This window comes from Bdellovibrionales bacterium, from assembly GCA_018266295.1.
Taxonomy (GTDB): domain Bacteria; phylum Bdellovibrionota; class Bdellovibrionia; order Bdellovibrionales; family Bdellovibrionaceae; genus JACMRP01.
In genome coordinates this window covers 1-55841 of sequence record JAFEAQ010000004.1, presented here as the reverse complement: position 1 = coordinate 55841, position 55841 = coordinate 1, and the positions used below count along the sequence as shown (strand labels likewise).

Genomic DNA, 55841 nt, shown 5'->3' with positions numbered 1-55841 from the left:
ATGGCGTGATTCCAAAAGATTCACGCATTCCTTTTGACGTGCGTGAAGTGATCGCGCGTATCGTGGATGGTTCTAAGTTCCACGAGTTTAAACCTCTGTACGGAAAAACTTTGGTGACTGGCTTTGCTCACATTTGGGGGATGCCAGTGGGAATCATCGCCAACAATGGCGTACTGTTCAGCGAAAGTTCTTTGAAGGCGGCTCATTTTATTGAGTTGTGCGAACAGCGCGAAGTGCCTTTGATCTTCTTGCAAAACATCACCGGCTTCATGGTCGGTCAGAAATACGAAAACGAAGGGATTGCGAAGCACGGCGCGAAAATGGTTATGGCCGTTTCAAATGCACGTGTTCCGAAATTCACGGTTGTGATCGGTGGCTCTTATGGCGCCGGTAACTACGGAATGTGCGGTCGCGCGTTCCAGCCTCGCCAGTTATGGATGTGGCCGAATGCTCGTATTAGCGTCATGGGCGGTGAGCAGGCTTCGAATGTTTTGCTCACAGTGAAGATGGATCAAATCGCGGCCAAGGGTCAGACAATGACGCCAGAGCAGCAAGCTGAGTTCAAACGTCCGACTTTGGAAAAATACGATCACGAAAGCTCTGCTTATTATTCTTCAGCCCGTATTTGGGATGATGGCATTATCGATCCTGCGGATACTCGCCGCGTTTTGGCTCTCGGTATTGCTGCGAGCTTGAACAAAGAATGGGGCCCGCAAGTTCAGGGCGTCTTCAGGATGTAATGCATGTCTTTTGTTGAAGTCAAAGAAACGGCTCAAGTAGCCTACGTAAAATTGAATCGTCCTGATATCCGTAATGCGTTTGATCCAAGTATGATCGCGGATATCACAAAAGCCTTCACCAGCTTGAGCACTCGCGCGGATCTTCGTGCGGTGGTTTTGCAAGGTGAAGGTAAAGTGTTTTGTGCTGGCGCGGATCTTAACTGGATGCGCGAGATGGTGAACTACACTTTGGATCAAAACAAAGAAGATTCTTTGAAGCTGTTCGCGATGTTTGAAGCGATCGCGAAATGCAGTTTGCCGGTGATCGGTCTTGTTCAAGGGGCGGCTTTCGGCGGTGCTTTGGGTTTAGTGGCGTGTTGTGATTATGTGATTGCTGATCCACAAACTCAATTCTGCTTTAGCGAAGTGAAGCTTGGTATCGCACCTGCGGTGATCAGCTCTTTCATCAATCGTAAAGCGGTGGCAGGCAAAGTTCGTCACTTCATGATGTCGGGTGCCGTGTTTAATTCTCAGCAAGCAGCAGATGCCGGCCTTGTGAATGAAGTGGCTTCAAGCACGGAATTCGCAGCTCGCTTAGAGCACGCGCTAAAGGCCTATAAAGAATGCGGACCTGAAGCGGTTCGCGAGACTAAAAAATTATTGAATGATATTCCAAACCTTTCTTGGGACGACCAACGCAAACGCACGAGCCAGCTGATCGCTGAACGTCGTGTGAGTGCTGAGGGGCAGGAAGGTCTGAAGAGTTTCCTCGAAAAACGCAGTCCTAGTTGGAGAAATAGTTAAATGAAGAAGTTTAAACGCATTGCCATCGCCAATCGTGGTGAAGTGGCTGTTCGTATTATCAAAGCCTGTGAAGAGATGGGAATCGAAACAGTTCTCTTGCATTCCGAAGCAGACATCGGCACGCGCGCTTTCCGTATGGCGACAAAGACTGTTTGCATCGGTCCGGCGGAGACTGCCAAAAGTTATTTGAACATTCCTGCCAACATCGAAGGTGCTCTTGCGGGTGGGGCCGAGGCTGTTCATCCGGGCTTTGGTTTCTTATCTGAGAATGCCGATTTCGCCGAGGCTTGTGATAAAGCGGGCATCGTGTTCATCGGTCCATCAGCAAAAGCGATTCGCGCGCTTGGCGATAAAGTTCACTGTAAGGAGCTCGCGAAAAAAGCGGGTCTTCCATTGGTGCCGGGTTACGAAGGCGAGCAACAAGAGATCTCTCGTTTGATGGCAGAGGCAGAAAATATCGGCTTCCCTGTGATCGTGAAAGCAGCGGCCGGCGGCGGCGGCCGCGGTATGAAGCTCATCACGAATATGCAAGAAGCCCGCGAACAGATCGAATCCGCTCAGCGCGAAGCTTTGTCAGCGTTTGGCTCTGCGAAAGTTTTCATTGAAAAATATTTGGACCGCGCTAAGCACATCGAATTCCAAATCTTTGGCGACTCAACTGGTAAAGTCATGCACTACTTCGACCGCGAGTGCTCTGTTCAGCGCCGTCACCAAAAAATTATTGAAGAAGCAACGTCGCCATCCCTCACGGACGACCTTCGTCGTCAAATGGGTGAAGCCGCTTGCGCCATTGCGGAGCTTGGGAAATATAAGGGCGCCGGAACCGTTGAGTTCCTTCTTCAAGACGGCAAGTTCTATCTGCTTGAAGTGAACACGCGTTTGCAAGTAGAGCATCCAGTGACTGAAATGGTGATGGGTGTGGATTTGGTGAAGGCTCAGATCCTGACGGCCCAAGGGGAGTTCGTTTTCAATCCGCAACAAATCCGCGTTCCGCACGGTCACTCGATTGAGTGCCGTATTTACGCCGAGAACCCATATCTTGGTGGTGTTCCGAGTACGGGCAAGCTCGGTAAAGTCGAGTGGCCCGAGGGTCCGGGCCGTCGTTACGAATATGGCTTTGAGGAAGGTGATGAGATCACTCCGTTCTATGACCCGATGATTGCAAAAGTGATTGTTTGGGATGAAAACCGCTCGCGCGCAATCCAAAAAATGATTCGTGTTTTGAAAGAGTCCGTTGTGTTTGGTGTTCACACCAACATTCCGTACTTGATCGAGATCCTCAGTCATACAGAGTTTGTAAATGGAACGATGACGACGCGATTTATTGAAACTTACTTTAAAGATCCAATTGCTCAGCCGGAACTTTCTGAAGCTGACAAGAAGATCGTTGAAAAAGCTCTACAGCAACTTCGTGGCGGTGGAGTAGCTCATGCTCACCACGCTCACGCTATGACTGTTGAATCGCCATGGCAGACTTTCTGGAGAGGTATCTAATGGAAATCAAAGTTCGTCATAACGGTGCAGATCTTAAAGCCGAAGCACAGTTGATCAAAGACACTCTCTGGGTTCACTTCAACGGCCGTACATTTGCTGTCGATGCGCAACCAGCAGGTCGTAAACGCAACAAAGCGGGCGGCGGCGCTTCTTCTGATAAAGTCATGTCGCCAATGCCGGGTAAAGTAACCAAAATCTTGGTGAATCCAGGCCAGGAAATCACAAAAGGCCAAGCAGTGCTAGTGATGGAAGCCATGAAAATGGAGTATACTTTAAAAGCGGAGATCGCCGGCAAAATCGGTCAAATCGAGTGTCAGATCGGGGACCAAGTGGTTCTCGGTAAATTGCTTGTGAAAATTGAAGCAGCAAAAGCTTAAGGTTTAAATGGCAGCGAAAAAAGTGACGATAGTAGAAATGGCTCTGCGGGATGGATTGCAAAACGAGAAAGTCGTTTTGCCAACGGACGCACGTTTGGAAATCCTGAAGCACCTGTTGGATATTGGTTCTCGCCGTATTGAGGTGGGTGCCTTCGTATCACCACAATGGGTTCCGCAAATGGCGGGTTCTATGGAAGTCACGACTGCTGCCATGAAGATGAAGACACCAAAAGGAACTGAGTTCTCTGTACTTGTGCCGAATGAAAAAGGCATGTTGATGGCAATCGAGTCCGGCGTAAAGGAAGTCGCAATCTTTGCGGCTGCCAGTGAGTCTTTTTCTAAGAAAAATATTAACTGCACGATCGATGAAAGCTTTGAGCGTTTTAAGCCCGTAATGGCACTCGCGAAGAAGCATAAGATTAAAGTCCGCGGTTACCTCAGCACGTGCTTTGGTTGCCCTTTTGAAGGGAAAGTTTCTGAAGCCAAAGTGGTGCAGCTTGCAAAACGTCTGCATCAGCTTGGCTGCTACGAGATTTCTATCGGTGACACCATTGGTGTTGCGAATCCGGCGCAAGTACAAAGCGTCTTTAAGAAACTCAAAAAAGCAATTCCCGTGAAAAAGCTCGCAGCGCACTTCCACGATACACGTGGGACCGCTCTTGCGAATATTCTAGAAGCGTATGAGTTGGGCGTGACCGTGTTTGATGCCAGCATGGGTGGCTTGGGTGGATGCCCTTATGCTCCCGGTGCTGCCGGCAACGTATCCACTGAAGATGTGGCATACATGTTCCATGGGATGGGAGTGAAAACCGGTCTTGATATCGAAAAGATGGTGGCCATCTATCCGTGGCTCACAGAGAAAATCCAGCACACGCTTTCCACGAAAGTGGGCAAGGTCGGCTTTTTGAAGCCCCTGGGCAAGGTTCAATAACTATTGGTTATTGGTTTATAACTTTATTGAACTTTTAAGCAATTATGTTCTGTCCTAGATTGGCTGCATGGAATCGAAATGCCCAATCACAAAACTACTCAAACAGAACCCCATCGGCCGACTCATGGCCTTTCAGAATGATCCCTACGGATTTTTCGATAGGTACTTGCCAGAGGATACAAGCAAACCCGTCGAATTGAACCTGGGATTCCGACGGTTCTTTTTTTCTTACGATCCTCATCACGCCCAGCACATCTTACTGGATCAAAAACAAAAGTATGACAAAAGTTCTTTGGTCCTAAAGAAAATCAAAGCTCTGTCGGGTCCCAAAGGGCTCATTCAGCTTCAAGGTGAAGAGGCGCAAAGAGTTCGTCAGACAAGTGCCACACTTATGAATAATGCGGGCATGGATCGTCTGGTCGAAAAAGTTGACGGGTTTATCAAGGAAATCTTTCCAGTGATTGATAGATCTATTGAGGCCAACGAACCCGTCGATTTAGTGCCACATCTCACCCGCATTGTTTTACGAACAGCGGGAGTCTTTGTATTAAATCACGATCTAGTTTCTGAATCAGACAAGCTCAATGCTGCGTTCGTTGATTTAAATCGTAAGGCGGGTGAAAGCCTCAGAAGCATTGCTGAATGCCCCTTTTCTCCATCTAAAAGACGTTCATTAAATACAATTCATTCTGAGTTAGATCAAATCGCAGAGGAAGTACTTAAAGATGAAGAACTCTCTCTGTTAAAAGCGATGACGATTCGAGGTGAAGAGAAGTCATTTATTCGTGATCAGTTAAAAGCCTTTATGTTTGCAGGCTATGACACAACGGCGTCTTCTCTGATCTTTTCGGCCTACCTTGTGGCCGCTCATGGCTCCGTTCAGAATCAAATTGCGTTAGAAGCCGCGCGCTTTACCAAGACGAACTATGAAGCTCTTAAGAAGTCCGTCCTCGTCCAATCGACTTATAAAGAAGCGTTGCGACTTTATCCTTCGGCTTATTTTTTACCTCGCGAAACTAATCAAGATGATATCCTTGGTGGCGTAAAAATTCCTAAAGGTTCGCAGGTGTTCTTGAGTGTGCGACATATTCAGCGTCATCCCGACTACTTTGATCGTCCAGACGAGTTTATTGCAGATCGATTCTTAAATGACCTCAAGCATCCATTTTCGTTCCTGCCGTTTGGTGGTGGATCCAGAATCTGTATTGGTATGGCGTTGGCAAAACTTGAGGCGACGCTAGTTCTGCAAAAGCTTTGCGAGCGTTACGAAATGCGACCGGCACACTCGGCGCCTCCGGAAATTGAGGCACTGATTACTGCTCACACGAAATCGCCTCTTCCTGTATTTTTCAAAAGGCGCCATTTATGATGGCGCTCAAAGTTCAAAATACCTTGCATCAGATTGAACGAAATATGGTGGCGTTTGCTCCGCATCGCGCGCCAGCACTATATAACAGGTTTCTGGTTCAGGGATATACGGCGATTACGTTGAATTCTGTTTCTCAGGACGATTTTTCCGATCTATTGCGAGCGAAACTGTGTTTGGGAACTCTGATCACTCTCTATGATGATTATGCCGACCGTCCTTCGCAGAGTGATCCTGAACTCTTGGAGGATCTTTATCAGTTAAATTTTGGCGGCAATAAATCCCTAGGACGTTTAAAGCACGATCATCATCCCGTTCTGATTTTTGCGCTCTCACTCTTTAAAGAGATGGAAACCGTCTTACAGCGACTGCCTCAATATCAGTACCTCAAACAAATCCTTTGCTTTGATCTATCGCAGTTCTACACGGCAAATCGGTACAGCTCTCTTGTCACTGCCAATCCGTTCATTGGGAACCCTGCAGAAAACCGCGCCTATGCTCATCACAATATGGGAATGGTTTTAGTTTCGATGATGGACCTGATGGCCAGTGATAAGCTGGATCTTTCGGAAGTAGGGCTCATGCGCGAAGTTTTTCTGATGGGCCAACGCATGGGACGTATTTTCAATGTTCTTGTCACCCGCCAAAGAGAAATCATGGACGGGGACATCACAGGAGAACTCGCTAGCTGTTCCAGTGAACATGATGCCGCTGAGGCCATAAAGAATCTGCGACATGAGATCTGTACTCTGCGTGAAAAAATTCTGACCTATGATTCAAGAATCAAGACGTTTTCAGTGAAGGCCTATGTAGAAGGCCTCGATCAAGTGCAAATGCTGCACGAAAAGATGCAAGGAACGATATGAAAACCATTTCCGGAAGCTGTTTGTGCGAAAAGGTGCAGTATACGATTTCCTCTTCGCCGCTTTCCCAAGGGATTTGCTATTGTCAGCAATGCCAAAGAGCCAGCGGCTCGCTTGGTAGTCCGATGATGGTTCTTCCGAAATCGTCTTTCTCATGCTCGACAGAGCTGGCTTTTTACGAGACCACATCGGCGCGCGGATCCACGGTGAAGCGGTATTTTTGCAAAGACTGTGGCAGCCATGTCTACGCGGAAATATCTGATGCTCCGGAAATTGTAACTGTTAAAGTGGCGACGCTGAGTGATTTAAGTATTTTCACGCCACAGTATCTTGTTTGGACTGAGAATATGGGAGCAAAACATACTTTGCTTGCGGGCGTGCCGGCTTTCGAGCAAAACGCGCCTCTTGAGATGGTCTTGGGTCTGAAAACTACTGAACTTTGAACCACTCGATGCCTTCGATGAAGGACTTCGGTTGGTAAGCTTGCGCTCGCTCGCTCCATTGGAGCTTTTGCCAGCCTAAGCTTTGAAAAACAGGATTGTCGATTTCACGACGAGTGACGAGATCATAAACGCTGCGGACGCCCGCGAGTTGATTCTTACGCATCATCAAAGAAGGGATATGGAATTGGATGAAAGGAATATCTTTATTCTGTTCACCGAAAGCTTCAGGGCCTTCTTTGATGTAACCGGCTAAGTTGATCTTCTGATCTTTGCAGACATTCAAGATGAGCAACTTCTCTGTGTTCAGAGAGAACTGCCATACAAAGTTAAAATCGTAACTACCGCATTTGTTGTAAACCAAGCGGTTCGCATGCAAAGAGTCAATTGAGCGCCAATGAATAGGATAGACCGATGGTAACATCCAGAGATTCTCTGGATCTTTCAAGGCGATCTTCGTGCGGGGGTTCTGCTTGGATAGCGCCAAGAAGTGTTTGAACTGCTCGGATGATGGGTTGATCTTCGTATCATTCACAATCAGCAGGTCGAAATTAATTCCACCCAAAGCATCGTTGTAACCATAGCGGCTGAGGTTGTTTGCCACCAAAGTCACGAACACACGTTGCGATTCAGATGTTTTCGTTAAGTTTGAACTCATCAAGAAATTGCTGATGTTCTTCACGGCTTCAGAGGCTTCGAGCAGGGGAGCGCTCTGGGGAATAAAGCCGCCGGTCTTTACAAGCGGAAGATCCGGGCTGTGATCGCCAGAGATAAGTTCTTTAAGATTACGAACAAGACGGTACTGATCTCTAAAACTGAGACCGTCATAGGCTTCGATCCAACTCGATACGAGTAAGGGGCGGAGGCTCAGCTCGACGACTTGGTCTTTGAGCGGAGAATCCTGCAGCTGCATCTGTGCGCAGAAGCGATAGTGCTCGGAGTTCTTCCAAGGCGATTGGCAATACGACTGAGTTGATTTTAGCACCTGAGGCCAACGTGATCCGCCGACGCGAGTGCGAGCACCACGGAAAGGATCTTCGATTTTGAGGCTGCCTTTAGCGAGGTAAAGCATGAAGTCGGTGTAAACCTCTTCAAAGAGATTCTCATAAGCAAAAAGATGCTGAGCATTTTCACGGTACCAAGCCTTGAGCAAGGCCTTTTCAATATGGCCCCGAGCTTCGAGCAAAGTTTCACCGATGTAGATGATATTATTCGTGACGAGGAAGTAGTTCGGCTTGTCCTTTAAGATCACCAGGCGGTAGGAATTCTTATAAGGTGCAATGCTATCCACGAACTTTTCCACTTGCTGAACTCGGGCTTCAATCGCCGGCAAATGTTCGTCGTAGTAGGGGCTAAAAGGAACGTGTTTATTCAGGGAACAGCGGAAAACGGATTCACCCGCCCTGTCAATTCTTTCAACGACTTTGGAATCAATACAGACCGGCTTTCGGGACATGTAAAGCATCCCGAGCGTAAGTACGCAGAAAGTGGTCACTAATGTAGGTAAAACCCATCGTTGATTCATAGCTTCGAGGAATGGTTGCAAGAGGCAGACCACGCCTAAAAGTGAATCCTCAAGCGCTCTAGAAAACGTAACCGACCGAGATGGAGGTCAGGCCCGTCGTATTGTGGGGCTCGAGACCATAGCTGTTATTGCCGACGTATTCGACATTGGAGTCAGCCACTGTCCAGTATTTGTAGGACACATCAATGAGGATTTCTTTACCGATAAAATCTTTGATAGAGGTCTCAATACCAAGCTTGACTGCCGCTCCATTTCTGAATGCGAAGTTCACATCTTTGTAAGATGAAGACACGTCAGAAAGGTAAGTCTTCGCTCCACCACCCAAAAGAGTATTTAGCTCGCCGATTCCGACGGCTTTGATTTTTCCCTGGTTGTAGAGCAGGGCGGTTAAGCCAAGGACTGTGTAGTAGTAGGTGATGTCGCGGCGATAATCATACTGGCCGGTTTTATTGTCGTAAGTATTGCGATAGCCAAAACCAGCAACCGCGCCCCAGGTATTTGAATTCAAAATAGGTCCGCTAAACGCCGCTTCGAGACTCATGACACGAAATTGTTCAGTCGATGAATACGGAGTTTTATCACCTGTATTTGTCTGAAGAGCTCCATTGTAAATCGTCGATCCCTGCACATAGTCTGCAGAAACAATCAAGGTATTCGTTTCGCTCATCATGCGACGATATTGAACGTTCAAGCCACTGAGCCACCCGCGATCGGACATGAGCCCCGGCTCGTTATAGTTAAAATCGACGGTTTTCAAACCGACGACAAATTTCTGTGAACCAGGTTGTGGGATTTCCGGAGCTTCTACCGGCGCAGCCACGGGAACTTCGGTTCCGACATTCGGGGAGACATCTTCTGCAAAAGAAAGCGCCGGCAGTGCCATCGCCATAACGAGGCAAAATAAATACTTCATCAGAGTATCTTAGATATCGTCGCGATGGTCGGCAACCAAAGTCAGTAACTTGGAGTAAAGATCCGGACGCACCGCTGGCACACCTGTTTTGTGTTTGTGGTGACGGCTGATCGGAGCTTCTGGCAGATCTAAATGATCATGAATAAAGCGATCGACAACCTTCTGGATCTGATCGTGAGAAAGGCCGCGTTTCTTTTCGGTCAAGACTGCCTCAACGATTTCAATCAAGGCATTGCCCGTGATGCGTTTTTCTGAATTCAGAACCTGCGCACGACGAGAAATCCCGCGAAGGATGTGTTCTGAGCGGCCTTTGCCAGCTGCCAAAACAACAAGGTCTTTATAAAGAGCCTGGAACTTTTGAATATGGAAACGCTGCTTTTGACCCAGCTTCGCGTTTTTGGATTTACCAAAGACTGAGAGGATGGATTTAAAGAACTCTTCTTCGCCCATGTGAGCGTTCGAGAAGTCTTTACCTTGCAAATAGTACTGCGGCAAAGTGCCGAGGATATTGCGCATATTAAACAACGCAGGGTGATTCACGCCGTCGGCTACTTTGATTTGAGCACCACTGACTTTAGCTCTTTCAAGGAAACTAAAGACTTTTTCAAACTGTGTGAAAGTATCTGTTTTGCTTTTTAAGATGTTATCGCGTTGGATTTGATTGAAGCCCATGCGGAAAAGCAGGCGCTCCGCACGGTGTTTGATAAACATTTTATCAAACTTCAATGCTACCGGATGGTTAGCAAACGAACGCAATGACTTCTTTTTTTGAGTTTTCAAGAAATCTGAGAGTTGCAAGAACACTTGAACGATCAACCGGGCTTTCTTGCGTTGCTCATTCAGGTTCGTCGAGAATCTTTCAACGTCATCGTAGCGATAACGATCGTGGCGGATACCAAATTGACGGACACTGCCGTAGTCAATAATACCGGCGTCAGCCAAGACGTTATCACCGTCCCAGTCCAACCATGCAAAAACGTAATCGATATCCAATTTTGCCGTGAAGTTAGCAAAAGAGTCCGCAACGATCTCGGTCATTTCATCGTAAGCCGCTTGAGTGCCGAGCTTTGATTTCATCGTCCATTTTTTGTTAGCAACCTGACGCTGAATAAAATAGTCCGTCGCCGCTTTCAGTTCTGGATGACGCTCTTGTTTTAAATATAAAAATAAATGCGCAGGACGGATCAAGTTCGGAGCGGCACGCACGCCGATCCCGTAGCCACGACCAAGGTCGATAGTGCACAGCACGCGCTCAGTATTAATACCTTGAAGATGCATGATCTCAGCAAGGATCGCAGCTCCGAGGAGCTCATCGATCTCGGCAAGCCCGCACCCATAACCAAATTCAGTGCCGCCAGTTTTCAAAGGACGATTGGCTTCAACAGCTCCTGGTGCAAGGCAGGTAACGCCAGTACCACGACTCGAAACGTCCCAAGTCATTCCGCGGTGTTGAACAGTTCCATTCCAAATGCCGCGACCGTCACCGGAAGTTTTACCTTGCTTGTTGCTATGTTGAAGCTGCAAGTAGCGAGTCGCCATGAATTTATGTGGCAGAATGCTTTCAGGCGGAATTCTTTTTTTAGTGAGTTCATCGTATTCATTGATGATTTGGATCGAGAAAGTTTCAACGAGCTTTTGTTCCAGCTCCTCGGTCATTTCGTGAGGGTGGTTGGCATCGATGAGACCCATTTCTTTTGCGAGGACGAAATTGAAGTAGGCGACTTTGCCGGTATTGAGGCGGCGCACGCGATAGGCGACAAAGCCTTCAGGAACTTGTTCCATCCAGGGATGTTGGCCGTCCAACTTACCAAAAGCTGTATAAAAATTCTCAGATTCCTGAATTTTTTTGGTAGGTGACGTTTTCAACCGCATCGCTAAATCAATCCTTTGTGATGAACCTTTGGTCGAAACCTGGTTCGATACCTATATCGGACGATTAGCGATGTACTTAAATGAGACGAAGACAATCTAGACCAGAGTCTATGACAGCAGTAGATTTTAGAAAATAACGTCCAGATAATCTGCATGATTACATTTTACGCATTAAATAAAAAAATCTATAACTTATTTTTCATTTTATACGTGTTCTTCTCATCTTTAGTCGGCCTTCGAATTGCACGATAAGTATCTGTCGAAGGAGAACCACCGTGAAATCGTTTCTGACGCTTATTTTTGGTACAACGGTTTTGTTTGCGACTATCACTCAAGCAGAAAGAAAAGACAGCTTCTCAGGTCTGACGAAGCTTAATTTCACGATGGCACCGAACTGCGAAGGCCGTCCTGAGTTCATTACCGAAGTTCGCCCTGAGATCATTGGCGGCTTTGAAAAGCTCCCACAGCTCGTTCTCGTGGCTCACGAGGCTGAGTACTATGTTGAGACCAAGAATAGCGATGCGAACTTCAAAGTTCACTCTTACCAGTCTTTCACGACGGGGAGCGAGAAAGAAAAATCTAAAATTATCTGCGGCAACACGAAGAGCACCGAGAATCTTCGCTATGCTCTCTTTGCGCCGACTTTGATCGATACAACAAAGACTCAGAAAGTCGGTCAGAGCTTATGGCAATTCCAAGTGTTGTCAGATAAAGAAGGTTTTTCTGTATGGAACCAGCGCAGCCTTGCTTTCAACGACGGTGAGAATCTCGAAAAAGCTCTGATGAAGTTCGGTGGAAATTATCGCATCTATCAACTGAGCCATGACCAATATGAAGTGGTCGTATCCAAAGATACTGAGGGAGCGACCCAGTACCTTTCTATCAAGTACGACGCCGTTAAATCTTTGTAGTAGGAATCTCTTACAAACCCCTGTCCAAAACTTTGTCAGGGCCTTTTCTATAGGGCCCGGATAAAACCGTTGCCACGCAGAACAACAGCGAGCATGGCTTTTGCTTTAGGTCTTCTTGGTTATAAATAATTTAAGAAGGATCCTCTATGAAAAAGCTTTTACTTGCGATGGCTTTATTAGTGACTAGTCAATCTCAGGCCTCAATCTTTGGCGTGAAAGTAGACTATGTAAGAACCAATATCCGTTGCGTGTCTGCCCAAGATGCGAACGTAACTTACGCGCGCACAATCAATGAGTCTAAGGATGGCGTCGCCCCTTCTGTCGAGATGCTTGATTATAAATTCTGGCCACAACATGTGGGTGAAGATAAGCGTTTGATCATCACAGCAAGTAACAATGACGTTGTGACTGAGTTTAACTTCGGTCCGGGCGATTCTTCAGCGACGACTTTCCCGTTGGTTATGAAAGATGGCGATAAATACTATTGCAATATTTTGATGACCAAGTACACAGAGCGCGCACCGATCTCATTGCCGTTCTAATAGAACTCTACGCAGCCAAATCCACCCAGGGGAGTTCTTAGGTTCGTAACCTGCCCCTGGTACAGCCTTGCGACGATCAGTTGCAGGCGTCCTTGATATGCATAACATCTTAAATCGAATTTAAAGCTTTGATCTCCGTCTGGTGTCGTGAAGACCTGCTCCGACGGGGCGACGTACGTTTGTGCGATGAAGTCTTGGCCTGCGATCTCTTCAAAGACCTTCCGGCTGACCGAAGCCCCTTTATACGACTGCTTTGAGCCATAGGCACGTTTTGGTTTAAAGAAGTAGTTCTTACGCTGAGCCCAGATCTCATCCTTATTGGCGAGATCTAGAGTCAAACTCGGAGGCACGATCGAGTTGATAATGGCACTGCCCTCAGGGCAAACATCCCACTTCTCGAGGTTTGTGGGCAGTGACCAGTCAATCATGCGTTGCTTATCAGCCAGTAGCACATACTCGTGCGGGTTCGGAGAAAAGCAAGATTCCTTCGCCAGAAAGGCCGTCTTCAAAGCCGCACTTTCAGGATTGTTTAAAAAGAAATCGGTATAGCGATTGTAGATGAAGTCAAATTTCGCAGGATCAATCTGGCGGTAATCCAAAACTTGAGGATTCCATCCCCAGCCCGCAAAGAGCTCGCGATACACAAGGAACTCAGCATAAAGTCTTTGCTGCTCGGGGGCCTCATCAATGATGGCGATGCTCTTCGGAGAGCCACTCTTGCCGAAAAGTTCAAGCTCGGTTTCGATGTCTTTTTTAAATTCATTGAAAGCAAAATCAGGAACCGGCAACGGCACGCGCTTGGATTGATACATCAGATAACCGAGAGCTAGAAATGAAGCGTTCGTATTTACTTCAATGAGCTTGAGGTGATTTTCGCTATCGACGTGAAAATCATAGCTCATGCAGATTGCTTTATTGCCGGGATCTTTAATACCTAAAGCAGCGAGTTCTTCTGCATAGGATTCTTGATATTTTTTGGATTCACGCAGCCTAAAGAGTTCAGCAATACCATCCTGAGCTTCTTTGAGAATAGATTTAGGCAGACCAATCGTAAACGGCGAAATCAGATTTTCAGAAATTAAAGTTTCAAGGGGCTGGTTTTCCAGGCCCTTGAATGTTGATCTGAGATGCTGAATAAACGCGGTTTTTGTCGGCATTTTATTTCAAAGTAACGACGTGTTGTTCGCCTTGTTTCCAGCCGGCGCCGCAAAGCTCGCCAGTTTGCAAACCATGAAGAACGCGTAGAACTTCTTTCGCATCACGGCCGACAGACGTATTATGAATTCCCATATATTGAATTTTTTGATCTGGATCGATGATGAATGTGGCGCGGGTTGCGATGCCACGTTCTTCGAGCAAGATACCGTAATCACGCGCAATGCGTTTTGTGAGATCGGCAATCAGTGGATAGCCGAGGTTACCAAGATCATCACGCAGCCATCTTTTATGAGAATGAACAGAGTCAACACTCGCGCCGATCAAAACAGAATTGGTTTTTGCAAAATCAGGAAGATGCTCGCGAAATTGTGTCAATTCCGTTGGGCAGACAAAGGTAAAATCGAGAGGATAGAAGAACAAGACAACCCATTTCCCTTTATAGTCTGAAAGCGTGATATTTTTGATTTCACCACCGTCAAACACGGCTTGAGCTGTAAACTGAGGTGCTGGTTGGTCGATCATTTGCATGGTGGTTCTCCTAGTTGTAGATTCTTCAGCGATTCAAATGTTTAATGCTCGATGTTAACGCTTGTTCTTGCTGTTCGAAACTCTATTGTTGCTTCAACTTTTTTGCAGCAATGCGGACTTGGGGTCAATATGAAAATCATCTCTTGGAATCTGAATGGAATTCGTGCCTGTCATAAGAAGGGCTTGATGAACTTCGTAAAGAAAGAAAAGCCAGATATTTTCTGCGTCCAAGAAACCAAAGCGCACATCGATCAAGTTGAAGATGAAGCCAAGCATTTGGGTTATAAACACTTCTATTGGTCATCAGCAGTTCGTAAAGGCTATTCTGGAGTCGCAACCTTCACAAACGCAGAGCCGAAGCAAATGAACATTGGCTGGGGACAGGCCGAGTACTCTTCCGAAGGTCGAATCGTGATGACTGATCACGGCAAGTTCGACCTCTACAATATTTATTTTCCGAACGGCGGCTCTGGTGATGAACGACACAATTTCAAACAGCAATTTCTCAAAGACCTCAATGTGCATCTACAAGAAAAATTAAAATCAGGCCGCGAGATCATCGTGGTTGGGGATTACAACGTTGCTCGTAAAGAAATCGACGTGTTTGATCCGGTTCGTTTGTCGACTGAAAGTGGTTTCTTACCAGAAGAGCGCGCGTGGTTTGATTCTTTCTTGGATCTTGGCTTCGTGGACACCTTCCGTAAGTTTCATCCGACAGAAAAAGATCGCTATACTTGGTGGTCTTATCGTGAGCTCGCACGCATTTCGAATCGCGGCTGGAGAATTGACTACATCTGCGTTTCAAAAGGCCTTGAAAGCAGCGTAGTATCTGCTGACATTCTTGATTCTGTCGAAGGATCGGATCACTGCCCGGTTGTGGCAACGCTCTCTCTTTAAAGGAGGCTCGTCATGTTCTTTATTCCTTTGCCGATTGTGCTGATTGAAATCCTGGTGTTCACAACCTTCGTGCACTTTTTTAATTTCTGGGATGTGTTCTTTGCATATCTCGCTCCGAGTTTTTTAGGTGCTGTGCTGTTTTCACTGACGGGCAGAAGTATGATGATGGCTTTGCAAGGTGGGATGACGCAAGGACAGCTGCCGGCGGATCGAGTACTACACAAGGGCGCGCTTCTTCTTGGCAGCATCATGTTAATTATTCCCATGTTCTTAAGCCGTGTGCTTGCAATATTCCTCATCCTACCGATCTTCAGGCACATCTCGATTTACATTTTTAAGAATTTTATTTTTAAACGTCTGAAGAATTCGCCGTTCTCATTTGTTCAGTTCGGAGGATTCCCCGGCGCTACAGGTGGATTCGGTGGCGGTGGTTTTCAGCAGGGTCCGCGCTATCAGCGTTACCAAGGACCTTTTCCATTTGAAGAGGAGCCTCGGCAAGAACGCGATGTCGATGCGGTTGATATCACACCTATAGAAATCACTCATACAAAAATCACAGACGACGGTTCGAATTCAGAAGATCCCAATAAGCCAAAATAGGCTGAAAATAAAAAAGGCTGATTCATCATCAGCCTTTTTTATTTCTATGTTTTAAACCTTTACTGACCAGATGAAGAGATCATGCGGTCTTGGATGATCGGGCCGTAATATTTCTTAAACATATTCTGGCCAAGCTCTGCAGACTTCACAGTCCATTTTTCTTTATTCACAGAAACCGCCGCGATCGCGATTCTATTAGTTTCATCCATCGCGTATCCCACAAACCAATCGACACGGCCTTTAGGATTTTCAGCCGTCAAGTGACCGGTCTTGCCGCCCATCTCGATGGTTTTGAATTTCTTATTGCGAACAAGCTTACGGAAAGATTTACGAGAAGTTCCCGCCGTCACTGTTTCACCCATGAGTTCGCGAACTTTCAATGCAGACTCTGGAGTCATGATGTGACCATTATCCAAAGTCTCTGCTTTATAAAGATCTTGGCCTTGCTCATCAGTGATATTTTGCACGAGATAAGGAATCACCATTTTGCCGTCATTCGCAACGGCTGCTGCGATCATGGCCCCTTGAACAGGGCTCATACGGTTCGTCTTATTATAACCAGAAGCAACTTCAGTAAGTTCGAAGCTCTTTTCTGGTGGAACATAGGCAACACCCATTTCAACCGGGAAGTCCGAAGGGATCTCTTGGTTGAACATGAAGCGAGTTGCGTAATCATTAATATCAACTGGGTGCAGAGTCTCGAGGCTCAAACGACCGAAGGCCGTGTTGATGGAGCGCGCGAAGGCCTCTTTTAGAGTAATCGCACGAGTCCACTTCGTAACTTTGTCAGACATAACGTTTTTACGATAGAGAGTGTAATTACCACCATTGAAGTTGATCTTATGTTGAGGAGAGACGCCGGCTTTATCCACCGCTGCAGTGGCTGTAACTACTTTAAAGACAGAAGCTGCGGGGAAATTTGATTTCAGAGTCCAATTCTCAGCATTGGGATCGTCTTTTTGGAAGCTCGTCATTGCGAGAACACGGCCAGTCATCGCATCCATCATAAAGATGGCTGCGTAATCAGGCTTATAAGTCTTCAAGAGTCTTTCAGCTTCTTTTTGCATTTCAGGATCAATGCCTAAATGCACTTGAGCTTTTATAGGCTTTCCATCCCATTGCATGTCGATATTCGATGGAAATTTACCGTGTCGAACGGTATCGCCGATCGTTTTCGCGATTTCAGTGCGGTGCTCAAGCTGGCTTTTAACTTTGTCTTCGTGAACTGTGTCTTCAGCGGGAGTCCTAAAAAAGAGAAATGCAGGCAGCGTTAATGCTATCGGAATTAGCAAGAATTTTAAGGACTTAGAGCGCTGATTAGATTGTGTTTTTACTCGCATTTATTCAGTCTAACACCAGAATTCCCGTACAAACAAGGTCTGGAGCCAATTCTGCCTTAATATGACATCAGGTCTAGGTCCAGGGGCTTTTAAAATCAATCCCTGTGCGGTTTCGAAAGAAAGTGACACTCGATAAAAAAAATAATATCAGAATTAGCGATGAAAACTAAAGAGCGTATTCTTCTCACCTCCATTGATCTTTTTAATCGTAGCGGTGTTGTCGCTGTTACGACAAATCACATCGCGAAAGCTATGGAAATCAGCCCTGGAAATCTTTATTTCCACTATGATAATAAGGAAGAAATCATCATCGAGCTCTTTAAACGCATGTGTAAAGAGACCTACCAATTGTGGAGATTCCGCCGTGGTAGCGGAAAAAATCCTCTGCAATTTATCGATGAAAACTTCGAGCTCTATTGGAAGTATCGTTTCTTCCATCGCGAAATGTACTCTCTTCGCCGCAAAGATGCCGATCTTGCAAAAATGTGGCGTGTGCACTTACAGAAAATGATGAAACTCATGGACGTGCTTTACCGTCGTTGGGTTCGCGAAGGTAAAATGGCACAAATCAAAGACAAGAGTGAGATGGAGTATATCTCTGAGTCACTCCTTGCGATGTCGACCACTTTCTTGCAGTTCTTCGAGAGTGCTGAGAAGACCCCAGGTAAGCGCAGTATTGAGCGTGGTAAGCGCCACGTTTCGCGTCTTTTGTTGCCATACACCTCTGGCGAATCCAAAGACGAGTTTGAAAAATTTCTCAAAGCTTAGCGAAAAACGTCCCTCGAAACCCACTTAAAATCGATCTGAGCCCTTTTACTTTGTGGCAAGGCCCTTGCTTTAGTTCCTCACATGCCATGGGGGCATCTTAGAGGAGTTTCAGCTATGACAAAGTTTTTGGGGACCACAATTGCAATCACAGGGATGATGATGACGGCGAATATCGCGTTCGCAGGAACCAATTGTGCAGAAGTCATAGATGATCTCAAAGCAATGCAAAAGGCGAATCAAAGCATCTCAAGCAGCTTGATCAGCAACCACGAGAGCTTTGCTTCGATCCTTGAAGAGTACTCAGATACTCTCAACACCAGTGCGAGCCTTGGCCAGCCGGTGACTAAAGAAGCAGTACACAATATGAATGACAGCGCGAAAGCTTTCCGTCTTCGCGGACAAAACGCTCAGAAACTCAATACCAAATTGAATCAGGCTTCAGATCAGGTGATCGCAAAAGCCATCGAGTGCATTAAGTCCAAAAAGTAGTAAGCCCAGCGTCTGCATGGGGCGACGTTCGTTCTCCGGCGGCCGGGGTCATTGGGGTGACCTCCGACACTTTCTCATATCGCCGCCAGGAGAGTCTTTTTCTTCAAATCATGAAAACATGGATTCACTGTGCAAAAGCACCTCGTCTCAAAATGAGATTCTGAGAGGTCTTTTGCTGTCTTTCTTCAACTTAAGTCCAGCTTTATAACGCAATGCGAATTTTTAAGGAATTCCGTTTTGGACTCCATTAAAATTTAAGAAGTCTTCATTAGAATTTAAGAGTGAAAACCGCCAATGCAGCGTTATTTTCGAAGTGTCAGTTTTTCGTCTTTGGAATCAGCGAGTTATTTAATTTTAAGTTAATTTAAGATTTTCTCTTGCAAAAAATTCACGGCCAGTGATTAATAGGTCAGTTCCAAATTGGCACTTCGACGTTGAGGGAATAATCGAGGGGGTAAAGATGGCACAGACATCGCACATTTCAGAAGAATTGGTAAGCGAGTGCAGACAAAAATTGGTTCAAGCAAAAGCGGACATCCTGAACCGCGTGAAAGAAGCCCGCTTGAATCTGGATAACGACGACAAAGGTGGCGATGAGGCCGATCAAACTGTCCGCGTCCTAGCAGAGGCTGAATTTCTTAACATGCATGAACGACTTCGTAGTCAGCTCTTCGAAATCGACAGTGCACTTGGCCGCATTGAAAACGGCAGCTTCGGCTTGTGTGAAGAGACAGAAGAGGCGATTGAGCCTGAGAGACTTCGCGCAATTCCTTGGACTCGCTTAAGCATCGAAGGTGCTGAAATCCGCGAATCCATGAACAAGCGTTACGCTCGTTAGTCACAAAAGGTACCAGGTCGCTTTTCCGGACCAAGTTTAATATAGAGCTTTAAAAAAACCGCGTGGGATACACGCGGTTTTTTTATTGGCATTTCAAAGATGCGTACAGATCACTCGCGTAGCTGTACCACATATCTTGATCACCATCGTACTCGGCGCGTCCGGCAATCATTGAAACTGCCAAGCGGCGAGATGAAGCCTTCTTTTTCAAGAACTCATCGACTGTTGTGTTTTCCACGATGATAGAAGTGATCGTGTGGCCTGAAATTTTCAGAGTGCCTTCTTGAGGGTCTTGCAGATCGGAGTACTTCACCGGTTTTTCATCGGCAAGGGTGACCTCAACGTCATTTTGCTTTTGTGAAACTGTAAAGCTGTGTTTGTAAGAGACGCCTTGGCAGTGAGTCGCCGCCGAGCTCATAAAGGGCGTAAAAACCGCCGTGGCTGTTAGCAAAGAAATCGATTTCATAGGTCCTCCTGATTTGGATCAGGTTCTATCGGAGCTTGGGGATGGCGGCCAGAACTTCATGACCACCAGGAATATTTTTGCCAACAGTCAGTTAAATTTCTGGATTTGGCTGCGTCGTTGGCGTGCGCGCTGTCAAAGCGCTGCCAAGTGAAGCCACGACGATGCTGGCAACAGAGATGAGTTGCGTGGTCGTTAGCATTTCCTTCAAGAAAATGGCGCCGGCAAGGGCGGCGACAACCGGTTCAAGGCTCATTAAAATTCCAAAAGTTTTGATGGGAATGCGTTTTAGTGAAACCATCTCGAGCGAATAGGGAAGAGCACTTGAAAAAATGGCGACGGCAAGGCCGAGCGGCAGCGCTTGCCACTGCAGAAGCTTTGTTCCAGCATCGGCCACACCAAATGGAAAAGTCACCAGCGCCGCGAAGAACATACCGACGGCGGCGGTTTGTCCACCATGGGAACCTTCGCCGGCTTTTTTACCAAACACTATATATAGAGCCCAAAATCCACCGGCCGCGAATGCATACAAAGCTCCCAGTAAATCAAGCTCCGCCGACACTTCAGTCAGAGGTAAAATTAGCACAATCCCAATACCTGCAAGAATTGCCCAAACGAAGTCCAAAAGCTTGCGCGAAGAAAAAAGCGCCACCGCCAGCGGCCCCGTGAATTCGAGTGCAACAGCCACTCCGAGAGGAATACGTTCAAGAGCGAGATAAAAGAGGAGATTCATCAACCCCAGAGCTGATCCATACAAAGCAAGACGCTTCAAGTGCTGAGGGGATTTCAAAAGGGACCAAGGTCGCCAAAGCCCGAGCAACAGGGCCGCGGCCAAAGAGGTGCGCAGCAAGGTCACCCCCATAGAGCCAACGAGGGGAAAGAGCTGCTTGGCGATAGCGGCTCCCGATTGAATCGAGAGCATCGCCACTAAAAGTAAAGCAATTGCGGAAAAGGACATTATCCTTGGTTGGTTTTCACAAGCCAGCCGCACATTTTGTAAAGAACGCGTGCGCCGACGTTGCCGTCCCACTCAGCTTCCTCTTCGCCGCCGGTAGAAACTTCGTTCAAGTCGAAAGCAACGACTTGGCGGCCGCTTTTATGGATCTCGTTAAAGAGGTAAAATACCTGATCGATGCTCAAGCCACCTGGAACCGGAGTCCCTGTGCTTGGGCAGAACGCAGGATCCAAACCATCGATATCGAAAGAGATGTAAACTTTTTTCGGCAATTCTTTCAGAATATCCTGGCAGATCTGAGCCCAGCTTTCGCCACCGAGCAGGCGGCGTTTTAATTCCATATCAAAGAACGTGCGGATGTCTTTGCGGCTTTGAATAAAGTCGAATTCTTCCTCGCAGAAATCACGGATACCGATCTGTACCAGCTTCGAAGGACGCTTATCACCTGTCATCACGTTGTACATGATGGAAGCATGGGACTGAGTGAAGCCTTGATAAGCTTTACGAAGATCAGCGTGCGCATCGATGTGCAAAACACCGAAGTCGCCCTTGTGTTCTTCAGCGACAGCTTGGATCGCACCCCACGGAGTCGAGTGATCGCCGCCGACAAGTCCCAATAGCTTTTTGTTTTTCAGAACGGATTTGCATTGGTTGTAAACCCAATCAGTCATTTTCGCGCAAGCTGCGTTCACGTCCGCTGCGAGTTTATCCATGCGAGCCGTGTCTTCACTCTGGCTTGTGCGCATTTGAATGAGTTCTTGAGCGACCGCTTTGTACTTATCGTTCATCTCTTTCAACTCGTTTGGGAATTCGCGCATGAAGAAGCCTTCTTCGTAAGCCTTACCAGTCTCGAAGTCGAAGAGGTCGATCTGTTCGCTGGCTTCGCGGATGATGCGTGGACCATCCGAAGCGCCGCGGCCGTAAGAGGTGGTTACTTCCCATGGCACTGGTACCAAAGTGACTCGGGACTCGGCCTCGGTCATTGGGATCCCAAAGATACCGAATTCGGAAGAAATGGTGGTCGTTGGATCGAATTTTGGTGTCGATTTATCCATGGAAAACTCCTTCAGTGAGTGAGTCAGCTTTATGGTCCGATTTTAGCAAAAAGAAAACATTTCAAGCTCATCCTTTTGCGGCGCATTAATTGAGCAATGGCTTGATTATTTCAGCGCTTTCCCTGATTTTAGGTCCACTTTAGGGACGCACAGCCCCTAACCATACTTTGGAGGAATGTACGATGAAAGTAATGGGACAAATCTTGGCCCTTGTTGTAGTTGCTGGCCTCAGTTCTGCGGCTCTTGCGGCGAAACCTAACGAGAACGCTCCACAAGGCGGTGTTTTCAACTTGAATCTTCAAGGCGAACCACCAACTTTGCATCCAATCGCCAGCACGGACACTTACGCACAAGGCGTACAAAACTACGTTTTGGACACTTTGCTGACTCGTGACCTTGAGACGTACGCGTGGAAACCACGTGTTGCTGAAAAATGGGAAATCTCTAAAGACAACAAAGTCTTCACTTTCCACCTCCGTAAGAACGCGGTCTTCCATGACGGTAAACCTGTCACTGCAGAAGACGTAAAATTCTCTTTCGATGCTATCTTTGAACCTGCATACCAAGCAGCTCACTTGCGTCCTTACTACGAAGGCATCGCAAAAGTAGAAGTTGTGGATCCTCTCACTGTTAAAGTGACGGCAAAAGACACTTACTTCAAAAATTTCGACGTGATCGCCGGCGGTATGGCGGTTATTCCTAAGCACATCTACGGTGACGTAGAAAAATCTAAAAAAATGGTTCGTACTTTGATCGGTTGTGGTCCTTACGCTTTGGACAAGTTCGAGCGTGGCCAAATCATCACTTTGAAGCGTTTCGACAAGTGGTACGGCAACGAAGACAAAGAGTGGAAAGGCATGTACAACTTCGCAACGATCAACATGCGTTTCTACAAAGAGGAAACTGTGTACCTTGAGCGCGCTAAAAAAGGCGACTTGGATTACATCGATCTTCGCCCGGAAGCTTACGTTAAGAAAACGGAAGGCGCTCCTTGGGGTAAAACAATCATCAAGCACAAAGTTGAGAACTCTGCGCCGAAATCTTACGGTTTCGTAGGCTGGAATCTCCGTCGCGATCTTTTCCAAGATAAGAACGTGCGCGTGGCTTTGGCTCACTTGATGAACCGTGAAGAAATGAATAAGAAATTCCGTTTCGGTATGGCTGACTTGGCAACCGGTCCTACATACGTAAAGAGTGACTACGCTCCGAAAACTGTAAAACCATTCCTCTTTGACCCGAAAGCAGCGACGGAGCTTTTGGCAAAAGCGGGTTGGACTGACACAGACAAAGATGGAACTCTTGATAAAGTTGTTAACGGTAAAAAAGTGTCTTTCAAATTCACTTTGATCCACCCAAATAAAGACAACGAGAAATATTGGACTATGTACAAAGAAGACCTCAAAAAGGCCGGCATTGACATGGAAATCAAATATCTCGAGTGGAACTCATTCTTGAAGTTGATGGACGAAGGTAACTTCGACGCCGTAGCCTTGGGCTGGGGTGGTGGTGACATCACTTGGGATCCTAAACAAATCTGGCACTCTTCAAGTGCGGTTCCAGGCGGTTCTAACTTCATCGGTTACAAAAACCCTGAGGTTGATAAGTTGATCGACGAAGCTCGCCAGTCCCTAGATGAGAAAAAACGCGTGAAACTCTTGCAACAAGTGTACGAAAAGATTGCGGCAGATGCCCCTTACGTGTTCATGTTCAATGATAAATATGACCTGTACGCGACAGCGTCACGCATCCAAATGCCTGCTGAGACATTCAAGTATGGCGTTGGTGTAGACTTCTGGTGGATGGGCAAATAATCGACGAGGGTCGGTTAGGGAGTAGCGAACTTGCTGGTATATCTGATTCGCCGTTTATTGTTGATGATTCCGACGTTCTTCGGAATTACCTTGTTGACCTTTGTTGTGATCAACTTGGCTCCGGGCAGCCCTATTGAGCAGAAGTTGCAAGCAATTCGCTTCGGCTCAAGCATGGGCGGTGGCAGCGGCAATGGTCGCTCCAACGAAACGGGCGTGAATCAGGAAGTGATTGACGCTCTTAAGAAGCAATACGGTTTCGATAAACCAATCCATGTTCGCTATATAATCTGGTTGAAGAACCTCACGAAGCTCGATTTTGGTGAGAGTTTTACTTACCAAGAGCCTGTGACGGATGTGATCTTCAGTAAGTTCCCAGTGTCTATGCAGTTTGGTTTGACCTCTCTGTTCCTGACATATCTTGTGTGTATTCCTTTAGGCGTGAAGATGGCGATGAAGGCGGGCACGAATTTCGACCGCGCGACGGGCTTGGCCCTGAACTTCACCTATGCGCTTCCGCCGCTAGTTTTAGGTATTTTCTTGATCACGATCTTTGCAGGTAAGCTCGATTGGTTCCCGATCGGCAGCTTGAAGTCCGACAATTATGATGAACTCTCAACGTGGGGTCAGATCTTAGATCGCGTTCATCACTTTATTCTTCCTTTGATCTGTTACATGATCGGTGGCTTTACTCAGCTGTCTTACTTGATGAGAAACTCCATGCTTGAAGTTGTGAAGTCCGACTACGTTCGTACGGCACGCGCCAAAGGTGTTTCTGAAAAAGTGGTTCTTTATAAGCATGCTTTGAGAAACGCTTTGATCGCCTTGGTTCCAGGGATCGCCAGCTTCTTTGGTGTGTTCTTGGCGGGTTCTTTGATCATTGAGCGTATTTTCAACCTCGATGGCATGGGCCTTCTCAGTTACCAGTCTTTGCTCGTGCGCGATTATAACGTGATCATGGGTATTACATTCATTTCGTCTCTGGTATTGGTGTTCGGCCGTGTCTTCAGCGATATCGTTTATGTTCTCATTGACCCAAGGATTGACTTCAAATGATCGAGAACAAGCTGATTACCAATGAGTTGACCCTGAAGCGCTATCGTCGCTTTAAACGCAATCGTTCTGCGGTTATTTCCGTTTATATTTTCTTGTTCATGATCTTCGTGAGCTTCACGGCGGAGTTGTGGTTTAATAGCAAACCGCACGTGATGAAATATCATGGCGAACTGTATTTCCCACTCGTGAAAGACTATCACCCGTCTTTGTTTGGACGCGATGATATTCAGGTCATGGACTATCGCGCATTGCAAATGGGTGAAGGTGACTGGGAAATCTGGCCTCTCGTTCAATGGGATGCCTATGAGAGCAACTCTTTCGTAGATTCGTATCCGGCAGCTCCTTCTCGCTATAACTTGATGGGGACCGATGACCGTGGCCGTGATGTTCTCACACGCTTGGTCTATGGTTTCCGTTACACCTTCGTATATGCAGTGGGTGTTTGGTTCCTTTCCTACCTCATCGGTTGTGCTGTGGGCGCGGCGATGGGTTACATGGGCGGTAAGGTCGACTTGGTGGGAATGCGCCTGATTGAAGTTTACGAGAGTATTCCGGCCTTCTTGATTTTGATTACTTTGATTTCGATCTTTAAGCCGAATTTGTTCATGCTCGTCGTGTTCAGCGTGTTCTTTAGTTGGACGGGGATTTCTCACTACATGCGTGGTCAGTTCCTGAGCTTGAGAAAGCGCGAGTACGTTGAGGCGGCAAAAGCGATCGGTTCGACTCACAAGCGGATCGTGTTTAAGCACATCCTTCCGAATGCTTTGACTCCGATCGTGACTTTGACTCCGTTTGAAATCGCCGGAAACATTTCTTTGCTTTCGACGATGGATTACTTGGGCCTTGGATTGCCGGCACCAACTCCAAGCTGGGGTGAGTTGCTGAGCCAAGGTCAAAGCTATTTCACAACTGCAGAGTGGCTCGTATGGTATCCGACACTGGCGTTGGTTCTTACCATGAGCTTGTTGATCAATATCAACCTTGCGGTTCGCGATGCGTTCGACGCGAAATCAGCTGTCGGCTAGTTTAAAACAAAGTTAGGGATAGTTTTAAGATGCTGAAAATACGAAAAGGGCTGAATCAGATCAGCCCTTTTTTATTTTCCGAAGGCAATCGGGGCCGTTGGCTTGATCACGATGAGTCCCTTCTAATAATATTGAGTGTGAATGATGATGTTGATGACGATTCTCATAGCTTTTCTATTTATGACCGATGTGCAGGCTGCGCAGTTGCCTGTGCGTGCGGCGGTCCCGGCGGGTTTGCCTCCTCCGCTGCTATTTGAAAAAGAAGAGGAGCTCACGGGAATCGTGCCGGAATACACGCGAGCGCTGGTAGATATTTTAGGGCGCAAAGGAACGCTGAGCCTTTTACCACGCAATCGTCTGATTAAATATCTGCATAAGGGGTCCATCGATTTCCTTTGCTACACGAGCTATGCGTGGGCTGATGAAAAAGACACTTACAATTGGGCCGACACGCTGTTTATGAAGCGGGAATTCATCCTGGGACCTGCGCCGATGCCGAAAGACTTCAGCGGTCTTAAAGGAAAAACTATCGGAACGATGCTGGCTTATTTTTATCCAAAACTCGATAAGATGTTTAAGGATGGCAGTTTGATTCGTGAAGATGGCCCGACAGAAGAAGCCAATCTTGTGAAGCTTCGCCAAAATCATATCGAGTACCTGATCGTGGATGAGGTTTTTCTAAATTATTATAAAAAGAATAATCCAGAGATCGAAAAGGGACGTGAGCGTCTTTCGTTAGGCGAATACCCTGTGTCTTGTTCATTGAGCAAAAAGGGCCGTGTTACGGTGAAGGAACTCAATAAGGCCATCGCTAAATTAAAATCCTCGGGCAAGCTGCAAGAGATCTTCGATAAATATGGCACTCCAGTTTTCAGATAAAATCCCGCTGTCGCTAGGTTGAGTTCAATAAAAATCCGCATTGTTTCGAACGCGGTTTTTTTCTATTTCTTTGTTGTCGACGATCGGTCCTTTTTACTTTCTGGGGATGTTTCGTGGAAGGCTTGATTAGATCAAGCCTCTTCCAGTAAAACTATGGTGATGGCGTTGTTGATGTTTTTTACTGCTTTTCTATTTATGGCCAACGTGAAGGCTGATTCTGGCTTACCGGTGCGGGCCGCGGTGCCAGCGGGACTGCCGCCGCCGTTGCTTTTTGAAAAAGGAGAGGAGCTGACAGGGATCGTTCCTGAATACACGCGGGCTTTGATTGAGTTCTTGGGACATAAAGGATCGGTGAGTTTGCTTCCGCGCAATCGGATCCTCAAATACTTCCGTCAAGGGTCCGCAGATTTTTTGTGCTACGCAAGCTATGCCTGGGCAGACGAGAGAGACACCTACAATTGGTCCGATACACTCTTTACTAAGCGCGAATGGATTCTAGGGCCAGCGCCGATGCCGAAAGAGATTAAAGGCCTCAAGGGCAAAACCATCGGGACGATGTTGGGATACTTCTATCCAGATCTTGAGAAGATGCTCAAAGACGGATCTTTGCATCGCGAAGATGGCCCATCAGAAGAAGCGAATCTAGTAAAACTTCGTAATCACCACCTCGAGTATCTGATCGTGGATGAGGTTTTCCTCAATTACTATAAGAAGGACAATCCTGACATCGAAAAAGGCCGCGAGCGGCTATTGCTTCGCGAGTATCCTGTGTCCTGCGCATTGAGTAAGAAGGGCCGGGTGACGGTGGAGGAACTCAACAAAGCTATCGCGAAGCTAAGGTCTTCGGGCAAGTTACAAGAGATCTTTGATAAATATGGCACACCGATTTTGAAGTAGAAAATCGCACGATTTCCAATTTGTACTAGAAAAATTTAATATAAGTCTTTCAAGCTAACTCAGTTCTATAAACAAAATTAGTTATAAATTTAATTTCTGATCATACAGTATTGTTTATGTTTCAATTTCTTGTTTTTAGTATAGTCGCAATTTCAGCGAACTTTGCTTTTGCTTTGACGTGCTCTTCAGGGGAATACCTAGTTCTTGGCCATCATAGAAAGGGCTACGTTCGATCAGATGGCACCTTTGTTAAAGCTACCAATGTAAAAACCCATTGTCGAAGCCGCTCCAGAGGCTATGAATATGCAATAGATAAATTTAAAGATGGAACTTCTTTAAATTGGCCGCATAAAGGTGAGAGTCCACGTTCTTGGTCGGAGGAAGATAAAGAACGTGTTATTGAGGCTTTAGAAGGACTGCCTGAAAATCTCTTTGTTGATAGCCTATCTGGAATTTATCGATTTAAGCGCTCTAAAGATTTTCCGATGGAATTGGCTCCGAATGGAGAAATATACTGGGAAGGTCGTAAAAGTGGATATATTGAAGAAGATGGAAAACTTTCACATGAAGAAGATTACGCAAATAATGTTGAACATTTTCTTTACGATCCTGATAACCTTAAAAAGGTAACACTTAATGCTTATGACTGGATTAAAAAGCATTTCGGTAGCGATTTTAAGCTTAAGGGGAGTAAAAAATGAGATATTTTTTAATGCTATCAAGCTTTATCGTTTTATCATGTGCATCGTTTTCTGGTAATTCGCGCGGTGATTCTTTTCAATTTGAGCACTTGTCAAAATTGAATATTGGTATAACCACCGAGCAAGATGTGATTGGGTTGTTTGGCTCGCCAACGAGTATGGAAGAAAAGCAAGGATACTACACCTTTACATATATCGATTCAAAAACTGCGTTTCAGCGTGTTACTTTGAATTTCGCATCTGAAACACATAAACTCTCCGGATTCGTATGGCTGCCAAAGCAAGGTGAAAAAGAGACCTCATTGGAAGACGTGAAGCAATCCTTTAGGAATAGCCATTTTGAAGAGCGTCGTGTTTTCGGCAAAAATCCTCATATGATTTTAGAGGTCGTGAGTTATGTCGATAATAAATCGGGAATCACTATTAAGCTTAATTCGGATGGCAAGAGTGTTGAAGCCATTGCTATGTATGATGTCGGAAATCGACTTCCTACGTCTGATAATAAAAATGAGCAAATTCCGTACACCTTTGGTGATGAGCTAAAAGCTTCTAAATAAAAAAGGGAGCCTGTACCTCCCTTTTTTATATCTGATTACTCTGCTTCTTCGAGGTATGTGTAACCTGAGAGACCTTCTTCATAGTGCTTAATCAGCAACTTCGCTTCTTGCTTGGTGATCGTACCGCGCTGGATGCTTTCTTCCGTTGCTTGGCGAACGTTGTCGACCATTTCAGAACGGCCGTACTGAACGTAGCTGAGAACTTCAGTCACTGTATCGCCCGGAACATAGTGGTCGATGGTGTAACCCACTTCGCTCAACGAGATGTGAACTGCATCGGTATCACCGAACAAGTTATGCAAGTCGCCCAAGATCTCTTGGTAGGCGCCTGTCAGGAAGATGCCCATGTAGTATTGCTGGCCTTCAGTGTAATCGTGCACGCGCACGGTTTCTTTAGGTTCGCCAGACTCAGTGTCGATGAATTTTTCGATCACGCCGTCAGAGTCACATGTCAAATCCGCCAAAGTTGCGCTGCGAGTTGGCTCTTCGCCCAAACGGTGGATTGGCATGATTGGGAACAACTGTCCTACGGCCCAAGAATCCGGAATGGACTGGAAGACAGAGAAGTTTGCGAAGTAAGTATCGCAAAGCTCTTTACCCAAAGCTGCTTGGATGTCTTCAGTGTCTGGAGTTGTGCGAGCCATGATCACCATTTTTGTAGCGATCGCGAAATACATCGTTTCGCACCATGCACGTTGCTCAAGAGTCAAAACGCCGTATGTGAAGAGTTGCAATGTCTCTTGCTTAGCTTGAGTCAAGTCATTGAAGCACTCGTTGAGATTGTCTTTGTTCACTTTCTCAAAGATGTACTGCATGTCTTGCATGATCGTTGGATCTTTTTTTGTCGCTGGACGAGGTGGTTCCATGCGATGAAGATCGTTAACGCCCAAGACGTTGAAAATCAAAACCGAGTGATGCGCCACCAAGAAGCGGCCAGACTCAGTCACGATGTTTGGATGAGGAACGCCTTTTTCATCGCAAAGAGCTTGAAGCACAGACACGATGTCGTTGGCGTATTCTTGTTCGCTGTAATTCACTGAGCTGTCTGAAGAGCCGGTACCGTCGTAGTCAACGCCCAAGCCGCCGCCTACGTCGATGTACTTAAGACCCGCGCCCATAGCATGCAATTCTGTGTAGAAACGCGCGCCTTCCTTAAGGGAAGACTTAATGCTTTGGATAGACGGAACTTGTGAGCCGATGTGGTAGTGAAGGAGCTCGAGGCAATCGAGCATGCCCTCTTTTTTGAGGAACTCAACGCCTTCAACGATTTCCATCGCTGTTAGGCCGAACTTAGAACGAGCCCCCGAAGAATCAACCCATTTGCCGGCGCCTTGAGTGTTCAATTTTGCGCGGAAACCGATTTTTGGACGGGCGTTGAATTTCTTTGCCGCGTCCACGATCATTTTCAATTCTTCTTTACGGTCGACAACGATGATGGTGTTGCGGCCGAGCTTTTGCGACAAGAGCGCTGTCTCGATGTATTCGGCGTCTTTGAAGCCGTTACAGATGATGAGAGCGTTTTCAGTGCTCATCAAAGCAAGAACCACAAGAAGCTCAGGCTTAGAACCGCACTCAAGACCCATGGCATGGTTTTTACCGTGCTTAACGAGCTCTTGAACGAGGTGGCGCTGCTGGTTCACCTTGATTGGGTAAACGCCGCAGTAGTTACCCTTGTAGCTATGATCGGCGAACGCTTTTTGGAAGCAAGTGTTGAGCTGCTGAACGCGCGCTTTGATGATGTCAGGGAAACGGATCATGATTGGAACGCGGATACCGCGGTCCAAGAGGTCTTGAGTCAAATCATAGAGGTCTACAGAAGGACCAGTCGCTCCCATCGGAGTGATCGTCACATTGCCAGTCTGGTTTACGCGGAAGTATCCGTTACCCCAGTTGTTAATTCCATAAAGGGTCGCACTCTTTTCGGGACTCCATTGATTTGACATCGAAGCGTTTCCTCCTAAGGTTAATCCGTTTTGGGGCTCAGTTTCTGAGCCTGGTTTCTTTGACAAATTTTCGTTCAGTGTTTGTTCCATTTACTTCACTGTTCTATTTCACAATCAAGTTTAAAATCTTACCCGCTTTGTAAATCACCTTGTCAGGAGTTTTACCAGCTAGAACCGCCGCCACGGTCTCGACCTTGTAGGCCGCTGCCAAGGCATCCGCCTCGGAAGCATCTACTGCGGTCTCAATCGTTCCGCGCATTTTGCCGTTCACTTGAACGCCAATAGTGACCGTGTCGTCAGCGACGAGTTTGTTATCATACTTAGGCCATGGAGCCAAAGAAACAAATCCCTCGCCTCCCATTTTTTCCCAGAGCTCTTCGGCCAAGTAAGGTGCAAATGGCATCAGGAGCTGAGAGAGGGGTTTTAAAACACTCTTTGGTTTAACATTGGCTCTGTAGAGCTCGTTCACGAGGATCATCATGGCGCTGATGGCTGTATTGAAGCTCATCTTTTCGATGTCTTCGGTCACCTTCTTGATGGTTTTATGAAGGAGCTTTTCGATCTCAGCGGGCGCTGCCTCGTCGCTGGCAACAATTTGGCCGTCGTCGTTAACGATCAGGCGGCTGACACGGTCCAAGAAGCGTTTCACGCCCTCAATGCCGGTTGTCGACCAAGGTTTTTCGCTTTCAAGAGGTCCCATAAAGCAAACGAAGGTACGGAGAGAGTCCGCGCCGTATTTCAAGCTCACTTCATCCGCCGCGATCCCGTTGCCTTTGGATTTAGACATCTTTTGGTGGTCTTCGCCGAGAATCATCCCTTGGTGGGCCAATTTTTTGAATGGCTCGTCGTGGGTGACAAGGCCTGCATCGAAAAGAACCTTCATCCAGAAGCGCGAGTAGAGCAAATGTCCCACGGTGTGTTCAGGGCCGCCCACATACAAATCCACCGGCATCCAGTATTTCTCAGCCTCGGGCGAGAATGGAGCCGCGTCGTTTTGTGGATCGATGTAACGCAAGAAGTACCAAGAAGAGCCCGCAGAACCCGGCATTGTGTCGGTTTCACGCTGACCCATTTCGCCAGGAGCACCGATCGCCGCCGTGCCTGGGTACTGAACCCATTCTTTATTGCGCGCCAATGGGGCTTCGCCTTTGTCAGACGGTTCATAGTCAGCAACTTCCGGCAAGAGAACCGGCAACTCGTTGACAGGAACGCCTTTCATACCGGCTTTCGGGAAGTGCACGACCGGGAACGGTTCGCCCCAGTAGCGTTGGCGGCTAAAGAGCCAGTCACGGAGTTTGTATTGAATTTCTTTTTGGCCAATTTTTTTAGCTTCGAGAGTTTCAGTCATCTTTTTGATGGCTGCAGCTTTCGTCATGCCGTTTAAGAAATCAGAATTTACCAGAGTGCCTTCGCCTTCGAATGGCAATTTGTCGCCGCCTTCTAAAACACGCACGATTGGCAAATTGAATTTTTCTGCGAATTCAAAGTCGCGAGCGTCATGACCTGGAACTGCCATGATTGCGCCGGTTCCATAATCCATCAGAACGTAGTCGGCAATCCAGATAGGGATTTTGTGACCATTCAATGGGTTCAGTGCATAAGCACCGGTGAATACGCCGGTCTTGTCCGTGCTGGCTTTGCGGTCGACTTCAGATTTACGAGCTGAAGCGGCAACATAGTCGTCAACTGCGGGCTTGTGAGCCATCGCTGTGATCTTGGCGACGAGTGGATTTTCTGGCGCAAGCACCATAAAGGTCACGCCGAACAAAGTGTCGGGACGAGTGGTAAAAACTTCGAAAGTTTCATTTTCGCCGTCGACTTTGAAAGTGACGCGCGCGCCTTCGCTTTTACCGATCCAATTGCGCTGGCCCTCTTTGGTGCGCTCTGGCCAGTCGATCGTGTCGAGACCTTCGAGCAAGCGCTCAGCGTAGTCAGTGATTTTCAACATCCACTGCTTCATCGGCACGCGAATCACAGGGTGACCGCCGCGTTCTGATTTGCCGTCGATGATTTCATCGTTCGCCAAAACGGTTTTCAAAGCCGGGCACCAGTTCACGGGAACTTCTTTTTGATAAGCAAGCCCGCGCTCCATCAATTTCAAGAAAATGAACTGAGTCCATTTGTAATACTTTGGATCCGCTGTAGAAATTTCGCGGCTCCAGTCGAAGCTGAATCCGAAAGATTGTAAAGTATTGCGGAAGCTCGCAATCGCTTTCTCAGTGGTGATGGCCGGGTGAATGCCGGTTTGAATCGCATATTGCTCTGCTGGCAAACCGAAAGCATCGTAGCCCATTGGGTTCAAAACGTTGAAACCCACGGTGCGCTTGTAGCGAGCCATGATATCAGTGGGTGTGTAAGAGGCAATGTGACCCAAGTGCAGGCCTGAACCAGACGGATAAGGAAACATTCCGAGGGCGTAATATTTTGGTTTAGTAGAACCGTTAACGGCGCGGAAAGCGCCTTGGTCTTCCCATTTTTTTTGCCACTTTTTCTCGTATTCCGTGTGATTCAAAGCCATGAGTTCCTCGCTGAAAAATAGTCAAAAATGAATAGCTAAGAATATCGGATCTTTCAATGAAAATGGGAAGCAAAATAGCGGCAAAATTTGCCTGGATTTTCGACCTAGGACTAGTCTGGACTTCCGATGAGATTCGTCACGAACAACAAGCTTCTGTTCGGAAACTTCAATGGGGCGCGCTAAAATGGACGTATATGGTACGTGAGAGCGCAACGAAGGATCCTAGAGAGCGAAAAATTCTTGTTATTGATGATGATACCGACAGCCGGGAAATCATTCTCGAGCCATTGCGTTGGGAACATTACGATGCCCGCGGCGTCGCTTCGGGACAAGAAGCTTTGAAGCTCATGGAAACGTGGGTCCCGAATATTATCATTCTGGATTGGATGATCCCGGGGATGTCGGGTCTTCAAATTTTGCAAACGGTGAGGTCGCAACACCCTCACGTATCTTGTATTTTTATCTCTGGAAATTCGAGCACAGAATCAATCATCGAGGCCCTGGATTCAGGTTCCGATGATTACATCATCAAACCGTTTGTGCCGCTCGAGCTCTTGGCGCGGATCCGTACACATTTCCGTATCCGCGATCTTCACTCGCAACTGCTTTTTGCCAATGAACGCCTTAAAGAACTCGTTGATACTGACGATCTGACCGGTCTCTACAACATGCGTTCGTTGTATCAACGCCTTGATTTCGAGTTGGAGCGCGGCAAGCGTTTCGGCCGTGACGTGTGCGTTGTCATGATGGACATGGACTATTTTAAAACCGTCAATGACGGCCATGACCACTTGTTTGGAAGTTATGTTCTTTCCGAAGTGGGCAAGATTATTAAAATCAACACTCGAAATATCGATATTCCGGCGCGCTACGGTGGCGACGAATTTTTGGTTGTTTTGATGGAAGTCGACCACAGAGGGGCGATGCTTTTCTGTGAACGCTTGCGTAAAGCTGTCGAAGGCAGAACCTTTGCCAGCGGTGACGACAAAATTCAGCTGACACTGTCTTTGGGCTTCGCGATTACAGTTCCTGGGGAAAACATTACGGCACGAGAGCTTGTTCGTCGTGCTGACCATGCGCTTTATGAAGCCAAGCACGCAGGCCGTAACCAAACACGTTTTTACACTCCTGAGACCGACAAAGTGCGGGAGCTTCGTCCGAAGCCAACCATGCCTCGTAAAAAGGCATCCGGCGGATAAATCTTCATTGACTGAGGGCTTTGAATTTAAGACAAAGCTCTTATGACATTCACGTCCAATTCTCAAAGTGGCCTGACTAGTGACCGTGCCCGAAACAAAGCGGCCTGGATTTCGTTTATAGCGAGCGTTTTCATTTTCGGAATGAAAGTGGGCGCTTACTATTACACGAATTCAGCGGCGGTTTTGTCAGACGCACTTGAGAGCACGGTGAATGTCGTGGCGTCTTTAGTTGCTTTGATTGTTGTGCGTATTGCCGCACGCCCAGCCGATGAAGATCACCCATATGGTCATGGCAAGCTCGAGTATTTCTCGGCGGCCTTTGAGGGTGGTTTGATTTTCTTCGCAGCTTTGATGATCATTCGTGAGTCATTGCAGACTTTGTTTTTTGGCTCCGAGGCCCGTCATCTGGAATCGGGTTTCTTGATTATGGGTCTTGCTGCGATTTTTAATCTCGTGCTTGGAATTTATCTCAAACGGACGGGTGAAAAAGAACAATCCGATGCTTTGAAAGCTAGCGGCGCGCATGTCATTTCCGATGTGTGGACGACGGTCGGTGTTCTGGCGGGGTTAGCGCTTTTGATTGCGACAGGATGGCAGTGGTTGGATGCGGCGATCGCGATCCTAGTCGGTTTGAATCTGGCTTATGAAGGATATAAAATCGCGCGCAAATCCGGTGGAAACCTTGTTGATGAAGTGGATCTAGAGGTGTTGAAAGATCTGGCGGTGGCACTCGAGAAAAACCGTAACTCGGGAATTATTGACATCCATCAATTGCGTACCATTCGCTCGGGCCGCTTTCATCACGTCGATGCCCATTTGGTGATTCCGGAGTACTGGAATATCTCTCAAGCGCATAATGTTTGTGATGATTTTGAAGCCGAAGTGGTGCGCGATTATGCCTTTGATGGTGAGATCGCCTTCCACCTGGATCCGTGTAAACGGGCCTACTGCAAAATGTGCACGGTCGAAGCCTGCCCCATCCGCCAAACCCCATTTGAGAGCAGAAATCCATTTACAGTGGAGTCATTAACAGGTAGTCCGAATATCAAATAAGGCCTGTTCATTATGTCTGAAACTTTCCATCGTCCTAAAATCAATCTCACTCGCACTTTGCCCGTTCCAAATGCCTATACAACGGCTTTGGACGGAGAGTACTCCCATATTGCTTTTAACGAAGAGCGCGCGCCTTTGAACAAAGGCAAGTGGCGCAGTGACGTGTTTAAAGCTGATGAGAGCATACCGATGGACCTTGAGATTGGAACAGGCGCTGGTCACCACTTTGCACATTACAGCCACAAAAACCCGCATCGTTTGGTTGTAGGGCTGGAACTCAAATACAAGCCTTTGATTCAATCGATCCGCCGTGCTGTCGTTGGCGGCGCGAAGAATGCGGCGATTGCCCGCTATCATGCTTTTAATATCGACGAGTTATTTACTGAAGGCGAAATCAATAACGTCTTTATTCATTTCCCAGATCCTTGGACAAGCCCGAAAAAACCGAAAAACCGCGTGGTCAATGTGCGTATTTTGGATTGGCTTTACAAGATGCAAAGACCGGGCTCTTTCATCGAGTTCAAAACAGATTCACGCGTATATTTCTTATGGGCGCTCGAAGAAATCAAACAGAGCAAGTACAAAGTCGTTTATGAGACCTTGAATTTGCATGCGACGGATTCAGAATACAAAGCTCAGAACTTTATGACTGGTTTTGAAAAGATCTTTGTTAAGCAGGGCATTGAAATTAATTACATTCGTTTACTCAAAGAATAATCGCTATTCTTTTTGGCAGGAACATGCCTAAATTCACCCATGGTTAATGCATTGTTTGGCGGAGTACTTATCGGATCGGCAGTGACGCTAATGTTGTGGCTGAACGGCCGCGTGACGGGTATTAGCGGCATTATCGACGGGCTTTTGTCTCGCAAAGTCGCCGGTAAATCCTGGCGATTGGCCTTCCTGGCGGGGCTCTTAGCCGGTGGCATTGTTTTATATCTTTTGAATCCTTTCTTTTTTGTAAACCACAGTGATCGTAGTTTGTGGCAAGTGGGTTTGGCCGGTTTTTTAGTCGGCTTCGGAACTTTGCTTGGTAGTGGTTGTACAAGTGGGCATGGAGTTTGTGGTGTTAGTAGGTGGTCCACTCGTTCTTTGGTAGCAACGGTCGTTTTTATAGCGGCAGGCATGTTTGTCGCGAGCGTGGTGTTATGAAAAACGTCCTAGCAGCATTTGTTGTTGGATTGTTATTTGCGCTGGGCCTTGGGATCTCCGGAATGACCCAGCCGCAAAAGGTGATCGGCTTTTTGGACATGGATGCGTGGGATCCGTCTTTGATTTTTGTCATGATCGGCGCCGTCGGCATTCATGCTTTGTTTTACCCACTCATTATAAAACGCAACAAACCTGTATTGGACGATAAGTTCTATATTCCTGAAAACAAGTCTGTGACCGCGGCGCTTGTCGCCGGGGCCTTTATTTTTGGTGTCGGCTGGGCGATCGGGGGATTTTGTCCAGGCCCCGCGATTGTGTCATTGGCTTCCGGTCAATCATCAGCTTTCATCTTTGTTGCGATGATGCTACTGGGAATGACTGTCTACTATGGCTTCGCCAAACTTTTCCCGCATGAAAAGTGAGACTAACTTTTAAGCGACACTACTTCTTAGTTTTTGTTTTTGTATCAGTTTGTGGCTGATCGGCACTGCCCATCATTGGACAACCCCATTGTTCTCCCATGCCTTTGCCCATTCCCATGTGAGGCATACTCTTTCTCATTTCATCCCGGCACTCTTGCATTGGCTTATTCGAGTTCAGGCATTCCGCTGCCTTGGTATGCATTTCGGCCATTTGCTTGCGCTGCTCGGGAGTGATGTCCCCGGCAGGGGGAGCCGCGAACACAGAATATCCAGAGAGAGAAATAATAATAGTGATGATAGCTTTCATAAGCCCTCCGTTTTTATAGCCCTAGTTTAAGCTCGCGTCCCGAGCCATTTAAATCCTAAAAATAAGAAAAATCGTAGAAGAGGCCGGCTTGTCTTGGTATCTAACATATTGAAATTGCACATCTATTTATGTCTTGTACGAATTCCCTTGCTTATTATATTAATAAATTATAATATAATAATATGAAGAAAGACAAAAATCAGATCCTTACCGAGAAATGTGATGAAGTAGCCGGGTTGCTAAAATACCTTTCGCATCCCCAACGCCTTATATTGTTATGTCAAATTGCCGACTCGCCGAAAACGGTCGGTGACTTGCAAGAGCTTTGTGGAATGTCGCAATCACTGACTTCGCAGTTCTTAGCAAAAATGAAAGCAGAAGGTCTGATCTCGTCACAAAAGGATGGCAAGTTTGTGACCTACCGAATTGAAGATGATCGAGTAGCGAAAGTTATTAATTCTTTAAGTAAAATTTTTTGTGAATAGTAAAGGGGAAAGATATGTCTAAACCAATGACCTTTCATCAACTCTACGAAAGTGAAACAGGTACTTATACCTATTTATTAGCAGATCCAGAAACGAAAGAGGCCGTGCTCATTGATCCCGTGCTCGAGAAAGTTGAGCGAGATCTTACTCTCGTTCAAGAGTATGGATACCGTCTCAAGTACGTCTTAGACACTCATATTCATGCAGATCATATTACCGGAGCCGGGGAAATTCGCAAACGCACCGGAGCCCAGTCCGTTGTTTCTGAGAAGGCCCATGTAGATTGTGTCGATATAAAAATCACTGACGGGCAGGAGTTGCATTTTGGACGTTATACCTTAAAAGCTCTTGAAACTCCCGGCCATACTGATAGCTGCATGAGCTACTACATTGATGGAAAAATCTTTACAGGAGATGCCCTTCTTATTCGCGGTACTGGCCGTACTGATTTTCAGCAGGGATCTTCTGCCAAACTCTATGACAGTATCACCGGAAAACTTTTTGCTTTGCCTGATGATACGGTGGTTTATCCAGGACATGATTACAGAGGGCAAACGACCTCGAGTATTGAAATGGAGAAGAAATACAATCCGCGTATTGGCGGTGGAAAAACTAAAGAGCAGTTCGTGCAAATTATGTCGGAATTAAAGCTAGCTCAGCCAAAAAAGATTCATGAGGCGGTTCCTGCAAATCTTAGTTGTGGCATTTTGAAGCCTTCTGACCATTTGCAGCCAAATATTGTCGATGGAATTCCTGAGGTTTTGCCGGCGCAGGTCCTTGAACATCTCCAAAAAGTAGAAGTCATCGATGTGCGTAGGTCCGAAGAGTTCACCGGAGAGCTTGGTCACATCCAGGGGGCAAAACTCGTGACTCTGGGTAAAGATTTAGAAAATTTTTTGGGAACTATTGATAGAAATGCTGACCTAGTTTTTGTCTGCCGTAGCGGCGGGCGCTCCGGAGAGGCCACGCGATTGAGTCAGCAATTGGGCTTTAAAAATACGATGAATATGAAAGGCGGAATGCTCGCTTGGAATGAGCAAAAGCTACCGACGGTGCGTTTTTAAAAAGGAGGCATTATGGATGCAGTTTGGAAGCCCCTTTTAGGAGGGGCGCTCATTGGCGGGGCCGTGACTTTGATGCTGCTGTTTAATGGCCGGGTGACTGGTATTAGCGGCATCATCAATAGCGCTCTGGTAAAACCGCAAAAAGATTCGGGATGGAGATGGTCCTTTATCGCCGGCTTAGTTCTTGGTGGAATTATTTTGGCGATGACAAATACAGAAGTATTTTCAAATACGACCGGCCACAGTCTTTTTCAAACTGCAGTTGCGGGCATTCTTGTGGGTTTCGGCACTGTCATGGGAAGCGGATGTACAAGTGGTCATGGAGTTTGTGGGGTTAGTCGCTTCTCGATACGTTCCATTTTAGCGACGGTCACATTTATCGCGGGCGGTCTTTTAACGGTAACTTTAGTAAAGTGGTTTCTCTAAGAGGTTCTTATGAGTCGATCTATTGTTGCTTTTATTGTAGGTGTAATTTTCGCTCTTGGTTTGGGTTTAGGTGGCATGACACAGCCTCAGAAGATCATCAGCTTTCTGGATGTGACCGCATGGGATCCATCGCTCTTATTCGTCATGGTCGGAGCTGTGGGCGTGCACAGTTTGCTTTATCCGTTGGTACGCCGAAGAAAATCACCTTTGCTGGATAGTCAGTTTCATGTTCCGGAAAGTCGGCATATCAGCAGACACTTAATTTTAGGTTCTTTGATTTTTGGTATTGGTTGGGGCCTCGGCGGTTATTGTCCTGGCCCTGCGGTTGTTTCAATGGCCTCGGGCCAAGCGGCGGCGTTTGTCTTCGTAGCCATGATGCTTATTGGAATGTTTGCTTATCATTTTTCTGAGAAATTTCTTGGTCGATTAAAATAGGAGTTCTTATGGAGTTCCTTGGATATGTTAGCAGCGTTCTTATGGGAATGGTGCTTGGCCTGATTGGCGGCGGCGGTTCTATATTAACGGTTCCGATCCTAGTATATCTTTTTGCGCAAACTCCCACTTTGGCCACGGGCAGTTCGCTCTTTGTTGTCGGATCCACAGCATTTGCAGGTGCGATGAGTTTCATCAAGGCCGGTACGGTCAGAGTTAAAGAAAGCTTGTTATTTGCGGTGCCGAGTATTGTCGGAGTTTTAGGAGCTCGAAAGATAATTTTTCCCCTAATACCTCAGAGAATCTTTCTTTTCGATGATGTAGTGCTGAGTAAAGATATTCTTCTGATGATTTTGTTCGCAGCCTTGATGCTGATTGCCTCTCTGAAGATGCTTCGGGCGCCTGGAGCAACTCAGGAGCGTGGGCAGGATTTAAATGTTTTTCAGTTAGTGTCCCAAGGTTTGTTTGTTGGATTGGTAACCGGGTTTATCGGTGCCGGTGGGGGCTTTCTCATTGTACCGGCACTTGTCTTTGTTTTAGGTTTCAGAATGCAAGAAGCCATAGGGACCTCTTTACTAATTATCGCTGGTAATTCCCTGATAGGGTTTTTGGTAACCATGGAAGAGATTGAAGGATTGCGCTGGAGTATTCTTCTGCCTGTCACCCTGTTGGCCATAGCAGGAATGTTTTTGGGAAAACGCTTTCAAGGGAGCTTTTCAGAGGCTCAGTTGAAGAAGTCTTTTGGCATCTTTGTACTTTTGATCGGCTCATTCATTCTGGCGGATCAAGTTGTACGAATGATCTCTTAGAAACATCTGCAGCTGTATTCGCCAAGACCGTCTCTGAAGCCACTAGGGAAGCAAGTGCCGTTTTGTGTATATTCACCGGAGTACTTTGTACAGAAGCCGCCAATAGGTTGTCCCCAACATTCAGGATCGCTGAAGCTGCCACAGAAATTGGAGTAAGCCGGAGGATAGGATTGAAGACGAGCGGGGTTATCGGAACCTTCTGTAGAGTATTCTTGAGCTAAAGAGAAAAGCGGTGAAAGGACCAGGGCAAGGATTAAAAGCTTTTTCATAAATCCCCCTTTGTATTAGTATAGCGAATATATGCCGACAATTCGTTTCAAGAAAAACCGACCGCCCATTGAAGTTCCAGTAGGAGCGGTGTTGATGCGCTCCCTATTGGATGCGGGATTGCCGGTGGCGTCGTCGTGCAATTCCGATGGGGTTTGTGCGAAATGCGGAATCCGCATTGTTGAGGGCATGGAAAACTTGTCAGAACCCAACGCGACGGAGCTCTTTCTCAAAGAAAAGAACAACATCCGCGCTGGGTTTCGAATCAGTTGTCAGACACAGGTTTTAGGCGATGTCACCGTCGATGCCGGTTATTGGTAGAGGAGTTTATGCCAACGAATGATTTTCGCTCTCTTAATTTATCTCCGGCTCTTTTACAGGTGATTGAAGGCATGGGTTTCACTGAAATGACGCCCATTCAGGCAGGAAGCATTCCGGCTTTGCTTCAAGGTAAAGACCTAATTGGTCAGTCCCACACGGGCAGTGGTAAGACGGCGGCTTTTATCATTCCGATCTTGCAGAAAATCCAGATTGAAACGCGTGAACCTCAGGCATTGATCCTTTGTCCCACGCGTGAACTATGTGATCAGGTGTTGAAAGAATGCCGTAAGTTTGCAAAAGCCTTTCCAGGATTGCAAACTGTCGCACTCATTGGCGGTCAGCCTTATCCTCCGCAGACTCAGGCTTTGAATAACGGCGTGCATGTGATTGTCGGGACTCCGGGGCGTACGTTAGAGCATCTCAGAAAAAATCAGCTTCAAGTTGGTAAATTAAAAACTTTGGTTTTGGATGAAGCAGATCGCATGTTGGATGAAGGTTTTGCTGATGAGATGACGGCCATCATTGACGAATTGCCTGAGAAGAAACAAACGATCTTTTTCTCTGCGACATTTCCCGAGTCGATCGAAGCCCTGAGCCGCAAGTATCAGAAAGATGCTGTGCGCGTGACGATTGATAAATCGACACAGGCATCTCCACAGATTAAACAATATGTCTACCAAGCCGAGAATCCTGAAAAGACTGATACTTTGATTCGAATTTTGCAGCGCCATCCTTCGAATTGCACGATCGTATTTTGCCGTACAAAAGCCACCGTGGATGAGATCGGCGAGAAGCTCGAGAAGATGAAAGTGAGCAGCCAAGTTTTGCACGGGGATCTGACTCAGCCAGAGCGCGATCGGGCTACGTCACTTTTCCGTAATGGCAGTGCGCGAATTCTTGTCGCTACCGATGTCGCCGCTCGTGGACTTGATATTGAAAAGCTTGAACTCGTGGTGAATGTCGATTTGCCGATTAATTCTGAGGTTTACATTCATCGCATCGGTCGCACGGGCCGGGCAGGGCGTGAAGGAACCGCGGTTTCTATTGCCACAGCCTTTGAAGCTCTGAAGATTGTTGAAATTGAAAAGGCCACAGGTGTAAAAATGATTCGTCAAAACTTGGGTTTTGAGAACCAACATGGTTTAGGGGCTGAATTTCAAAAGACATCGACGAAGACAATCCAAATCGCAGGTGGAAAGCTCGATAAGCTGCGCCCTGGGGATATCTTGGGGGCTTTGACGGCTCAGCCGGGCGCGCTGATCGCTGCTGATATTGGAAAAATTGAAATTCACGAGCGCTTTAGTCTCGTTGCAATTACGACCCAGGTTGCAGACAAAGCTCTTGAGAAATTGCGAAACTCAAAAATCAAAGGCAAAAAATTTAAGAGCTACTTTGCTTAATTAAAACCAGCACGCGGGACGCGCTTCTTGAAGAGCACCTGCGAGAACGGTGTCTAAGCGGCATTGTAAAGTTGGATAGTTCATTTTTTCTTGCGGAGATTTTACCGGAGCCGGAGTTGAGAAATCCGGCTTTTTCATTTGTGGCACACCCATAAAATCATAAATTGCAAAGATCAGGCTTTCGCCGGCATTGCCGATGCGTTCGCATGCGCGTGCCGCAGAAGTGTTTTCTTGGAATTTTTCCGCGCAAGCTTGAGCGAGAACTGGATGCGCTGGTTTCTGTGATGGTGAAGAAAGGCGTGGGAAAATCCGGCGCAGACAATCGCTCGCCGCGAAGAAGTCGCTCTGTCCTTCTGTCGAAGCCCACGCGTTTTTGCGAGGCTCACCGCCGATAAGATGTCCCACTTCGTGGCAAAGCAGGAATGCCTGCGCATCCACCGTCATTGATGAGAGCGATAAGATATCACGGCCCACAGAGATGCTGTAGGTGTGTCCTTCAAGGCTGCCGCCGCCGAAATAGAGCGGGTTTTCGCTGTCCTGGCTGATATCCAGGATAATGTGGTAGTCGACACGGACTTGCTGTGCGTATTCGGCCTCAAAAGCCGCTAGGAGCTGAGGAAAAGCCTGTTTAGGCGCCTCTGCGGACGCAAAGAGCCCCGCAAAAAGAAGAAGTGAAGTAAGAGCTGCCTGGATTTTTCTCATGCGCTCTAAAATGCAAACCCGGAGCCATTTCTTAGAGCAGAGGAGTGAGATAATCCGAGGGAACAGGAATTTTCCACAGGCTTGTCTACAGATTCGACAGCTTCTATCTATACCTAAATAGATAAAACCAATTAGACCCTATGAACGAAGCAGTGCATTGTAGTGGTTTAAGCGCCGTTTCAGACCGGAATAATAGTGTCATTGCTCGGTGAAATTGTTAGCTTGAGGACCCTCCGGCTTCCGTCGGAATTTACGCAGTTTTATGAGGTACTTCTATGGATCAAAAAGTTGAAAATTTAATCATTATCGGATCAGGCCCAGCGGGACTCACTTCGGCGATTTACAGTGCGCGTGCGCGCTTGGAGCCGTTGATGATCGAAGGTGAAGAGGCTGGCGGCCAGTTGATGATCACAACAGAAGTAGAAAACTATCCTGGCTTCGAACACGGAATCACAGGACCGGAATTGATTGCTGTTATGAGAAAACAAGCAGAGCGCTTCGGCACTCGCTTCATTACTCGCAATGTAACGAAAGTGGATTTCTCTCAGCGCCCATTCAAGGTTTGGGTTGGTGAAAAACTTTACTTGGCAAAATCTATCATCGTTTCTACCGGTGCAAGTGCGCAGTTCCTCGGTTTGCCTTCAGAAAAACAATACATGAGTCGCGGAGTTTCTGCGTGCGCGACTTGTGATGGTGCTTTCTTCCGTAACATGGATGTCGGCGTTGTTGGTGGTGGTGATACGGCGATGGAAGAAGCGCAATTCCTAACTCGTTTCGCGAACAAGGTTTACGTGATTCATCGTCGCGATCATTTCCGCGCTTCAAAAATCATGGCTGAAAGAACTATCAACAATCCAAAAATCGAAGTTCTTTGGAACTCAGCTGTCGACGAAGTTTTGGGTGATGGCAAAAACGTCACCGGCGTTCGCTTGAAAAATACGGAGAATGGCTCGACTAAAGACTTGGCAATGCAAGGTCTTTTCATTGCTATCGGACATAAACCGACGACGGGCCTATTCAAAGGTCTATTGGATATGAATGAAACAGGGTACTTGGTGACCAAACCCGGTTCAACGTATACAAATATTGAAGGTGTCTTTGCTGCCGGAGACGTGCAAGATCACGTCTATCGCCAAGCTATTACTGCAGCAGGAACCGGATGTATGGCAGCCATCGACTGTGAAAGATGGTTGGAGTCACAAGCTCACGGATAGACTGGGATTATGGCAAACAAAAAGATCAACACGAAAGACCTCGTTAATAAAATCGAAAAAGTCACCAAGGCTCGCATTGCGAGTCAACCTGTGGTGTCTTTAGCAGACTTCAGAGATGCTGCTAAAAAAGAAGAGCCTCGTGTGATCTTGGTTATTGAAGATGATGAAACAATGCGCATGGCCCTCAAGCGAATATTTGAGGCTGAGGGCTATGTCACTAAACTCGCCGCTGATGCCACCGCACTTTCAGAAGTTCTCGACGACACTCCGATCGATTTGATCTTGATGGACGTCGGTCTTCCTTGGGTGAACGGTTTTGAATTGGCTCAGCTCCTTAAAGAAAACAAAGATTTAAAAGGCATTCCACTCGTGTTTGTCTCTGGTAAAGCCAGCGATGATGACATGAAGAGGGCTTTTGAAATCGGCGCCGATGATTATATCCGCAAGCCTTTCGACGTCGAAAAGCTGCGTAAGACAGTGCGCACTCTTTTGAAATTGAACGAGTAATCTAGATTACTTTCCTACAAACATTGAATTGATACAGTTGTGATTGATGGTCGGTGAAGAGAAGGCCACGGTTCCAACACGTGTCAGTGTTTTCGCCGTTGAATCGTAAGTGAACTTCTCAATCGAATTGGCAAACGCCGTGGTGCCATTCGCGATATACACATATCCCGTTGTGCTATCATAAGCCATTGCCGTCGGGCCGTTGATGACTGCAGTATTTGTGTAAGCCGCAGCACCTGCCGCAGTAATCGTGTGGGCAGACTCATCCACGGTGTATTGCCAGACTTGATTGTTCGCGGCCGTGGAGCTTGAGTAAGCCACCAAGAGATGTTTCAAATCTGGAAGATAGATCATCGCTGTTGGATAAGAAGCCGTCGTGGGTGCGGCCACCCCGTTATAGCAAGTCGAAGCCGCAGATGTTGAACCTGTTGTCATGCCGATACGGTTGTTTGTCGAAGCGCCTGTAAAAGAGTGAGCGTAAAGGATGTCTCCAGCGCTGGTGAATGCCGTAGCTGTAATCGCATTTGTCGTCGTTGCGCAGGTTCCGGCTGGAGCACTTAAAAATGCCGTCGTCGAGTTTGGCAAGCGAGCTTTATTCGAGGCAAAGCGCTCAACCGCTGCGGATCTGCTGATTAAGAAGCTTCCGTCGGATCCCAGAGTCAAGGTTCTCACAACACCACTCAGAGCTGTTGTGTTGATTAAGAAGTTAGTGGAGAGAGATGTCTTCTTATTTAAGATTTCGATGCGGCGGCCGCCGGTATTTTCAACAAGCACATAAAGGTTGTCGTCATCATAAGGAGCAATCGCCACCGGAGTATCTGTCAACGCTGATGTGTAATCTGCAACCGTTCTATCCACTACACCTGTCGTGAGGTTTATGCGCGAAACTGTTTTAGAAGCCGTTGAGGCAGTTAATCCCGTCGGAGCGTAGCAGCCACCACTTTGAATGTAGAGGTATCGGTCACTAGCTGTGGAAGAATCATCGGTGATCTTCTTAGGTTGGCAGCCAACACCAAAGGTACAAACCAGAGTTACGAGTAGCACTAAGAATGTGAGCATGTTCCCCTTCATGGGTGCCTCCGCTATATAACTAAATAGATCGGTGCTCGTTAAAAAATCTTTACGTGGGGAGCAGTTTTTGTCTCAAGTCGAGAAGAAATTCGGACCTTCATCCAGAACGAGACTTCAATTGTTAAGCTTTGAGACGTAATCTCCGAAAGTGGTAAAGAAATCTTTACAAGTATCCAACCGGGGATCGCAGCTTGAAACTAGTTATTTGGATTATCGCAGGACTTATTTTTGTGAGTGTTGCCTCACTCCCGGGCTGTGCGCACGCAGAAAGCAGCGCCAATGCCGCCGCTTTTAAGTCAACGCGACTCCAGGTTTTCCAAATCAATTACTCCGGTGAAAAAGAAAAATCCTTTGCGGAGGGTGGCTCCGGTTATGGTGTCGAGGCCTATGGTGATTGGGGGCGCCCCTGGGGCAGGCTCTATACCAAGGCACGAGCCGTACAAGCTTCGGGCCGCCAAGCATTCCTCGATGGAACGACAGCGTCTACTTTGAGTTACACCTATTATCAGGGGCAGTTCGAAACTGGGTTTGCACTGTTTCCGATTCCAGCACGCGATACAGGGCTGGCACTTTATATTTCTGCCGGTGGTGATGTGAGTTATAACTGGCTGACATTGGATTCGACGACACTGACAAGTTTGAAGCGAAGCGATTCGTCTTTAGGTTTTGGCTACGCCGCGGGAATGGGTGTCGAGTGGACGGTTTCAAAAGGCGTTGGTAAGCGAAATGTTCTTACCGGTGAAATCACTTATCGGGTCGAAACTGCAAGCCTCGCCGGTCAAAGTAGTTTTGACTTGAGCGGGCTCGCGATTCATTTGGGCTATGGCTGGTAATTACTTACTGCAGGCTTTTTTAGCAGCGGCCACAGCATTGTTGATTTTTGTATGGCAATTGTTTCTAGCGATTCTGAAGCTGACATTGCTTGCAGGGCAGCTAAGTTCGAGAGTGGTGAGATAATTGTAATTGGATCTGCCAATTTCAATTTGCTGTTCGCAAGGATCACTTGAATTAATCTTAAAACGCTTACTTCCTGCATTAATAATGTCAGTCAAAGTTTTGGTATCGCAAGATACTTTAGTGCCTTCAGAACCAATTAAGAAGTTTGCATTAGGTGGCGTGATTCCACCGCTGCTAGTGAAGTTTCTTTTGATACCAGGGAATGTCTGAGGGCCGTTATAAGACCCTTTTATTTTTTGGTTAATGCGACCCCAATCACCGAGTTCTTCATATGCACTCATTACGATTGCGGCGCATGCAGTCTCAGGTTTTTGCCCACAGTCTTTTACAACAGTTCTCGAAAAGTCAGAATGAGTCTTTAGAATACGGTTTCCATTTACTGGATCAGAATTGAAAACATATGGATTAACAGGTTTTCCATCTTTATATTCCATGTAGTCAGAGTGAGCGCTATTGTCAGCGAAGTAATAGGTAAACCAACCATACCCTTGTGCTGAGCCAGTTCCGCAGTCTCCAACCCACGAGCCACGAGTGATCTTGTGACCCAATGGATGATACACAACGCATCCTCCGTAGGAGTGACCCTCAAGTGAATTTTGAGCGAAGCTATAGCTAGAAATAAAAATCAAAGCGAGGGCAGCAAAAGCCTTCATAGATAGAACCTTTCGTTTTTAAATGTGCGAAGGGTTCTACCACAGCTTGATTTAAACTATGGTATTAAATAATTATCATTTACATAAACAGGAATTGTTTTCACGGTTGAACGCGAGATCAACCGGCGCTTTTTTTCAGGCGAGCCTGCTGTGTCGTATAGTCGTCGATGAGTTTTGTCAGCTTTTTCGCGGTTTCATCATCCTGCTCGAGGAAAATCAAACGTCGCGGATCTGCAATGTCGCCGATGATTTTGCCGGTGAGATGCACGCGGCTCTTGCGCGGGTCTTTTTCAAACTTGTTCACTAAAATCATTTCGAACTGACGATGAATAAAGTCTTTTGGAATTTCATCCTCTAACAGAGTGCCCGTCAGAGAAATATTCTTAGAGTAAGTGCGGAAGGAGGAACCCTTCTTGGTTACTAACACAGCCTCGATTTTAAAATCGTGGCGAGGAGACATACGGCGATCCTTCGGAGAGCCCAAGCCTGCACGGCTGACAAGGATCTCGACCGTCGGCTTATCAGGAACACCCGACAGAGTGAGGTCGTCGCCATTCACTTCATTATAGTAATATCCATAGTCGATCTGACGAAGATCTTCAGGTGGAACGACGCTTGTATAAAACGGATTAGATTTTTCATCTTCAGAGGGCTTGGCCTTCTGCTCTGGAGCGCGGGCCGCAGCGGCTTTTTGTTTTTCTTTTTGCAGGAGTGGCTCTGGCGGTTGAGCTTGGACGAAGTACTTTTGGCCGCTGGAAAGATATTGAGCGAGGGGTTGCCACTCAGACCAGCCGGGCGTCCAAATGTGATAGTTGTGCAGATTACGAACCTTGAATGAAAGAATCATCATTTGCGCTTGAACAAGCGACATCGGTTTCGTTTTCTTATCATTAGAAGCATCAAAGATAACCCAGATTTTGCCTTCTGATTTCATATTCCCCTCGGATAACAAAAAACCCAGACCTTGATCTTATCGGTCTGGGTTTACATGTTATTTAGAGGCTTAAGAAAATATATTTATACTGACAAACTTTTAGACACGAATGCAGGCAGCAACGTGCTCAGGACGCTTAATCTCGAGAGGCGGAACCACCTTCTTACAGTCCTCAATGGCCATAGGGCAGCGAGGGTGAAAGTGGCAGCCTGCAGGAGGGTTGATCGGGCTCGGAACGTCGCCAGTCAAGATGATACGATCTTCCTTGCGGCGTGGGTCTGGGATTGGAATCGCAGACAAAAGCGCACGAGTGTAAGGGTGCTTTGGATTTTTATAAAGCTCTTCGGCCTCGGACTGCTCAACGATTTTACCCAAGTACATCACTGCCACTTGAGTAGATACATGCTCAACGACTTTCAAGTCATGGGCGATGAAAACGTAAGTCAAACCTAGCTTCTTTTGCAGTTCCATCAAGAGATTCAAAACCTGAGCTTGGATAGACACATCGAGAGCGGACACAGGCTCGTCGCAGACGATGATTTCAGGGTTCACGGCCAAGGCGCGGGCGATACCCACACGCTGACGTTGACCGCCTGAGAACTCATGCGGGTAGCGATTTAAAGCTTCAGGACGAAGACCTACGAGGTTCGCAAGCTCCAACACGCGGGCCTTGCGGGCATTATCATCAGGGAAGAGGTTGTGAATGATGAGAGGCTCTTCGAGGATCGCCCCGATCGTCATGCGCGGGTTCAAACTCGCGTAAGGATCTTGGAAAATGATCTGCATTTTCTTGCGAATCTCGCGAAGCTCATCACCTTCGATCGTCGTGATGTCTTTGCCGTTGAATTTCACAGTACCTGAAGTTGGATCCAGCAAACGGATCAAGCAGCGACCGAGAGTGGATTTACCGCAACCGGATTCGCCCACAAGACCGAGCGTTTCGCCTTTTTTCAGTTTGAAGCTCACGCCGGAGACAGCTTTTACACTGGCAATTTCACGATTGAGAAGGCCACCGTGGATAGGGAAAGTTTTAAACAGATTATCTACTTCGAGAAGGTATTGGCTCATGCTTTCGCCTCCGCAACAGGATGGTAGCAGGCTGCTAACTGAGTTCCGCCTTTGCTTTCAAGCTTTGGTTCCGTTTGACGGCAGTCCGCTTGAACATTCGGGCAGCGCTCTTGGAAGCGGCAGCCTTGTGGAAGATTCAACAAGCTTGGAACCATGCCCTTGATCGTTTTGAGTTCTTCAAGTTTGTGGCCCGTTTCAAAGTGCGGGATAGAATCGAGCAAGCCGCGAGTGTACGGATGCTTTGGACGGTAGAAGATGTCTTCAACAGTGCCATACTCAACAACTTTACCCGCGTACATCACAACAACATCTTGGCACATTTCTGCGACAACACCGAGGTCATGTGTGATGAGGATCATGCCGGCGCCAAAATCCTTTTGCAGATTGCGCATCAGATCCAAGATCTGAGCCTGGATCGTCACGTCCAACGCTGTTGTCGGTTCATCGGCGATAAGCAGTTGTGGATTACAGCTAATCGCCATAGCGATCATCACACGTTGGCGCATACCGCCCGAAAGTTGGTGCGGATATTCGTCGAAGCGTTTTTCTGGAGCCGGGATGCCCACCTTGCGAAGCATTTCGATCGCACGGGCTTTCACCTCAGCTTTTGTCAATTTCGGGTAGTGAAGAGCGATCGCTTCGGCAATCTGGTTACCGCAAGTGTAAACCGGATTGAGGGAAGTCATAGGCTCCTGGAAAATCATTGCGATCTCATTACCACGGATGCTGCGCATTTCATCGTCGCTGGTCTTCAAAAGATCCTTGCCGCGGTAAACGATTTGGCCGGCTTCAATGCGGCCTGGAGCTTGGATCAGCTTCATAATGGAAAGCGAAGTTACGGATTTGCCGCAACCGGATTCGCCAACGATTCCAAGAGTTTGACCTTTTTTAACGGAAAAGCTCACGTCGTCAACGGCGAAGAAACTGCCGTCGTCGGTATTGAACTTCGTTTTCAGATTTTTAACTTCTAAAAGGGTTTCGCTCACTGTCTGATTTCTCCACCTAATTAGCCTGATTAAAGCCCACTTCTTATACAGGGCATGAAGCCCTGTATCAACGATTAATCAGTTCGAGGACGAGATTATGGAGCCCAGCATAGTCTTGCAGGGTCGCCACAGGATCGTATTTTTGCAAAATTTCTAGTTTGGTATAGCCGAACTCCACGGCAATGGCTCCCACGCCCGCCGCTTGGGCGGCTTTCACATCAGGAAGGCCGTCGCCAATCATGAAGGTTGTGGTGGCAGAACGACCCGCACGCTTCATCATTTCCTGCAAAGGCAGGGGATGCGGTTTGCGTTCAGTCAGGGTGTCGGCGCCAAACACGCCCACCCAAGGGATCGCATCCAGGCCCAAGTGGCGTACGATCTTTTTCGCCGGGTCTTCGTTTTTGTTGGTCACGATTCCTTTGGGACCTGGATAATTATTCAAAAACTCAACCACACCCGGGAACGGTTTTGTGGTGTTGTACATTTCTTCTTCGTAAGTCTGCAGGAACCGGTCTTCGATGTGCTTGTACTTTTCCGGCGGGCTGTTTTTATGCTCTGGAAAAAAATCCGCGAGAAGCTTTTTCAAACCTTCACCGATATGAGCAACGATGACTTCGTGAGGAAGTGTTGGTTTATCGTAGTAGAGCAAAGTTTTGTTGAGTGCCGTCGAGATATCTTCGGCTGAATCAATCAGAGTTCCATCTAAGTCGAAAATTAAAAGTGGCCAGATCATGAGCCACTCTAGAGCATCTTCGTGGGATTTTCAAACAGTGCTTTGGAGCGGTCGGTAGGGATGCCTTGGTTTATTTGGTGACGGGCATATGGAGAGCCTGTTGTACCTTTGCTCGCAGGATGGCGGCCTCTTCAGCAGTTGGAGGCTCGCCCCATTTATTCTTAAACTCTTCGAGACAAGCGGCATAAGCGCGATCGAATTCTTCCTGTTTGAGTTTGGGGATGGATTCTTCGATTTGCTTGCGCTGATTGCGCAGGTTCTCGATGGTGTGTTTTACTTGTTGTTCTATGGCGTCCTGCAGTTGCTGGTAAGCGTTCTGAGCTTGGATAAACAACATCACACCGAAAAAGACCGGCGCATAGACTTTACGGAAAGTATTGTAAGCGTCGATCTTAGTTTGAACTCGGAGAGCGACGCGGACCTCTTCGGCATGGGCATTGAAACCATCACGGATGACTTTTGAAACCAAGTCCTCAGAGAGAGTTTTGTTTTTAATTGAAGGCAGTACGAATGGCATACGCATCACTTCAACGAGACGTGAGCGTTGGAATGTTTGAATTTGGTCCATGGTACGTTTTAAGAAGCTGATTTGCTGTGGGTCATTAACATTGCCCCAAGTCTTGAGCATACCCTCTTGGAGGAGCTGCTCTTTGATGAGGAGAATTGCTGAATCATCCAAGCGCTGCTCAGAGGATTTCGTTGCCCACTGGAGAAGGCCGGTATGTGTTCCGAAGAGGCTCGCACCGAGTTCTATTGTATAACGCTCCAAAGACTTTTCAGAGGGGAAGCTGCGAACTTCAAGTTCGCGGACGAGCTTACGGATTTTTCTTTTACGCATCCAAGATAGGCTTTCAGTATATTCTCTAAAACTTTCACCTTGGAAAAGAAATTCAGCGTTGTTGCGGTTGACCTGTTCAAGGACGTCGCCCACCGTCGGCTGAAAAAGAGCATCGCAGCGAATAGTTTTAGCCTCGGCGGGGAAAACCGCACCGAGGCTAAACGTAATTGCTAGAAAAAGGCTGCGAAGACGAAGAGACATCGGAGTCCTTGATTATTGTAAAGCCGCAGAAGCCACTTTGAGAGAGTCACGAGTATGCTGGATCTCTTTCAAGAGGTCTTGAGCTTCAGATTTTTGAACGCCAGAAAGAAGCGCACCGAGGTTACCCACGTTCATGATCATCAAACCGAACATTGGCAAATTCGAATTTCTTTGAGTCACGCCGTAAGCAAGCATCGCTGTACCAACCAACTGAGCCGCTTGAGAAACAAGGCGGTTTGTTGTCATTTCAGATTCTTGGTCTTTGTAAGAAGCCAAAGCTGATTGCGTGTTCTTGATCGCAAGGCCCATTTGAGTCAAAGCCGCTGTAGAAGCTTTGTCGGTGTTTTGTGCTAGAGAAACTTCAAGATTTTTTTGAGCTTCGATCAATTGTTGCTCGAGTTGAGTTGTTTCTACTTTTGTTTTGCGGAGCTGGCTTACACCGCCGTTGATCAGCGACAAAGCTGAAGCGCCGATAGAACCTGCAGCGAGGATCATGCCGCCAATACCAGAACCTTCAACTCCCTTATGGAAAGAAAGGTAAGACATTGCTGAAAGACCAAGACCGATACCAGCACCCACAACGGCCACGCCGTTTGTGATGCCACCTTTGCTGTCACGGAGAGTGATAGACTCAGCAGCGTTCGCCAGTGCTTGATCCAAAAGAAGAACTTCTTTGTTCAAAGCCTGCAGATTATTTTGAGCTGTTGAAATAGCCTGATCGCCTATACCCGCAGTGCGGTCTGCTTGTTGAGCAAAACCAACGCTTTGGATAGACATCAAGCCAGCTAAAGTCAGGGAAAGGGCCTTCGTTTTCATACGTACTCCTTAAAATAGGTTTCCAATAGGGGTTTAATCCGACAGTGTTTCTAGCGAGTCCCGTACCAGCCTCAAGGTCCCTTAAAATCGAACTGAGGAATTCTTACTGTCTAAAGGCTTTGAAGGGGGCGTTGGTTGTCACAGGCCGAAAACCTGTGTATTTAAAGGCCCATGCGTATTGAAACTCCTGAAATCCAAACTTATATCGAGTCTCTGATCCCGGCAGAGTCTGCCAGCAAGCTTCAGTCGCGCACGTCCGCGGAAGAGCTCGGGCTTGGACGCATTAGCTTATCGCCCTCTGAAGGACGGTTGCTATCGTTCATGGTTCGCCAGCAAGGTTGTCGCAAGTTTGTCGAGATTGGCACTCTGACCGGTCTTTCTGCGCAGTACATTTTGGAAGGTATGCCGGCGGATGGGCAACTTTGGACTTTGGAAAAAACCGAAGCCCATGCCGAGAAAGCAAAAGAAGCATTGGCGATGCATCCTGCAGGGGCCCGTGCAAGGGTCGTCGTGGGCGATGCGCGTGTGACTTTGGAAGCGCTTGTGGCCGAGGGCCCCTTTGATGGAGTTTTTATTGACGGAAACAAAGCGGCTTATGGGGACTACCTTGCTTGGGCCGAGAAGAATGTTCGTCGCGGCGGTCTTATCGTTGCCGACAATGTCTTCTTGAGCGGCGCTGTTTGGGGGTCCATGACCGTCCAGAAGTTCAGTGAAAAGCAGATAGCTGTTTTGCAAGCATTCAATAGGCGACTTGCTGATCCATCTCTCTATGACAGTGTCATTATGCCGACTTCAGAGGGTATGACTGTCGCAATCAAACTCACGTAGTGAAACTTCTTCAATCGAAAGCCAAAGTGAAACTGATCGTCAGGCGTTTTGGAACATTTGGCAGCAGTTAATTGCTTATACACATTGGTACGGCGATTGCTTTTAGTTGGACGTCAGATTAGAAAATCAAAACTATAAAAAGGAAATCATCCCATGAAAAATGCAATTATCATCGCTCTTTTGAGCTTAACAGCTGTGAGTGCTTCTGCTTTCAGAGGCGCCGGCGCGGACCGTGAGTACTCTGTTTTTTCTTGCACCCAAACTCCTGCAATCCCTGATAACACGATCTCCTTGGAAGTAATCAATGGTGGCATCACTGGCATGACTCGCATTCAACTTTCGACCTCAACATTTGCGGGTCCTCGCACAGAGAACTACTTCGTTCGTCAACAGCCGCAAAAACAACAAGGCCTGGTCGAATACGCTGGCGATAAAATCGCTTTGGCTATCAGCTCTCAAACTGACAGCGAAGGCTACAGAGTTGCTACTTTGAAATTAAAAAAGGCCACTGAAGTGATCGTAAGAATGCATTGCCAACAGCACATGCGCCGTCTGTAATTCTAGAAAAGTTTAACAATCCCTTGTTTTATTCTTTGAAACCGCAACTATTCTTAGTTGTGGTTTTTTTTAAATAGTGTTCCTACTTCAGGGGAATGCTCCTTCGAAGTGCTTCAACGTGTTCACTTATTTTTATTTAGAGTCGTGTTCCTCGAGAAAAATTCATGAGAAAGTCCCGTGGGAATGGCTCAAAAATGGCTAAACAAGAGAAAAAAATCTCAATCTGATATATGTGGATAGTTGCAGGTTTGTCCGCGTTCGAAGTACCCAAGAATTTGACAGAATTTCGAACTTTCTGGTCCAAAGTATTTAATAAAAGACGAAAATTTACCGATCTTTAACTCATGAGCAGTTGTGGAACGTTTACCTCCAAGGTTGGCAAGTCTCCATTAAAGCGTTTCCAACGCTTTTGGGGAGTATTTTTGGCCATCGCGGGCATCAGCTTCTCATACCAAAACGCTTCCGCTGCCTCTGGCATCACTTACACAGGACGCATTCTAAAAGGCGATCAACCACTTGATAGTGGCGTTGTCCGCTTTGATGTGTGGGTAAAAACAAAAGACAACTGCGTTCTCTATTACGAGCGTCGCAACATCGATATGTCCGGCTCAGGTGGTACTTACGCATTTGAAATCGGTGATGCGAATATCGTTCCTGGTTCACAGAGCTTTCCGCAAACAGGTATTCAAACTATCTCTGATCTTTTCAACAACACGAAGTCGCGCGCCAACGGCGACGTTGATGGTAGCTTGCAATGTGCTACATTCAATCCTACTTCAGATGAAGGCCGCTTGATGACAGTGTCGTTCACTCCGCAAGGGGAGACCGCGCAAGCATTGCCAGACTTAGCGATCACTGCAGTGCCTACGGCATTCCAGGCTTTCAATGCAAACAAAGTCAATGGCTATGGCACGGGCGATCTTTTGAAAGTAGATCCGACGGTTGTTAAAACGACATACGCCAATGGCGCTTTGACACAAGCTCAGTACGATGAGTTCTGGAAACTCATTCTTGGTACTTCAACAACCTACTTAAAAGCTATTCCGACTTTGGGTGGAGATATCAGCGGTACTTTGCCGGCTGTGACTGTGACGAAGATTCAAAACGTTGCTGTGACTGCGCCGACGACAGGCGATACCGGTAAAGTATTAACTTACAACGGCACCGGCATGGTTTGGTCTGCGGCAGCGGCCGGCGGTATTACGA

At 47.0% G+C, this 55841-nt stretch carries 62 protein-coding genes (1 of these 62 running past the window's edge); 40 read left to right on the top strand and 22 right to left on the bottom strand.

Annotated elements, in window-relative coordinates:
• From JSU04_00570 to JSU04_00535, 8 genes are all read left to right on the top strand, one after another.
• On the top strand, window positions 1-740 hold the 3' portion of the coding sequence (locus tag JSU04_00570; GenBank protein ID MBS1968766.1) for a methylcrotonoyl-CoA carboxylase. Its footprint begins 868 nt before the window's first position; 740 of the gene's 1608 nt are visible here — the last part of the coding sequence; its start codon lies beyond the left edge, outside the window; the stop codon is at window positions 738-740.
• Window positions 741-743: 3 nt separating this feature from the next.
• On the top strand, window positions 744-1523 hold the full coding sequence (locus tag JSU04_00565; GenBank protein ID MBS1968765.1) for an enoyl-CoA hydratase/isomerase family protein: 780 nt from the start codon (window positions 744-746) through the stop codon (window positions 1521-1523).
• Complete coding sequence (locus tag JSU04_00560; GenBank protein MBS1968764.1) at window positions 1524-3017, top strand: ATP-grasp domain-containing protein; 1494 nt, start codon at window positions 1524-1526, stop codon at window positions 3015-3017. It abuts the gene before it with no gap.
• Window positions 3017-3394, top strand: a complete 378-nt coding sequence (locus JSU04_00555) for an acetyl-CoA carboxylase biotin carboxyl carrier protein subunit (GenBank protein ID MBS1968763.1) — start codon at window positions 3017-3019, stop codon at window positions 3392-3394. Before JSU04_00560 ends, JSU04_00555 begins: the two co-directional genes overlap by 1 nt.
• Before the next feature lie 7 nt (window positions 3395-3401).
• On the top strand, window positions 3402-4325 hold the full coding sequence (locus JSU04_00550; protein MBS1968762.1) for a hydroxymethylglutaryl-CoA lyase: 924 nt from the start codon (window positions 3402-3404) through the stop codon (window positions 4323-4325).
• Between the two features lie 67 nt (window positions 4326-4392).
• Window positions 4393-5694 (top strand): cytochrome P450, encoded by a 1302-nt coding sequence (locus JSU04_00545; protein MBS1968761.1) that lies wholly within the window; start codon window positions 4393-4395, stop codon window positions 5692-5694.
• Window positions 5691-6557 (top strand): hypothetical protein, encoded by an 867-nt coding sequence (locus JSU04_00540; protein ID MBS1968760.1) that lies wholly within the window; start codon window positions 5691-5693, stop codon window positions 6555-6557. Before JSU04_00545 ends, JSU04_00540 begins: the two co-directional genes overlap by 4 nt.
• The gene (locus JSU04_00535; GenBank protein MBS1968759.1) at window positions 6554-6997 is read left to right on the top strand and encodes a GFA family protein; all 444 of its coding nucleotides are present in this window, start codon (window positions 6554-6556) and stop codon (window positions 6995-6997) included. Before JSU04_00540 ends, JSU04_00535 begins: the two co-directional genes overlap by 4 nt.
• Here JSU04_00535 and JSU04_00530 read toward each other — a convergent pair.
• The 3 genes from JSU04_00530 to JSU04_00520 all read right to left on the bottom strand — a co-directional run bounded on the left by JSU04_00530 (window position 6984) and on the right by JSU04_00520 (window position 11304).
• Window positions 6984-8450 carry a hypothetical protein gene (locus tag JSU04_00530; protein MBS1968758.1) on the bottom strand — a complete coding sequence of 489 codons (1467 nt, stop codon included), beginning with the start codon at window positions 8448-8450 and terminating at the stop codon, window positions 6984-6986. The two genes, JSU04_00535 and JSU04_00530, sit on opposite strands and share 14 nt — an antisense overlap.
• Before the next feature lie 127 nt (window positions 8451-8577).
• Window positions 8578-9432, bottom strand: a complete 855-nt coding sequence (locus tag JSU04_00525; protein ID MBS1968757.1) for a hypothetical protein — start codon at window positions 9430-9432, stop codon at window positions 8578-8580.
• A gap of 9 nt (window positions 9433-9441) precedes the next feature.
• The gene (locus JSU04_00520; GenBank protein MBS1968756.1) at window positions 9442-11304 is read right to left on the bottom strand and encodes a hypothetical protein; all 1863 of its coding nucleotides are present in this window, start codon (window positions 11302-11304) and stop codon (window positions 9442-9444) included.
• Between the two features lie 275 nt (window positions 11305-11579).
• On the opposite strand from JSU04_00520, the gene JSU04_00515 reads away from it, so the two are divergent.
• Window positions 11580-12215, top strand: coding sequence for a hypothetical protein (locus JSU04_00515; protein ID MBS1968755.1), 636 nt, complete (start codon window positions 11580-11582; stop codon window positions 12213-12215).
• Between the two features lie 146 nt (window positions 12216-12361).
• Window positions 12362-12757, top strand: coding sequence for a hypothetical protein (locus JSU04_00510; protein ID MBS1968754.1), 396 nt, complete (start codon window positions 12362-12364; stop codon window positions 12755-12757).
• Here JSU04_00510 and JSU04_00505 read toward each other — a convergent pair.
• Together JSU04_00505 and JSU04_00500 are read right to left on the bottom strand one after the other, a co-directional pair.
• On the bottom strand, window positions 12754-13914 hold the full coding sequence (locus JSU04_00505; protein ID MBS1968753.1) for a hypothetical protein: 1161 nt from the start codon (window positions 13912-13914) through the stop codon (window positions 12754-12756). The genes JSU04_00510 and JSU04_00505 overlap by 4 nt on opposite strands.
• 1 nt (window position 13915) lies before the next feature.
• Entirely contained in the window at window positions 13916-14443 is a 528-nt protein-coding gene (locus JSU04_00500) for a peroxiredoxin (GenBank protein MBS1968752.1), read from the bottom strand.
• 51 nt (window positions 14444-14494) lie between these two features.
• Between JSU04_00500 and xth the strand changes: the two genes are divergently transcribed.
• A complete protein-coding gene (gene xth, locus JSU04_00495; GenBank protein MBS1968751.1) occupies window positions 14495-15340 on the top strand; it encodes an exodeoxyribonuclease III in 846 nt (281 codons plus the stop codon).
• Window positions 15341-15352: 12 nt separating this feature from the next.
• Window positions 15353-15940 (top strand): FxsA family protein, encoded by a 588-nt coding sequence (locus JSU04_00490; protein ID MBS1968750.1) that lies wholly within the window; start codon window positions 15353-15355, stop codon window positions 15938-15940.
• A gap of 59 nt (window positions 15941-15999) precedes the next feature.
• Here the strand turns inward: JSU04_00490 and JSU04_00485 are convergent, their stop codons facing one another.
• Window positions 16000-17280: a penicillin-binding protein gene (locus JSU04_00485; GenBank protein MBS1968749.1), complete on the bottom strand. Its 1281-nt coding sequence runs from the start codon at window positions 17278-17280 to the stop codon at window positions 16000-16002.
• A gap of 159 nt (window positions 17281-17439) precedes the next feature.
• Here JSU04_00485 and JSU04_00480 point away from each other — a divergent pair, with 159 nt between their 5' ends.
• From JSU04_00480 to JSU04_00470, 3 genes are all read left to right on the top strand, one after another.
• Window positions 17440-18048 (top strand): TetR/AcrR family transcriptional regulator, encoded by a 609-nt coding sequence (locus tag JSU04_00480; GenBank protein ID MBS1968748.1) that lies wholly within the window; start codon window positions 17440-17442, stop codon window positions 18046-18048.
• Between the two features lie 114 nt (window positions 18049-18162).
• A complete protein-coding gene (locus JSU04_00475; GenBank protein ID MBS1968747.1) occupies window positions 18163-18537 on the top strand; it encodes a hypothetical protein in 375 nt (124 codons plus the stop codon).
• Window positions 18538-18997: 460 nt separating this feature from the next.
• Window positions 18998-19375 (top strand): TraR/DksA family transcriptional regulator, encoded by a 378-nt coding sequence (locus tag JSU04_00470; GenBank protein ID MBS1968746.1) that lies wholly within the window; start codon window positions 18998-19000, stop codon window positions 19373-19375.
• A gap of 82 nt (window positions 19376-19457) precedes the next feature.
• Here the strand turns inward: JSU04_00470 and JSU04_00465 are convergent, their stop codons facing one another.
• The 3 genes from JSU04_00465 to JSU04_00455 form a co-directional block, all read right to left on the bottom strand.
• Window positions 19458-19841 carry a hypothetical protein gene (locus JSU04_00465; protein MBS1968745.1) on the bottom strand — a complete coding sequence of 128 codons (384 nt, stop codon included), beginning with the start codon at window positions 19839-19841 and terminating at the stop codon, window positions 19458-19460.
• A 91-nt stretch (window positions 19842-19932) separates the two neighbouring features.
• Window positions 19933-20760: an EamA family transporter gene (locus JSU04_00460; protein MBS1968744.1), complete on the bottom strand. Its 828-nt coding sequence runs from the start codon at window positions 20758-20760 to the stop codon at window positions 19933-19935.
• Between the two features lie 35 nt (window positions 20761-20795).
• Entirely contained in the window at window positions 20796-21848 is a 1053-nt protein-coding gene (locus JSU04_00455) for an agmatinase family protein (protein MBS1968743.1), read from the bottom strand.
• Window positions 21849-22030: 182 nt separating this feature from the next.
• Between JSU04_00455 and JSU04_00450 the strand changes: the two genes are divergently transcribed.
• The 7 genes from JSU04_00450 (at window position 22031) to JSU04_00420 (ending at window position 28771) form a co-directional block, all read left to right on the top strand.
• Window positions 22031-23659: a peptide-binding protein gene (locus JSU04_00450; protein MBS1968742.1), complete on the top strand. Its 1629-nt coding sequence runs from the start codon at window positions 22031-22033 to the stop codon at window positions 23657-23659.
• A 63-nt stretch (window positions 23660-23722) separates the two neighbouring features.
• Entirely contained in the window at window positions 23723-24712 is a 990-nt protein-coding gene (locus JSU04_00445; protein MBS1968741.1) for an ABC transporter permease subunit, read from the top strand.
• A complete protein-coding gene (locus tag JSU04_00440) occupies window positions 24709-25737 on the top strand; it encodes an ABC transporter permease subunit (protein MBS1968740.1) in 1029 nt (342 codons plus the stop codon). Before JSU04_00445 ends, JSU04_00440 begins: the two co-directional genes overlap by 4 nt.
• Window positions 25738-25878: 141 nt before the next feature.
• Window positions 25879-26616, top strand: coding sequence for a transporter substrate-binding domain-containing protein (locus JSU04_00435; GenBank protein ID MBS1968739.1), 738 nt, complete (start codon window positions 25879-25881; stop codon window positions 26614-26616).
• A 165-nt stretch (window positions 26617-26781) separates the two neighbouring features.
• On the top strand, window positions 26782-27513 hold the full coding sequence (locus JSU04_00430) for a transporter substrate-binding domain-containing protein (protein MBS1968738.1): 732 nt from the start codon (window positions 26782-26784) through the stop codon (window positions 27511-27513).
• 116 nt (window positions 27514-27629) lie between these two features.
• Entirely contained in the window at window positions 27630-28214 is a 585-nt protein-coding gene (locus tag JSU04_00425; protein MBS1968737.1) for a hypothetical protein, read from the top strand.
• Window positions 28211-28771 (top strand): hypothetical protein, encoded by a 561-nt coding sequence (locus tag JSU04_00420; GenBank protein MBS1968736.1) that lies wholly within the window; start codon window positions 28211-28213, stop codon window positions 28769-28771. Before JSU04_00425 ends, JSU04_00420 begins: the two co-directional genes overlap by 4 nt.
• Window positions 28772-28806: 35 nt before the next feature.
• Here JSU04_00420 and speA read toward each other — a convergent pair whose 3' ends face one another.
• Both speA and JSU04_00410 read right to left on the bottom strand, forming a co-directional pair.
• Window positions 28807-30714, bottom strand: a complete 1908-nt coding sequence (gene speA / locus JSU04_00415; GenBank protein MBS1968735.1) for a biosynthetic arginine decarboxylase — start codon at window positions 30712-30714, stop codon at window positions 28807-28809.
• Window positions 30715-30817: 103 nt separating this feature from the next.
• Complete coding sequence (locus tag JSU04_00410; GenBank protein ID MBS1968734.1) at window positions 30818-33232, bottom strand: leucine--tRNA ligase; 2415 nt, start codon at window positions 33230-33232, stop codon at window positions 30818-30820.
• Window positions 33233-33426: 194 nt separating this feature from the next.
• On the opposite strand from JSU04_00410, the gene JSU04_00405 reads away from it, so the two are divergent.
• Genes JSU04_00405 through JSU04_00385 form a run of 5 tightly spaced genes read left to right on the top strand, consistent with a single transcriptional unit; the run spans window position 33427 to window position 37058 of the window.
• Window positions 33427-34431, top strand: coding sequence for a diguanylate cyclase (locus tag JSU04_00405; protein ID MBS1968733.1), 1005 nt, complete (start codon window positions 33427-33429; stop codon window positions 34429-34431).
• 42 nt (window positions 34432-34473) lie between these two features.
• A complete protein-coding gene (locus JSU04_00400; protein MBS1968732.1) occupies window positions 34474-35484 on the top strand; it encodes a cation transporter in 1011 nt (336 codons plus the stop codon).
• 12 nt (window positions 35485-35496) lie between these two features.
• A complete protein-coding gene (locus JSU04_00395) occupies window positions 35497-36201 on the top strand; it encodes a tRNA (guanine-N7)-methyltransferase (protein ID MBS1968731.1) in 705 nt (234 codons plus the stop codon).
• A gap of 39 nt (window positions 36202-36240) precedes the next feature.
• A complete protein-coding gene (locus tag JSU04_00390; GenBank protein ID MBS1968730.1) occupies window positions 36241-36636 on the top strand; it encodes a YeeE/YedE family protein in 396 nt (131 codons plus the stop codon).
• On the top strand, window positions 36633-37058 hold the full coding sequence (locus tag JSU04_00385; GenBank protein ID MBS1968729.1) for a YeeE/YedE family protein: 426 nt from the start codon (window positions 36633-36635) through the stop codon (window positions 37056-37058). Before JSU04_00390 ends, JSU04_00385 begins: the two co-directional genes overlap by 4 nt.
• 19 nt (window positions 37059-37077) lie before the next feature.
• On the opposite strand, the gene JSU04_00380 is transcribed toward JSU04_00385, so the two are convergent.
• Window positions 37078-37365 (bottom strand): hypothetical protein, encoded by a 288-nt coding sequence (locus JSU04_00380; protein MBS1968728.1) that lies wholly within the window; start codon window positions 37363-37365, stop codon window positions 37078-37080.
• 182 nt (window positions 37366-37547) lie between these two features.
• On the opposite strand from JSU04_00380, the gene JSU04_00375 reads away from it, so the two are divergent.
• Genes JSU04_00375 through JSU04_00355 form a run of 5 tightly spaced genes read left to right on the top strand, consistent with a single transcriptional unit; the run spans window position 37548 to window position 40581 of the window.
• A complete protein-coding gene (locus tag JSU04_00375; protein ID MBS1968727.1) occupies window positions 37548-37850 on the top strand; it encodes a winged helix-turn-helix transcriptional regulator in 303 nt (100 codons plus the stop codon).
• Between the two features lie 14 nt (window positions 37851-37864).
• Window positions 37865-38914, top strand: a complete 1050-nt coding sequence (locus tag JSU04_00370) for an MBL fold metallo-hydrolase (GenBank protein ID MBS1968726.1) — start codon at window positions 37865-37867, stop codon at window positions 38912-38914.
• A gap of 9 nt (window positions 38915-38923) precedes the next feature.
• Window positions 38924-39340: a YeeE/YedE family protein gene (locus JSU04_00365; protein MBS1968725.1), complete on the top strand. Its 417-nt coding sequence runs from the start codon at window positions 38924-38926 to the stop codon at window positions 39338-39340.
• Window positions 39341-39349: 9 nt separating this feature from the next.
• Window positions 39350-39775 (top strand): YeeE/YedE family protein, encoded by a 426-nt coding sequence (locus JSU04_00360; protein MBS1968724.1) that lies wholly within the window; start codon window positions 39350-39352, stop codon window positions 39773-39775.
• A gap of 8 nt (window positions 39776-39783) precedes the next feature.
• Complete coding sequence (locus JSU04_00355; protein MBS1968723.1) at window positions 39784-40581, top strand: sulfite exporter TauE/SafE family protein; 798 nt, start codon at window positions 39784-39786, stop codon at window positions 40579-40581.
• Here JSU04_00355 and JSU04_00350 read toward each other — a convergent pair.
• Window positions 40578-40850, bottom strand: coding sequence for a hypothetical protein (locus tag JSU04_00350; GenBank protein ID MBS1968722.1), 273 nt, complete (start codon window positions 40848-40850; stop codon window positions 40578-40580). The genes JSU04_00355 and JSU04_00350 overlap by 4 nt on opposite strands.
• Before the next feature lie 31 nt (window positions 40851-40881).
• Here JSU04_00350 and JSU04_00345 point away from each other — a divergent pair, with 31 nt between their 5' ends.
• Window positions 40882-41169 carry a (2Fe-2S)-binding protein gene (locus JSU04_00345; GenBank protein ID MBS1968721.1) on the top strand — a complete coding sequence of 96 codons (288 nt, stop codon included), beginning with the start codon at window positions 40882-40884 and terminating at the stop codon, window positions 41167-41169.
• A gap of 8 nt (window positions 41170-41177) precedes the next feature.
• The gene (dbpA, locus tag JSU04_00340; protein MBS1968720.1) at window positions 41178-42569 is read left to right on the top strand and encodes an ATP-dependent RNA helicase DbpA; all 1392 of its coding nucleotides are present in this window, start codon (window positions 41178-41180) and stop codon (window positions 42567-42569) included.
• Here dbpA and JSU04_00335 read toward each other — a convergent pair whose 3' ends face one another.
• Window positions 42570-43271 (bottom strand): hypothetical protein, encoded by a 702-nt coding sequence (locus JSU04_00335; GenBank protein ID MBS1968719.1) that lies wholly within the window; start codon window positions 43269-43271, stop codon window positions 42570-42572.
• 275 nt (window positions 43272-43546) lie between these two features.
• Between JSU04_00335 and trxB the strand changes: the two genes are divergently transcribed.
• Together trxB and JSU04_00325 are read left to right on the top strand one after the other, a co-directional pair.
• The gene (trxB, locus tag JSU04_00330; protein ID MBS1968718.1) at window positions 43547-44485 is read left to right on the top strand and encodes a thioredoxin-disulfide reductase; all 939 of its coding nucleotides are present in this window, start codon (window positions 43547-43549) and stop codon (window positions 44483-44485) included.
• Window positions 44486-44494: 9 nt separating this feature from the next.
• Window positions 44495-44992, top strand: coding sequence for a response regulator (locus JSU04_00325; GenBank protein MBS1968717.1), 498 nt, complete (start codon window positions 44495-44497; stop codon window positions 44990-44992).
• Window positions 44993-44998: 6 nt separating this feature from the next.
• Here JSU04_00325 and JSU04_00320 read toward each other — a convergent pair whose 3' ends face one another.
• Entirely contained in the window at window positions 44999-46063 is a 1065-nt protein-coding gene (locus tag JSU04_00320; protein ID MBS1968716.1) for a hypothetical protein, read from the bottom strand.
• 191 nt (window positions 46064-46254) lie between these two features.
• Here JSU04_00320 and JSU04_00315 point away from each other — a divergent pair, with 191 nt between their 5' ends.
• On the top strand, window positions 46255-46896 hold the full coding sequence (locus JSU04_00315) for a hypothetical protein (protein ID MBS1968715.1): 642 nt from the start codon (window positions 46255-46257) through the stop codon (window positions 46894-46896).
• Here the strand turns inward: JSU04_00315 and JSU04_00310 are convergent, their stop codons facing one another.
• The 7 genes from JSU04_00310 to JSU04_00280 form a co-directional block, all read right to left on the bottom strand.
• Window positions 46897-47673 (bottom strand): hypothetical protein, encoded by a 777-nt coding sequence (locus JSU04_00310; protein ID MBS1968714.1) that lies wholly within the window; start codon window positions 47671-47673, stop codon window positions 46897-46899.
• 118 nt (window positions 47674-47791) lie between these two features.
• The gene (locus JSU04_00305; GenBank protein MBS1968713.1) at window positions 47792-48607 is read right to left on the bottom strand and encodes a PilZ domain-containing protein; all 816 of its coding nucleotides are present in this window, start codon (window positions 48605-48607) and stop codon (window positions 47792-47794) included.
• Window positions 48608-48706: 99 nt separating this feature from the next.
• Window positions 48707-49675, bottom strand: coding sequence for a dipeptide ABC transporter ATP-binding protein (locus tag JSU04_00300; GenBank protein ID MBS1968712.1), 969 nt, complete (start codon window positions 49673-49675; stop codon window positions 48707-48709).
• Window positions 49672-50661, bottom strand: a complete 990-nt coding sequence (locus JSU04_00295; GenBank protein ID MBS1968711.1) for an ABC transporter ATP-binding protein — start codon at window positions 50659-50661, stop codon at window positions 49672-49674. The genes JSU04_00300 and JSU04_00295 overlap by 4 nt, the downstream gene beginning before the upstream one ends.
• A 67-nt stretch (window positions 50662-50728) precedes the next feature.
• Complete coding sequence (locus JSU04_00290) at window positions 50729-51391, bottom strand: HAD-IA family hydrolase (protein ID MBS1968710.1); 663 nt, start codon at window positions 51389-51391, stop codon at window positions 50729-50731.
• A gap of 73 nt (window positions 51392-51464) precedes the next feature.
• A complete protein-coding gene (locus tag JSU04_00285; protein ID MBS1968709.1) occupies window positions 51465-52433 on the bottom strand; it encodes a hypothetical protein in 969 nt (322 codons plus the stop codon).
• A gap of 12 nt (window positions 52434-52445) precedes the next feature.
• Complete coding sequence (locus JSU04_00280; protein ID MBS1968708.1) at window positions 52446-53249, bottom strand: hypothetical protein; 804 nt, start codon at window positions 53247-53249, stop codon at window positions 52446-52448.
• 171 nt (window positions 53250-53420) lie between these two features.
• On the opposite strand from JSU04_00280, the gene JSU04_00275 reads away from it, so the two are divergent.
• From JSU04_00275 to JSU04_00265, 3 genes are all read left to right on the top strand, one after another.
• Complete coding sequence (locus tag JSU04_00275) at window positions 53421-54077, top strand: O-methyltransferase (protein MBS1968707.1); 657 nt, start codon at window positions 53421-53423, stop codon at window positions 54075-54077.
• Between the two features lie 153 nt (window positions 54078-54230).
• Window positions 54231-54635: a hypothetical protein gene (locus JSU04_00270; protein MBS1968706.1), complete on the top strand. Its 405-nt coding sequence runs from the start codon at window positions 54231-54233 to the stop codon at window positions 54633-54635.
• Between the two features lie 422 nt (window positions 54636-55057).
• On the top strand, window positions 55058-55841 hold a 784-nt coding region (locus JSU04_00265; protein ID MBS1968705.1), incomplete at its 3' end, for a hypothetical protein.

What these genes read in the sequence shown, in the direction of transcription:
- JSU04_00335 (MBS1968719.1), bottom strand. Translation starts at nt 43,271, where the DNA reads ATGAGAAAAATCCAGGCAGCTCTTACTTCACTTCTTCTTTTTGCGGGG.
- JSU04_00345 (MBS1968721.1), top strand. Translation starts at nt 40,882, where the DNA reads ATGCCGACAATTCGTTTCAAGAAAAACCGACCGCCCATTGAAGTTCCA.
- JSU04_00325 (MBS1968717.1), top strand. Translation starts at nt 44,495, where the DNA reads ATGGCAAACAAAAAGATCAACACGAAAGACCTCGTTAATAAAATCGAA.
- JSU04_00530 (MBS1968758.1), bottom strand. Translation starts at nt 8,450, where the DNA reads ATGTCCCGAAAGCCGGTCTGTATTGATTCCAAAGTCGTTGAAAGAATT.
- JSU04_00465 (MBS1968745.1), bottom strand. Translation starts at nt 19,841, where the DNA reads ATGAAATCGATTTCTTTGCTAACAGCCACGGCGGTTTTTACGCCCTTT.
- JSU04_00450 (MBS1968742.1), top strand. Translation starts at nt 22,031, where the DNA reads ATGAAAGTAATGGGACAAATCTTGGCCCTTGTTGTAGTTGCTGGCCTC.
- JSU04_00350 (MBS1968722.1), bottom strand. Translation starts at nt 40,850, where the DNA reads ATGAAAAAGCTTTTAATCCTTGCCCTGGTCCTTTCACCGCTTTTCTCT.
- JSU04_00560 (MBS1968764.1), top strand. Translation starts at nt 1,524, where the DNA reads ATGAAGAAGTTTAAACGCATTGCCATCGCCAATCGTGGTGAAGTGGCT.
- JSU04_00475 (MBS1968747.1), top strand. Translation starts at nt 18,163, where the DNA reads ATGACAAAGTTTTTGGGGACCACAATTGCAATCACAGGGATGATGATG.
- JSU04_00375 (MBS1968727.1), top strand. Translation starts at nt 37,548, where the DNA reads ATGAAGAAAGACAAAAATCAGATCCTTACCGAGAAATGTGATGAAGTA.
- JSU04_00425 (MBS1968737.1), top strand. Translation starts at nt 27,630, where the DNA reads ATGTTTCAATTTCTTGTTTTTAGTATAGTCGCAATTTCAGCGAACTTT.
- JSU04_00390 (MBS1968730.1), top strand. Translation starts at nt 36,241, where the DNA reads ATGGTTAATGCATTGTTTGGCGGAGTACTTATCGGATCGGCAGTGACG.
- JSU04_00405 (MBS1968733.1), top strand. Translation starts at nt 33,427, where the DNA reads ATGGTACGTGAGAGCGCAACGAAGGATCCTAGAGAGCGAAAAATTCTT.
- JSU04_00505 (MBS1968753.1), bottom strand. Translation starts at nt 13,914, where the DNA reads ATGCCGACAAAAACCGCGTTTATTCAGCATCTCAGATCAACATTCAAG.
- JSU04_00535 (MBS1968759.1), top strand. Translation starts at nt 6,554, where the DNA reads ATGAAAACCATTTCCGGAAGCTGTTTGTGCGAAAAGGTGCAGTATACG.
- JSU04_00370 (MBS1968726.1), top strand. Translation starts at nt 37,865, where the DNA reads ATGTCTAAACCAATGACCTTTCATCAACTCTACGAAAGTGAAACAGGT.
- JSU04_00310 (MBS1968714.1), bottom strand. Translation starts at nt 47,673, where the DNA reads ATGAAGGCTTTTGCTGCCCTCGCTTTGATTTTTATTTCTAGCTATAGC.
- JSU04_00510 (MBS1968754.1), top strand. Translation starts at nt 12,362, where the DNA reads ATGAAAAAGCTTTTACTTGCGATGGCTTTATTAGTGACTAGTCAATCT.
- JSU04_00480 (MBS1968748.1), top strand. Translation starts at nt 17,440, where the DNA reads ATGAAAACTAAAGAGCGTATTCTTCTCACCTCCATTGATCTTTTTAAT.
- JSU04_00455 (MBS1968743.1), bottom strand. Translation starts at nt 21,848, where the DNA reads ATGGATAAATCGACACCAAAATTCGATCCAACGACCACCATTTCTTCC.
- speA (MBS1968735.1), bottom strand. Translation starts at nt 30,714, where the DNA reads ATGTCAAATCAATGGAGTCCCGAAAAGAGTGCGACCCTTTATGGAATT.
- xth (MBS1968751.1), top strand. Translation starts at nt 14,495, where the DNA reads ATGTTAACGCTTGTTCTTGCTGTTCGAAACTCTATTGTTGCTTCAACT.
- JSU04_00305 (MBS1968713.1), bottom strand. Translation starts at nt 48,607, where the DNA reads ATGAAATCAGAAGGCAAAATCTGGGTTATCTTTGATGCTTCTAATGAT.
- JSU04_00460 (MBS1968744.1), bottom strand. Translation starts at nt 20,760, where the DNA reads ATGCTCTCGATTCAATCGGGAGCCGCTATCGCCAAGCAGCTCTTTCCC.
- JSU04_00270 (MBS1968706.1), top strand. Translation starts at nt 54,231, where the DNA reads ATGAAAAATGCAATTATCATCGCTCTTTTGAGCTTAACAGCTGTGAGT.
- JSU04_00280 (MBS1968708.1), bottom strand. Translation starts at nt 53,249, where the DNA reads ATGAAAACGAAGGCCCTTTCCCTGACTTTAGCTGGCTTGATGTCTATC.
- JSU04_00400 (MBS1968732.1), top strand. Translation starts at nt 34,474, where the DNA reads ATGACATTCACGTCCAATTCTCAAAGTGGCCTGACTAGTGACCGTGCC.
- JSU04_00420 (MBS1968736.1), top strand. Translation starts at nt 28,211, where the DNA reads ATGAGATATTTTTTAATGCTATCAAGCTTTATCGTTTTATCATGTGCA.
- JSU04_00395 (MBS1968731.1), top strand. Translation starts at nt 35,497, where the DNA reads ATGTCTGAAACTTTCCATCGTCCTAAAATCAATCTCACTCGCACTTTG.
- JSU04_00445 (MBS1968741.1), top strand. Translation starts at nt 23,723, where the DNA reads ATGATTCCGACGTTCTTCGGAATTACCTTGTTGACCTTTGTTGTGATC.
- JSU04_00545 (MBS1968761.1), top strand. Translation starts at nt 4,393, where the DNA reads ATGGAATCGAAATGCCCAATCACAAAACTACTCAAACAGAACCCCATC.
- JSU04_00385 (MBS1968729.1), top strand. Translation starts at nt 36,633, where the DNA reads ATGAAAAACGTCCTAGCAGCATTTGTTGTTGGATTGTTATTTGCGCTG.
- JSU04_00355 (MBS1968723.1), top strand. Translation starts at nt 39,784, where the DNA reads ATGGAGTTCCTTGGATATGTTAGCAGCGTTCTTATGGGAATGGTGCTT.
- JSU04_00380 (MBS1968728.1), bottom strand. Translation starts at nt 37,365, where the DNA reads ATGAAAGCTATCATCACTATTATTATTTCTCTCTCTGGATATTCTGTG.
- JSU04_00525 (MBS1968757.1), bottom strand. Translation starts at nt 9,432, where the DNA reads ATGAAGTATTTATTTTGCCTCGTTATGGCGATGGCACTGCCGGCGCTT.
- JSU04_00565 (MBS1968765.1), top strand. Translation starts at nt 744, where the DNA reads ATGTCTTTTGTTGAAGTCAAAGAAACGGCTCAAGTAGCCTACGTAAAA.
- JSU04_00550 (MBS1968762.1), top strand. Translation starts at nt 3,402, where the DNA reads ATGGCAGCGAAAAAAGTGACGATAGTAGAAATGGCTCTGCGGGATGGA.
- JSU04_00275 (MBS1968707.1), top strand. Translation starts at nt 53,421, where the DNA reads ATGCGTATTGAAACTCCTGAAATCCAAACTTATATCGAGTCTCTGATC.
- JSU04_00485 (MBS1968749.1), bottom strand. Translation starts at nt 17,280, where the DNA reads ATGCGAGTAAAAACACAATCTAATCAGCGCTCTAAGTCCTTAAAATTC.
- JSU04_00440 (MBS1968740.1), top strand. Translation starts at nt 24,709, where the DNA reads ATGATCGAGAACAAGCTGATTACCAATGAGTTGACCCTGAAGCGCTAT.
- JSU04_00500 (MBS1968752.1), bottom strand. Translation starts at nt 14,443, where the DNA reads ATGCAAATGATCGACCAACCAGCACCTCAGTTTACAGCTCAAGCCGTG.
- dbpA (MBS1968720.1), top strand. Translation starts at nt 41,178, where the DNA reads ATGCCAACGAATGATTTTCGCTCTCTTAATTTATCTCCGGCTCTTTTA.
- JSU04_00360 (MBS1968724.1), top strand. Translation starts at nt 39,350, where the DNA reads ATGAGTCGATCTATTGTTGCTTTTATTGTAGGTGTAATTTTCGCTCTT.
- JSU04_00490 (MBS1968750.1), top strand. Translation starts at nt 15,353, where the DNA reads ATGTTCTTTATTCCTTTGCCGATTGTGCTGATTGAAATCCTGGTGTTC.
- JSU04_00540 (MBS1968760.1), top strand. Translation starts at nt 5,691, where the DNA reads ATGATGGCGCTCAAAGTTCAAAATACCTTGCATCAGATTGAACGAAAT.
- JSU04_00470 (MBS1968746.1), top strand. Translation starts at nt 18,998, where the DNA reads ATGGCACAGACATCGCACATTTCAGAAGAATTGGTAAGCGAGTGCAGA.
- JSU04_00555 (MBS1968763.1), top strand. Translation starts at nt 3,017, where the DNA reads ATGGAAATCAAAGTTCGTCATAACGGTGCAGATCTTAAAGCCGAAGCA.
- JSU04_00300 (MBS1968712.1), bottom strand. Translation starts at nt 49,675, where the DNA reads ATGAGCCAATACCTTCTCGAAGTAGATAATCTGTTTAAAACTTTCCCT.
- JSU04_00410 (MBS1968734.1), bottom strand. Translation starts at nt 33,232, where the DNA reads ATGGCTTTGAATCACACGGAATACGAGAAAAAGTGGCAAAAAAAATGG.
- trxB (MBS1968718.1), top strand. Translation starts at nt 43,547, where the DNA reads ATGGATCAAAAAGTTGAAAATTTAATCATTATCGGATCAGGCCCAGCG.
- JSU04_00320 (MBS1968716.1), bottom strand. Translation starts at nt 46,063, where the DNA reads ATGAAGGGGAACATGCTCACATTCTTAGTGCTACTCGTAACTCTGGTT.
- JSU04_00285 (MBS1968709.1), bottom strand. Translation starts at nt 52,433, where the DNA reads ATGTCTCTTCGTCTTCGCAGCCTTTTTCTAGCAATTACGTTTAGCCTC.
- JSU04_00435 (MBS1968739.1), top strand. Translation starts at nt 25,879, where the DNA reads ATGATGATGTTGATGACGATTCTCATAGCTTTTCTATTTATGACCGAT.
- JSU04_00520 (MBS1968756.1), bottom strand. Translation starts at nt 11,304, where the DNA reads ATGCGGTTGAAAACGTCACCTACCAAAAAAATTCAGGAATCTGAGAAT.